The organism is Microtetraspora glauca (genome assembly GCF_040656155.1).
Taxonomy (GTDB): Bacteria; Actinomycetota; Actinomycetes; order Streptosporangiales; family Streptosporangiaceae; genus Microtetraspora; species Microtetraspora glauca.
On record NZ_JBFALK010000011.1, the window covers coordinates 1 to 57,671 of the forward strand.

Sequence of the window (57,671 nt, forward strand, 5' to 3'; positions counted from 1 at the left end):
GATCTTCGGTCAGCTCAGCCCGACGACCGCCTTCCTGATCCCCTCCTGCGCGCAGTGGCCGGTGCCCGTCGACCCCGAAGGCCGCACGGTCAGGCACACCGGCCCGGCCCCGATCGTGGTGATCAGCTCGGAGAAGGACACGGCCGCACCGACCAAGGAGGCGGCGAGCCTGACCAGGCAGCTCACCAACGGCGTGCTGGTCACCTACGGAGGCGACCTGCACGGCGCCTACCCGGCCGGCGGCCCCTGCATCACCCGTGTCGTCGAGGACTACATGGTGAACGGCAAGGTCCCCGCCAAGGGAACCTCCTGCCCCGCCACCTGATAGCAATGCCCTGACACGTTTCGTACCGGCATCCCCCTACGGTGCGACGCGGCATCGACAACGGCCCAGGGATCAGGGGTTCCGCTGTCGCCGCCGAAGGCGACCTCAGGTGTTGGCCCGCAAGATCAAGATCCAGACCTCTTCGTCGTACACGGCGCAGATCAGCGTGAACTCTCTCGTCACGACCTGGTAGCGCTGATTCACACAGAGCACCTTGGTCGGCACGGGTGGAGCGGACCCCTAAGGGTGATCTCGGAGATTCCCCTGGGCCTGGCTCGCGGCCATTGCCGCCGCACGAACGGGATTGGGAGCCTGGGCGGCATGGAAAGCGCACTTCACCTCTACGCGCTCCTCCTTCTCGTCACCGTTCCCCCGATGATCCCGAACTCCGCTCTGCTGGCAGGCGCGGGCGCGCTCGCCGCCACGGGCAGCCTCAATCTCCCGCTGCTGGCCACGATCACCCTGGCCGGGACGGTCCTAGGCGACCTGGCCGTCTACGGTGTGGGCAGGAAGTGGAGCGGACGTGCCACCATATGGCTGTCGCGCAGCCCGAGGCGCCGCTCGACGCTGGCGTGGATGACGGACCGCATCCAGCAGTACGGCGTTCCGTCCGTGATCGGCGTCCGCTTCGTCCCAGGAGGAAGGGGGATGGGCGCGATCACCGCAGGGATCGTCGACCTGCCGTTCCGCAGGTTCCTGCTCGCCGCCTGCCTCTCCGAGATCATCTTCGTCACGTGCACCATCGGGCTCGGCTATCTCGGCGGGCGGTTCGTCCCGAGCGGCGGGCCCACAGCCCTGCTGATCGGACCGGCGGTGTCGCTCCTGGTCGCCGGGGTCACCCTGGTCGTCCAGCGGTGTCGCCGCCCGGCCTGACCAGCTCGCTCTCGGCAGTCGGCGCGCAGCCGGATGGGTCGCACCTGGGTACGCTGACCTGGTGACGCAGGGCGAGAATCTCGACATCCTTGTCACGATCTCCCAACGGCAACAGCCGCAGCGCGGCGAACGCGTTTGTGACAGCGAGACAGGCCAGGCGAAAGAGCACGGCCGAATATCATGCCGCACTCGCGTCCTCTCCCTGATGGCCGGAGATCACGCACGTCAGGCAACGCCATGGCCCAAGGCCATGACCTGGGCGGATGACATTATCGGCAGGCGCAATGTCGGCGGCGAGCACCAGGACACCCGGGACGACGCACGCTGGGAGGGGTCAGTGCCAGGTGGTGCACCGGCGCGGTCCAGGTTCGTCGATCACCGCAGCAGTGGCGGCGCGACCTCGCAGGGTTGACGCGACGTATGCTCGACCTCGGTACGTAGGGTGCGTATCGAGATCGAAAGGGATCGGAATGGGCAGGCGCGCAGTCGGTGGGTCGGATCCGCGGGTGATCTCGAGCGATCTGCGCGCGCAACTGGTGGAACGAGCCGGGGTGATGTTCCGGCTCAACGGGTTCGCCGGGACCAGCGTCGACGCGATATGCGCCGAGCTCGGCGTCTCGGGGCCGGCGCTCTATTATCACTTCGGGTCGAAGGCCGATCTGCTGTTCGAGTGCTTACGTATGCCCATGGTGGACCAGATCGCCCGCTGCCAGCAGGCCACTCTCGCCGAACCGCCCGAGAGACAGTTGCCGAAGTTCGTCGAAACCCACGTTCAATGCGTGCTCGCTCAGCCTTATGTTCGCGAGCTTCGCGGAAACTCCGCGGTCAGCATGGGAGTTCTGGTCGAGTCGCTTCCCCCGCCGCAGCGACGCGAGGTCCGGTCCCTGATGCACCAGCACGTGACGGATCTCAAACAAATCATCACGTCCGGGATGGCCAAAGGCGTGTTCCGGATCGTCGATCCGACGGCGGTATCGTTCGCCATCCTCGGGATGGCCGACAATGTGATGTGGGTTCAGCCCGATGGCCCCCTGACGAAGGATTCGGTCGCGCGGATGTACGGCGACCTGGCGCTCGCGATGGTGGCGAGCGCCAAAGGCTGACTCCGTCAGCGTATGCCCTGCCGCCTCACGACGATGGAAGCCACGCGTCCAGGTCCAGTGGCGCGACCAACCGTGAGGGCAGTTCATCGTCCAACTTCTCCAGCGTCCAACGGCCGCGGCTCCACAGTTCGTGGACGATCGTGGGCAGCGAGGAGATGATCAGATGTTCGCCTGTGATGTGGAAAACCTGGCCGTTCGCCCGGCACCGATGATCGGCGAGCCAGGCGACGAGCGGGGAGACATTCGCCGGGTCCATCTGATCGAAGCCTGAAGCGGCGTCATCAGGTGCGGTCCGCATCGCGTCCGGCTCCGTGATCCGTGTCCGTCCGCCCGGGGAAACGACATTCGATCGAACGCCGTACTGCTGGGCTTCCAGGGCGACAACTCGTGAGAGCGCGAGCACACCCAATTTCGCGGTGGCGTAGTTGGCCTGCCCGAAACTGCCGGCGAGCCCGGCCACGGAGCTCGTCATGACGACGGAGGCGTCGGCCGGGTTCCCGGCCTTGGCCCGTTGCCGCCAGTAGGCCACCGCGTGTCGGGTCGGTGCGGCGTGTCCTTTGAGGTGAACGCGGATCACGTCGTCCCAGTCGGCTTCGGTCATATTGGCGAGTGACCGGTCGCGGATGATCCCGGCATTGTTGACCAGAATGTCGAGGTCACCGAAGGACTCGACGGCCATCTGAATCAGATCGGCCGCTTGAGACCAGTCCGATATGTCATGGCCACTGGCCACGGCTTGTCCGCCGAGGTCTCGAATCCGCTGGGCGACCTCCTGTGCCGGTGTCGGATCCGCTCCGGCGCCGTGTACGTCTCCGCCGAGGTCGTTCACGACAACGTTCGCCCCCTGTCCGGCGAGTTCTAACGCGTGCGCGCGGCCGAGACCCCGCCCGGCGCCGGTCACGATCGCGGTTCGCCCCTTGAGACGTGTCATCGCGGAATCCACCCTTCGTTGTTCTAGCGGCGTTGCTTAACGATCGTTAAGACGGTGCATGATGGCGCACCTAGCACAGCTCGGTCAAGAGTCAACAACTCACCTGGTAGATCGCGTTCACCTGCTATTCGAGGTCCATTGACTTCTAACGATCGTTAAGGTTCACTTCCTGGGGAGATCGCATGAGAGGCATGTCTATGTCGGTGAAATCCCCGCTTCGACTGGCTGCTGCGGCCGCTGTCGTCACTCTGGCCGGCGCGGCCTGTTCGGGCGAGTCGACAAGCAACGCAACGAAGGGCGGTGGATCCGAGCTCGCGGCGCCCGGCGGCACCGTCACCTACCGAATGGCAGGCGCACCCGATTCGCTCGATCCATTCAAGACCGTGACCGGCACGACCACCCCGATCACCTACGCGACGTACGACACGCTGGTGCAGTACAACCCGAAGACCAAGGCCTACATCGGCGTGGTCGCCAAGTCCTGGGAGGTCACTCCCTCGTCGATCAAGTTCCAACTGCGGTCCGACGTCAAATGCCGAGACGGCTCCGCATTCACTCCGACCGATATCGCCGCGTCTCTCAAGGCCTACACGGACCCTAAGACCGGCTCCCCCTACGCGACGCGCTGGCTGGGGAAGGCACCTTTGACCTTCACCGCAGACGACGCCGGCTCCACCCTGACCATCACCGCGGCCGAGCCGTTCGGCGCGCTGCTCGCCGGTCTCAAGATGGTGCCACTGGTGTGCCCAGCCGGGCTCAAGGACAGAGCGAAGCTGGCATCGGGCGCGGAGGGCTCAGGTCCCTATGAGCTCGCGGACAGCAAGCCGGGACTCTCCTACACACTCAAGTTGCGGGACGACTACACCTGGGGACCCAGCGGCATGACGTCGGGAGCGCCAGGCGTGCCGGAGACCATCGTCCTGAAGGTCATCAACAGTGATGCCACCGCGGCGAACGAGCTGCTCGCCGGCACCATCGACGTCTCCGGGCTCGGCGGCGTCGACGCACAGCGCGTCCAGAGCAACAAGTCCATCGCCAAGACCGTCGTCGCCACCCAGGGACAGTGGTCCGTGGTCGGTAACGAGGCGGCCGGTCACGTGACAGCGGACCCGGAGGTGCGACACGCACTGTTCCAGGCGATCGACCGGAGGGCCCTGCTTCTCGCCTACCTCGGTGCCACGGCTTCCGACGTCGAGCTGGGGACGAGCGTCCTGCCGCCGAACATGCCGGGGTACGACGCAAGCACCAAGGAGCTCGTGCCCCAGTTCTCGCCGGACGCGGCGAAGGCCACGCTGTCGGCAGCCGGATGGACCGAGTCGGGCGGGCATTGGACCAAGGATGGCAAGGTCCTGCAGGTGCGCGTCATCGGTGCCGGGTGGGGGAACGCGAACGAATATCTCGCCTCGCAGCTCAAGAACATCGGCGTTGACGTCAAGCTCTCCGTCACCGACGACAACGGGTGGCTCGCCGACCTGTCGAGCGGAAACTACGACATCACGATCTTTCCGATCGACAACTCCATCGAGGCGCCGACTGGCGTGATGTCGTTCTACGTCGGCGCGCTCCCGCCGGCCGGCACGAACTTCATTCGCAACGGCGACGCCGAACTGTCCGCGCTGGCCGACAAGGCGGCGGCCTCGGTCGGGGCCGAGGCGGACAAGCTCTGGGCAACCGTCCAGACGAAGCTGCTCCGCAATTACGACCTGCTGCCATGGCAGGTGCCGGTCACGTCCATCTACACGTCCCCGAAAGTCACTCTGCAGATCAACGGCCTGCCGAGCACTCTCGCGATCCGCCGTACCAAGGGCTGACCGGAGATGAAGGCAACTGGGCAACGGACATCGTTTGGAGCGGCCCGTGGCTGAAGAGGCAGCCGTCGTCTCCCGCCCGACTCAGCAACTGTCGAGTCGGGCGGGGTGGAGCGACATCAAGGCGCGTCACCCGTGGCTGGTTTTCCTGCTCTCCCGCGTCGCACGGCTCGTTGTCGTTTGCGCGCTGCTGCTCGTCGGCACTTTCTTGATGGTTCGGCTGATGCCCGGCGACCCGGCTCGGCGGATCCTGGGCCTGCAGGCCACGCCGGAAGCCGTTGAGCTCACCCGGCATCGCCTCGGGCTGGACAGGTCGCAGTTCGAGCAGTTGTGGTCGTACTGCAGGAACGCCCTGCACCTGGACTTCGGCGAGTCGTTCAGCCAGGGAGTGCCGGTACGGGAACTGATCGCCGAGCGCTTCCCAAAGACAGTGGAGCTCGCGGCGGCGGCCACGATGGTGCTGCTCATCGTGGGCTTCGGGGTCGGCACCCTCATGGCTGTTCTCACCCGCGACGGGCGACGGCCCAGACTGGACGCCACGTACGGCACCAGCATGGGTGCGCTCAGCGCTGTCCCCGACTTCGTGCTGGCCGCACTGTTCGCGGTGGTCTTCGGTCTCTACCTCAAATGGTTTCCGGTCGCGGGGGACAACGGTCTGTCGAGCTTGACGTTACCCACGTTGGCGGTGGCCATCCCAGGCATCGGGTTCCTGTCGCGAGTAGTGCGCGCCGAGGCCCTCGACGTCCTCTCGCAGAACTATGTCCGAACCGCACGAGCGAAGCGGCTGACCAGTTGGCGGATCTACGTCCGGCACGTGATGCCGAACGCCGCCTACGGTGGCGTGACCCTCGCCGGCGTCTCCTTCGCCTCGCTCGTGGGGGGCACGGTCGTCGTCGAGCAGGTCTTCAACTGGCCGGGCATGGGATCCGCGCTGACCAGCGCGGTCGTGAACCGTGACTACCCGGTCGTGCAGGCGGGGGTGCTGCTCCTCGGTGCCACTGTCGTGATCGTGAACACCCTCGTCGACGTCCTGCTCGCGATCGTCGACCCCGGCGCGTTGCGGGAGAACTGATGCGCAACAAATACCTGCACGCCCTTGTCCGGACACCCAGCGGAGCGATCGGGGCGCTGACCCTCCTCCTGATCATCGCCCTTGCCGTCGTCGGGCCGCTTCTGTGGCACGACGCGGCGCAGGCAGAGAATGTGACCAACCTCAATCTCGGAGTGTCCCGAGATCATCTGTTCGGGACCGACGGGTTGGGCCGTGACGTCTTCGCGCGCACCATGGTCGCTACACGTCTGTCGCTGCTCCTGGCCGTCGGCGCGGCGGTGGTGGGAGCGATCCTCGGCTATGTCGTCGGAATCGTGATCGCCGTTCTGCCCGCCCAGCTTCGACGCGTGTGTCTGGCCGCGGTCGACGTTTCGTTGAGTTTCCCGGTGATTCTTCTCGCGATCGTCTTCGTCGCGATGTTCGGAGGCGGCACGACGAGCACAATCGTGGCAATCGGCATCGCCTTCGCACCGCCGCTCGCGCGGCTGTCGAGCAATCTGGCGCTTGCCGAATCGCGCAAGGAATACTTCCGGATCGCGCGAACCCTCGGTGTGCCGACTCGAACCCTCCTCTCCCGCTATCTTCTCGCGAACATCGCTGAACCGCTGTTGTTGACGTTCTTCTACGCCATCGGCTCAGCGCTCGTCGCCGTGTCCGCGCTCTCCTTTCTGGGCATCGGCGTCCAACCGCCCAGCTACGACTGGGGAGTCCTGCTCGTCAACGGCTTCACGCTGCTGTACGTGCAGCCGGCTGCGGCCCTGGGTCCGGCAGCCATGATCGTCGTTACCGGTATCGGCCTGGCTCTCGTCGGCGAGGCGTCGGCCCGGGCCGCCAACCCCAGACTCACCGGGGCGCGACGCCGCACGGCAGGCGACGACGCACAGAACGCGCAGGCAGCCGCCGAACCGACACCCGATGACCCAACGCCCGACGACCTGGTGCTCGACGTCCGGGGCCTCCGCGTCGCGTTCGACACCCCCGCCGGCGAAGTGGTGCCCGTACGCGGCATCGACCTGCGGATACGCAAGGGAGAGGTGCTCGGCCTGGTCGGCGAATCCGGATCCGGGAAGAGCATGACCGCCCTGGCCATCGCCGGCCTGGCGCCCGCCAACGCGCGGGTCACCACGGAGCGTTGCCGCTTCCTCGGACATGCCGGGACTCCCGCGGGTCTCAGGTCGCGGCGGATCGGGCAGCGACTCGCCATGGTCTTCCAGGACCCGGCGACGTCGTTGAACCCGGCCATGCGGCTCGGCACGCAGATGACCGAGGCGGTTCGCGCCGGCGGCGCCGGCCGCCGCGAAGCCGTCGAACGCGCGGTCGAGCGGCTCACAGACGTCCGTATACCGGCGCCCGCGAGTCGGCTTCGCGACTTCGCCAATCAACTGTCCGGCGGTCAGCGGCAGAGAGTTATGATCGCGATGGGCCTGATGACCGAACCGGCGCTGATCGTCGCCGACGAACCCACCACAGCGCTCGACGTCACGGTACAGGCGCAGGTACTCAGTGTGCTTCGCGACGTCAACGTTCGAAGCGGAGCCTCGGTCCTGCTCATCAGCCACGACATGTCGGTGATCGCCCAGATGTGTGCCAAGGTCGCCGTAATGTACGCCGGAGCCATCGTCGAGTACGGCGACACAGCCGACGTCGTACACCGGCCGCAACACCCCTACACCCGGGCGCTGCTCGCGTCGGTCATCACGCTCGACCACTCCGCGGAAAGCGAGGCGCCGGCCGAACCCGGTGGCGTCGCACAGTCGGCCGACGGCCGGAACAGGCCGGGCGGGTGCAGCTACCTGGCCCGCTGCCCCATCGCCTCCGAGCGCTGCGCGGACGAGATTCCGCCGCTCATGCAGGGCGCGGCCGGCGAGGTCGCCTGCTGGAATATGGCCAACAAGGAGCAGTTGGTATGACAGCACTGGAAGTAACCGACCTGCGCGTTCAGTACGGCCGGGGAGCGCGCGCCGTCCGCGCGGTCGACGGAGTCAGCCTCGCGGTCCCATCCGGTGGCACCCTCGGACTCGTCGGCGAGTCCGGAAGCGGCAAGTCGACGGTCGCCCGCGCGCTCGTCGGGCTCACCCACGGCAGCTTTCAGCGCCTGGTCGTCGCCGACGCCGAGTTCAGTAGCTGGTCACGCCCAGCGGAAGCCCGGGTTCGCCGTCACGTCCAGTTCATCACCCAGGATCCGTCGTCGGCCTTCAACCCGCGATCCACCATCGGCGCCTCCATCGCCGAAGTGCTCGCCTCGCCGGTAAGGGAATCGGCGAGCGGGACGGCGCGCACCCCGGCCGAGCTGCTCGAACTCGTAGCTCTCGACACCGGCGTGGCCCGGCGCTACCCGCACGAACTGTCGGGTGGGCAGCTCCAGCGCGCGTCCATCGCGCGCGCCCTCGCCGCCAGGCCGAGCGTTCTGATCGCGGACGAGATCACGTCCGCACTCGACGTCGGAGTCCAGGCCGGCATCCTCCGCCTCCTCGGTGATCTGCAGAAGGAGCTGGCGCTCTCGATCGTGTTCATTTCACACAACCTCGCGGTGACCCGGCACATCAGTGACCAGGTCGCCGTCATGTATCTCGGCAGAATCGTGGAGGCGGGCGACTCGGAGGAAGTCCTCGTACAGTCGCGCCACCCCTACACACGCGCGCTCGTCGACTCCGTGCCTCGCCTCAAAGTCGGCGCGCCGTTGCGACTTCCGATTCAGTCCGAGCCCCCGGACCCACGGCACCCGCCCGCCGGATGCCGCTTCCATCCCCGCTGTCCGGTCGGGCCGCAGACGAATCCGGAGCGGACAGACTGCATCGAGCACGACCCCGGAACGATCGCAACGTCCGCGAGCGATGCCGCGTGTCACTACGCGTCCCAGGCGACCCGAACGATCGCGGCGCAGGACACCCCGGTACCCGGGTGAGCCCAGACCGGCCGACGCCAGGAAGACGGGGAATCCGGGCACGCCGCACCCATGGAAACACGAAGGGACACAATGACAGGGCTCAAAGCACGCCCGGCCTATATCGCGGGCGTCGCCGAAACGCCGCTCGGCAAGGTGCTCGACCAGACCGAGCTATCGATGGTCGCGCTGGCCGCCAAAGAGGCGCTCGGAGAGGCCGGAATGACCATCGCGGACGTGGACGGCCTGTTCGTCAACTACATGGGCGAGGAGGGCACGGTCCAAGTCGGCGAGTATCTCGGAATCGAGCCGCGGGTCGCCGACTCCAGCGATCTGGGCGGAGCCGCCTTCGAGGCGTTCGTCCATCACGCCATGCTGGCGGTCGCGGCGGGAGAGTGCGAGGTCGCGCTGATCGCGTACGCGTCGCGGCAGAGAAGCCGGCGTAACCGCCGCCCTCCCGTAGCCGACGCGGCCTCGCTCACCGCGCAGTTCGAGCACCCCTACGGGCTGCCCGCGCCCATTGGGCACTATGCGCTCATCGCGGCCCGCCACATGGCCCAGTACGGCACCACATCAGAGCAACTCGCGCAGGTCGCCGTGGCGGCGCGCAAGTGGGCGGCGCTGAACCCGAAGGCGTGGATCAGAACGCCGTTGACCGTCTCCGACGTGCTCGAATCACCGCTGCTGTCCGACCCGTTGCACACGCTGGACTGCTGCCTGGTGACCGACGGAGGAGGAGCCGTCGTTGTCACGACACCCGAGCGGGCGCGCGATGCCGCCAAGCCCGCGGTGCGCGTCCTCGGGGTCGGGCAGAGCCATACCCACTGGCACATCGACCAGATGCCCGATCTCACCGTCAGCGCCGGCGTGAAGTCGGGTGAGGCCGCGTTCCGGATGGCCGGGATCGTCCCCGCGGACGTCGACGTCCTCCAACCGTACGACTCGTTCACCATCACCGTCATCAAGGCGCTGGAGGACCTCGGGTTCTGCGAGCGAGGCGAGGGCGGTCCATTCGTCGAGAACGGCCGGCTCGAACCGGGCGGTGACCTTCCGGCGATGACCTCCGGAGGCGGCCTGTCGTACAACCACCCGGGCGCGCTCGGCGTTCTTCTTCTCGTGGAGGCGGTGCGTCAGTTGCGCGGCGAGGCGAACGACCGCCAGGTCGCCGACGCCGAGATCGCCGTGGCGCACGGTGTCGGCGGGTTCCTGTCCACTTCTTCGACGGTGGTGCTCGGTCGTGACTGATCTCTACTACGGTGATCCGCTGTCCCGGGCGTTCTGGGACGGGGCACGCAACGGAGTCCTCGTCCTGCAGCGATGCGCCGACTGCGGCCGGTGGCAACACTATCCGCGCCCGCTGTGCCTCGGTTGCGAGTCGACCTCGCTGGAGTCCGTACCCGCGAGCGGATTGGGAACCATCTACTCCTGCACGACGGTGAGGATCTCCGCGAGGCCCGGCCTGGAGCCGCCGTACATCGCAGCCATCGTTGAACTGGATGAAGGACCAAGAATGCTGACAAACGTTGCCGGAGACACCGCGCGAATCGGCGATCGGGTACGAATCGGCTGGCGCCACCGCACCGACGCGCCACCCCTGCCGATCTTCACGGTTGACGCCGATGCGTGAGCCGAGCCCGACGACCTCAGGACCTCTCGCCGGAACCGTCGTCGTGGAACTCGCCGGCATCGGTCCCGGACCGTTCGCGACCATGCTGCTGGCCGACCTCGGCGCCGACGTCATCCGCGTCGACCGCATCGTGCCCGGCGGCCCGCAGTTCCAGCAGGGCTACCGCAAGGACGTCGTCAACCGGGGTAAGCGTTCAATCGCGGTGGACCTCAAGAACCCTGACGGCCGCGGCCTCGTCCTGGACCTGATCGAACGCGCGGACGTACTCGTCGAGGGGTACCGGCCCGGTGTGGCCGAGCGGCTGGGCCTCGGGCCCGAGGACTGCGCCGCCCGCAACCCCCGGCTGGTCTACTCGCGGATGACCGGGTGGGGTCAGGAAGGCCCGTTGTCGCAGGTGGCCGGCCATGACATCGGCTACCTGGCTCTCACCGGAGCGCTGTGGGGGATCGGGCGCGCCGACGAGGCGCCGGTGGCCCCTCTCAACCTGGTCGCCGACTACGCCGGTGGTTCACTCTTCCTCGTCATGGGCACCCTCGCGGCGCTCATCGAGGCACGAGCCAGCGGGGTCGGCCAGGTCGTCGACGCGGCGATGGTCGACGGTGTCAGCGTCCTCACGATGATGATCACCGCGCTGTCCGAGATGGGCCTATGGGACCCGACGCGCCGGGGAGCGAACGCGTTCGACTCCGCCGCTCCCTACTACGACGTCTACGAGTGCGCCGACGGCAAGTGGGTCGCCGTAGGCCCACTGGAGCCGCACTTCTTCGCGGAGATGGTGCGGATCACCGGCTTCCGCGAGGGCGACGACGACCGCTTCGTCCAGCCGCCACCGGCCGAGTGGCCGGCCCACAAACACGAGTGGGCGGCACTGTGGCGCACCCGCACCCGGGACGAGTGGGCCTCCCTGCTCGGTGGCACCGACGCCTGCGTGCAGCCGGTCCTCGACTGGCAGGAGCGCGCGCGGCACCCTCATCTCGTCGCGCGCGGCACCTACGTCGAGCTGGACGGCATCGCGCAGCCGGCGCCCGCCCCGCGGTTGTCGCGCACGCCCCTGTCGGTGTCGGGACCCCCTTCCTACCCCGGGGAGCACACACGCGAGATCGCCAAGGAGCTCGGACTGACCGACGACCAGATCGGCGCGCTCGTGACCGCCGGCGTGGTGAGCGCCGGATGAAGAATGCACGAGTGGTGCGGGACGGGACCCGGCGCGTTCTGACCGGTCCGGCACGCCGGGCTGTGTGCTGGGCCGATGACGGGCGGCATCGGGGTGCTGGGGGTTGCTCAGCTGTCGCCGGTCGCGTCGAACCGGCCGGTCCATAGACAGGCTGCGGCATAACCGAAGAGCTCGCCCCGGGGTTCGCCGGTCTGCACCCGGGCGAGCGCGAAGCCGCCGAGGGTCGCGGCCAGCATCCTTGCCAGGTCGATAGCCGGGATCGGCAACGACTCGCCGGCCGCCGCGGCGTATCTGGTCAGCTCGTCGGCGAGCTCCTGCATCTGCGCGCCGTAGCGACGCTGCGAGTCCGCCTCGATGGCGCTGTCCCCGCGTGCCGTCAGCCGCAACTCCATGGACAGGTCGAGGGCCGTCTTCGTGGTCGGCTGGTTCGTCATGTCGGCCCAGTGCAGGCCGAAGGCCTCGAGTGCCTGGATCATCGGCGTGCCCAGGGGGGCCGCGTCGGTCAACCGGGGGATCCGGTTTATCTCGTCGAATGCCTGGGCGAACAGTTGGCGCTTGCCGCCGAAGATCGAGTAGATCGATCCCGTCGTGACGCCGGCCCTCTCGGCCACCGCCTCCACGGAGGTGGCCAGATAGCCGCGTTCCTTCGCGATCTCGCGTACCGCCTCGATCAGGGCGGCGCGCGTGGCGGCCTTGGCCGCGGACCTTGCCGGCCATCGGGTCGAAGTCGCATCGCTCATTTGGCGGCACCCCTTGATTAGTTCCGTAACGACACTATTATAACTTCATTATAGCCCACTACTGGAGGGTCCATGACGCGTCAGGTCACCCCCGAAGACCTGTTTCGCCTGCGGTTTCTACGCGGCGCCGACCTGTCGTCGGATGGCAGCCGTTCCGTCTATGCGTTAACCCGAGTGGATACGGAGACCAATACCGAACACGTCGACCTCCATTTGCTTGACGTGGCAAACGGCACATCGGTACGACTCACTCACAGCGATTGTGTGAACACGGCCCCGGCCTTCTCGCCGGACGGCACACACATCGCGTTCATGTCCACCCGAGGCGGCACGCCGCAGCTGTGGTTGCTGCCGGTCGCCGGCGGCGAGGCCCGGCAGATCACGAACCTCTCCCAGGGGGTGGGCAGCGGTGCGGTGTTCTCCCCGGACGGGAGCAAGATCGCTTTCACCGCCGGGCCGGCCGGCACGTCTCGGGACCCGAGCGCCCCGTATCGCGTGACCCGCACCGTATGGCGGCAAGACGGGATCGGCCTGGTCGATGACGCGCTTCAGGACATCTACGTTCTCGACCTCACCACGGACGCCGAACCCCAGCGGCTCACCTCGGACGGATGGATGAGCAGCGCTCCGAAGTGGACCCCGGACGGACAGGCCATCGTCTTCGTCGCCGGGCACAACCCGGATTCCACCAAGCCGGACTCCCGCCTGCACCGGGTCACCCTCGGCGGTGAGGTCAGCGATGTCACCGGTACGGATGACGAGGTCGTCGTCTTCACGCACACCGTGACCGCCGACGGCAAGGTCGTCTACCTGACCGGTTATGAGGCGCACACCAAGCCGGGCGTCCGCCCGTCGCTCTACATCGTCGATCCGGCCACCGGGCAGCGTGAGAAGCGGGGCGCCGACATCGCAGGTCACCTCGGCGGCCTGATGCAGACCGACAGCCCATCCGCCGGCTTCGTCGCCGGCGTCGTCGGCGGCATCGTGCCGACCGAGGACGGTACGGCGGCGCTGCTGCAAGTGCAGGCCCGCGGCGCCGTATCGCTCGTACGGATCCAGCTTTCCGGTCCCGAGCGGCACCAGGTCATCGTGACCGGCGATCGGGTCTGCACCGCCGTCGGAGCGGCCGGCGGCAACGTGGTGTTCGCCGCCTTCGGCTTCACCGAGCCGGGCGACCTGTACGTCGCCGACGCCGACGGCCAGAACGAGCGGCGGCTCACCCGGACCAACCATGCGCTGCTGTCCGAGCTCGCGCTGCCGACCGTTCATCGGCTGTCGTTCCGCAGCAAGGACGACGCGGAAGTGGAGGGCTGGTTCCTCTGCCCGGCCGACGCCCAGCTTCCGGCGCCCACCGTGTTGGCGATCCATGGCGGTCCGCACGCGGCCTGGGGTTACAACTTCGGGTTCGACTCGCTCATGTTCAACGGAGCCGGGTTCGGCGTGCTGCAGGTGAACCACCGCGCCTCGACCGGTTACGGGGACGACTTCGCCACCGCGATCCACGGTGACTGGGGCAACCTCGACTACGCGGACCTGATGGCGGGTGTGGACCACGCCATCGAGCTGGGCCTGGCCGACGCGGACAGGCTCGGCGTCTGCGGGATCTCCGGTGGCGCCAACCTGACCGGCTGGGTCATCGGGCACACGGACCGGTTCAAGGCGGCCTGCCCGGAGAACCCGCTGTTCAACTGGATCAGCTTCTTCGGCACGAGCGACGTCGGCGCCTGGATGGGCGTCTCCGAACTCGGTGACACCCCGTTCGAGCTGCTCGAAACCTACGCACGCTGTTCGCCGATCACCTACGCCAAGAACTGCACGACGCCGACGTTGTTCCTGCAGCACGAGAACGACTACCGCTGCCCGGCCGAGCAGACCGAGCAGTTCTACACCGCGCTGCGGATCGCCGGCGTTCCGGCCGAGATGCTGCGCTTCCCCGGCTCCAGCCACGGTGGCTCCGTCATCGGCCCGATCGGGCACCGCCGAGCGCAGAACGACGCACTGCTCGACTGGATGAGCAGGTACGTGCTCGGCAAGGAGGCCGAGGTCACCGAAACGGTCCCCCACATCGAGAGGAACAGCGCGTGAGCACATCCGTCCGTACCGTCTTCACCGGTGGCGACGTCTTCGACGGGACCGGTGCCGCGCCGAGTCCCGCCGATGTCGCCGTTCAGGATGGCCGGATCGTCGAGGTGGGTCAGGGGCTGGACGGTGACGTCGAGGTCAGCGTGGCCGGCCGGACACTGCTTCCGGGGTTCATCGACTGCCATGTGCATGTGACCCTGGAAACGATCGACCTGATGACCCTCATGCAACAGCCGTACGGGTACGGCCACTACATAGCCGCCGACAATCTCGCCAAACTGATTTCGATCGGCATCACCACCGCCCGGGACGCGGGCGGCGCCGATCCGGCCGTGAAGCAGGCCGTCGCCGATGGGCGAATTCCGGGTCCGCGGCTGCTGATCGCGATCCAGATGTTGAGCCAGACAGGCGGGCACAGCGACGGCTGGATGCCCTCGGGCCAGTGCATGGCCTCGCTCGGAACCGGAACGGTACCCGGTATTGGCAGCAGCGTTGTGGACGGCGTCGAGGAGATGCGGCGACGGGTGCGCGAGCTGGCGCGTGCGGGTGCGGACCAGATCAAGATCGCGACCTCCGGGGGAGTCCTGTCCCCTGGGGACGATCCCCGCCATTCCAAGCTGCTGCCAGAGGAGATCGAGGTGGCGGTGATCGAAGCGCGCGCGGCGGGAATTCCGGTGATGGCACACGCCCAGGGAACACAGGGCATCAAGAACGCGGTCGAAGCGGGTGTGCGGTCCATCGAGCACGGGATCTACCTCGATGAGGAAGCGGTCGACCTGATGCTCAAGCACGGCACGTATCTCGTGCCGACCCTGCTCGCGCCGCGCAGCGTCATCGAGGCCACCAGCAACGGAGTCGCGATCACCGACTCCTCGCGGCAGAAGGTGCACGAGGTCATCGCCCACCATCAGCGCTCCTTCAAACTCGCGGTCGAGGCCGGCGTTCGGATCGCGATGGGCACCGACGGGGTCGGCTTCCCGCATGGCAGGAACCTTGAGGAGTTGGAGTTGATGGCCGCGGCCGGCATGCCCGCGGCAGACGTGCTGAAGGCGAGCACGAGCACGGCCGCGCGGCTTCTCGGGCTCGACGCGGAAGTCGGCACCATCGAGCCGGGCAAGCAGGCGGACCTGGTGGTGGTGGACGGAGACCCCCTCCAATTCGCCGACCTGACCCAGCGGATTCGCGCCGTGTACCAGCGAGGCGTACTCGTCGCGTCCCACGGCTGACGCCACGACGCGCGTTCGCCACTGGACGATCGGTTCCGACGTTCCGGCGCGGAGACGCAGAGAGGGTCTCCATGATCCGGTCATGCTGACCGGGTCATGGAGACCCTTTTCACCGCGATCCACGTGAAGACCGGCTGATCGAGCCGGTCAACGCCCCTCGGGAACGCGCAGATGCCAGTCCGTGTCGCGTTGGAAGGCGTCGACGACCTTCAGCACCACGGCGTCGCCGAACGGCCGGCCGGCGATCTGCAGCCCCAGCGGCAGACCATCACCGTCGAATCCCGCGGGCATCGAAGCGGCGGGATTGCCGACGGCACTCCAGTACGGCGTGTAAGCCGATCTGATGCCGTGGGTCGGGTCCATCTCCGCGATGTACCGCAGCGAGACCGCGCCTGTGACCGCGGTCGGAGTGAGCACCACGTCCACCTCGGCGAACAACCTGGCCAGGGCCTTTCGCCCGAAGCGGCGGACCCGCTGCGCCTGCACATAGTCGGCGCCGGTGTATCGCGTTCCACAAGCGAGGACAAGACGCGTGGTGGCGCCGTAGTCCCGCCACCGCCGTTGGAGGTCGGGCCGGTGGTAGGCGAACGCCTCACACAGCAGGACGACGATGAGCGCGGTGGCGAGCTCGTCGTAGTACGGGAGCTCGATGTCGACGACGCGCGCGCCCCGGCCTCGCATCACCTCGATGCCGTCACGCAGGACCTCCGGCAGAGCCGGATCCTCTTGGTCACCTGCCACGCGGAAGAGCCGATCCACCCCCACGGTCAAGCCGGACAGGTCTCCATCGAGGTGGCGCGCATAGTCAGGTACGCGACGGCGGACGGAGGTCGGATCAGACGGGTGGTGTCCGGCGATGACCCCGAGCATCAGCGCACAGTCACGCGCGGACCTCGCCATGGGTCCGACCGTGTCCAGGCTGTGCGCGAGCGGCACACAGCCGGACTTCGGCACGAGTCCATACGTGGGTTTCAGCCCGGTGACCGCGCAATAGGCGGCGGGAGCTCGAATGCTTCCCGCCGTGTCGGTACCGAGTGCCGCCGGCACGATCCCCGCGGCGATGGCGGAGGCCGACCCGGAGCTGGAGCCTCCCGTGTATCGCTCCAGGTTCCAGGGATTGCGCGGCACCGGCGCCCGCTCCTCGTCAGGCGGGCCGACGGCGAACTCCATCGTCGTCGTCGTGGCGAGCATGATCGCCCCCGCGTTCCGCAGCCGCTCGACGACCACGGCATCGGTCCCGTCCGGAGGCCAGTCGAGAATCTCGCTCCCGGCTGTCGTGTGCGCGTCGGCGAGCTTGAAGATGTCCTTGACGGCCACGGGGACACCGCCGAGCGGGCCGATGTCGAGGCCGGCGGCCTGCCGTTCATCGACGTCGGCCGCCGCGCGTTCCGCGTGTTCGGTCAGCCTGGACTTGAGCGCGTGAAGATCCGCGTCCACCCGATCCGCTCGTTCGAACGCCTCCCGGACGAGGTTCAGGCTGGTGATGTCACCAGCCTGAACGCCCTCGGCGAGCTCAGTGAGCGTGCGCGGCGACGCATCCGTCCCTCTACTCATCGGCGGTACTGAACGGGTCGGCTCGGAACACCGATCCGGAGATCTCGTCCGCGTCCGTCGCGATGGTGAACAGGACGTCTGCCGCCGCCCGGGCCTCCGGGTAGCCACGAGAGACGGCCGCGATTTCGTGGGCCGACGGCCTCAGACCGGCGAGCCCGAGCAGGCAAGCAGCGACTCCTCCGCAAGGGTGATCAGGAGCCATTGGTCAGGCGTTCGCCGGCGAGTTGCCTGCGCCGGATCTTGCCGAGGTCGTCGCGGGGCAGGACGTCGACGTACTCGAACGTCTTGGGGGTTTTGTAGTGGGCCATGCGGTCCCTGCAGTGCCGGCGGAGTTGTTCTTCGCTCGGTGGCCGCTCGGGGTCGGCGACGACGATGGCGTGCACGCGCCGGCCCCATGCTTCGTCGGGCAGGCCGATGACGACGACGTCGAGGACTCCGGGATGTTCGCTGAGCGCCACCTCGACTTCGGCGGGGTAGACGTTCTGGCCGCCGGTGATGATCAAATCCACGCGGCGGTCCGCGATGAACAGGTATCCGTCTTCGTCGAGCCAGCCGAGGTCGCCGACGCATACCGCGCCGTCGCTGGTGGCCGTGGCCGGCTCTGCTCCCCAGTAGGTGTAGTTGTCATCGGGGTTCTGTGTGAAGCCGGCCGGCGGGCGAAGCCAGCGGAGGTAGATGTTGCCGATCTCGCCGGGAGCCACCGGAGCACCTTCGTCGTCAAGGATGCGCACTTCCGTCAGTTCGCCGCCTCTGCCGACGCTGCCGGGGTGCGCGAGCCAGTCCTGACCCCAGATGAACGTGCCGCCGGCACTTTCCGATGAGCCGAACGCCTCCACTACACGGTCGGGTCCCAGGAGTTCCAGCCAACGCCGCTTGACCCATTGGGGGCATACCGCGCCTGCGTGGTAGAGGGTTTTCACGCTGCTGAAATCCCGGGAGTCGAGATCGGGTACCCGAAGGAAGCGCTGCATCTGGGTGGGCACCATCACCATCCAGGTGATCCGATGGCGCTCGATCATCTCCATTGCCAGCCGCGCGTCGAATCGTTCCAGCAACACCACCGTGCAGTCGTGGAACAGATTCTGGTAGGTCTGCAGGAAAGGCATCGCGTGGTACATCGGGCTGGCCACCAGGGCCGTGCCGTGCGGTTCCCGTCCGAAGATGTCCCGCTCGCCGGGTTCGAGTGGTACGGCGACCATGGGCGTGGGGTTGACGAGGATCTTCGGCCGTCCAGAGGAACCACCGGTGGCCAGCGCCGTACCGGGGCGGGGCACGACGACCGGCAGAGCGTCGGCGCTGTACTGCTCGGCGTTCATCAGCTCGGTCCGGCTGATTCCCGGCAGTGCCCACGCCTGGGTGTCTCCGACGACGAACAGTTCCCGTCCGGATTCCCTGGCCGCCGCCAAGGTCAGCTGACGCTCGTGTTCGGGAAGGGTGGAGTTCATCGTCAGTACGCACGCGCCGAGCTTCCAGGTGGCGAACGACGCGACCGCATGCGCGATCCCGTTGGGAAGGGCGACCAGTACAACACTGTCCGGACCGACCCCTGCCCGCGCCAGCCTGCGTGCGGCCTGGTTGCTGCGCCGCTCGAGCTCACCGAAGCCGATCACGGTCTCTCCACCGGCCTGGTGCGCCACGATCAGCGCCGGCTTGTCAGGAGCCGACGCGGCCAGCATCGCCAACCGCTGCCCGTACGTCACAGCAGTGGCACCTTCGAGTGCGGTCGTTGTCGTCACACTTCCTCCGGTCGATCGGGCGGCGCCATCGACCCTCCGCCCACGGTGCAGTAGCGTCATTGTGGTAATAGCGTTATAGTACTGGCGTTACGAGATGGTCAATCCCAACGAAGTCAGGCGGATGGTGAGCCATGCGGGACGCGGTGATCGTGGAAGCGGTACGGACCCCGGTGGGACGTCGCAACGGTGTCTTGTCGGGGGTTCACCCGGCGGATCTCTCGGCGCACGTCCTGCGGGCCCTGGTTGCGCGCGCCGGCGTGGATCCCGCACATGTTGACGATGTGATCTGGGGCTGCGTCGGGCAGATCGGTGATCAGGCGTTCAACATCGCGCGGACCGCCGCCCTGTCGGCGGGCTGGCCGGAGGCGGTCCCCGGGGTCACGGTCGACCGGCAGTGCGGCTCGTCACAGCAGGCGATCCACTTCGCCGCCGCCGGGGTCATCGCGGGTCACTATGACCTGGTGGTGGCCGGTGGCGTGGAGTCGATGTCACGGGTGCCGATGGGTTCGTCCTTCGCCGGCGGGTTCCCCCTGGGTTCCGACTACCGCGCGCGGTACGGCGACACCATGCCGAACCAGGGTGAGGGTGCCGAGATCATGGCGGAGCGGTGGGACCTGTCGCGTCAGCGGCTCGACGAGTACTCGCTCGCGTCGCACGAGAAGGCGGCGGCGGCGCAGGACACCGGCCGGTTCGACGCCGAGATCGCGCCGGTGACGTTGCCGGACGGCACCGTGGTGTCGGCGGATGAAGGCGTACGCCGAGGCGGCACGCTGGAGGGACTGGCGGGGCTCAAGCCGGCGTTCCGGCCGGCTGGCCGGGTCACGGCGGGTAACTCTTCGCAGATCTCCGACGGGGCGGCGGCGGTGCTGGTGACGACGTCCGAGACGGCGGCCGCGCTGGGGCTGACGCCGCTGGTCCGGGTGCACACCGCGGTGCTCGCGGGAGACGCGCCGATGCCGATGTTGACCGCGCCGATCCCGGCGACGCTGAAGGCGCTGAAGAAGGCTGGGCTCTCGATCGGCGACATCGGCGCCTTCGAGTGCAGCGAGGCATTCGCGTGCCTGCCGCTGGCGTGGCTCGCCGAGACCGGGGCGGACGAGAAGGCGCTGAACGTCAACGGTGGCGCGATCGCGCTCGGCCACCCGCTCGGCGGATCGGGGGCACGGCTGGCGACGACGCTGATCCATCACATGCGGGCGGAGGGCGTGCGGTACGGCCTGCAGACGATGTGCGAAGGCGGCGGCCAGGCCAACGCGACGATCTACGAACTGGTCTGACTCCGACCAGGCCCCTGTATTTCAACCGAACAATGGACTGGAAGTTGGAACTTATGGCTTGTCGGGTCAATCCCCGTGGAGGGGCAAGCGGAAGTGGGACGCGAGCATGAGCCAGATGCGCATCGCCGTGATCGGCGCCGGGATCATGGGCAGCGGCATCGCCCAGGCGACGGCCACCCACGGCTACCGCACTTACTGCTACGACCTGTCCGAAGAGCAGATCAAGGTCGCGCGGGAGCTCGTCGTGGACGGTCGCTACGGACTGCACCGGGCGGTGGAGCGGAACAAGATCTCCCCCGAGCGGGCGCGAACCGCGCAGGAGCGGCTGTCCTTCGGCACCGATCTGGCTGAGGCGCTGGATTCGGCCGATCTGGTCGTCGAGTGCATTCCGGAAGACCTGGGTCTCAAGACGCGGATGTTCAGACGTCTGGATGAGATGGCTCCACCCGAGGCGATCCTGACGTCGAACACCTCCGGTCACCCGATCTGTGCGCTGGCGGGGGCGACAACGCGCCCGGAGAAGGTGATGGGGTGGCACTGGTCATCGCCGGCGCCGGTCATGCCGCTGGCAGAACTCGTCGTGACGCCGCAGACCAGCCAGGAAACGGTCGACGCGGTCGTTCAGGTCGCGGCGGCGTGCGGCAAGAACCCTGTCGTGGTCAAAGAGAACCCGTTCGTCTGGGGATTCGTCGGCAACCGTGTGCTGACGGCCATGGTGCGTGAGGCCCAGCGAGTGGTCGACGAAGGGCTGGCCACCAAAGACCAGGTCGACCAGATCGTCGTCGACGGCTTCAGATGGCCGGTCGGTCCCTTCGCCCTGGTGGACGGGTCCGCGAGCGGGTGGGGCGAGAACCGCTCATCGACCGCGCCCCCGAAAGACGCCCCTTGGAAGCGTGGCTGACGATTCGGAGTGTCCTGTGACCGATGTGATACGTGCCGCCGTACCCGACGACGTGCCCGACATGATCGTCCTCCTCCACGAGGCTTTCACCGTCGCCTCCGGCACCCGCGGCGACAACGCCGATCTTCGTCTCCAGGGGCGTTACGTCCTCGAACGCGACGGCATCGTGTGCGCCACAGCGGTGGCCACGCCCCTCGGCCAATACTTCGGCGGCCGGGAACTGAGGGCCACCGGCGTCCACAGTGTGGCCGTCGGCACCGACTACCGCGGTTCGGGCGCGGGCAGTCTGCTCATGGACGGCATGCTCAAAGAGATGTACGCCGACGGGGTAGCGGTCTCGACCCTTTTTCCCAGCGCGCCGGCGGTGTACCGGAAGGCCGGCTGGGAGATCGCCGGCGACCATCGCACCTACCGCGCGCCGCTCGAGGCGCTGCCGGTCACCAAGGGGTCCGAGGCCCCGGTCAGGACCTGGACCTACGACGACCTGCCGGCGATCGTCGACTGCTACAACCGATTCGCTGAGACGGAACAAGGGCTGTTGGCCCGGTCGCCGTACTGGTGGGACTTGCGACACCCAAAGGACGCCGACCGGACTTCCGTCTATCGCCGGGCGGTGTGGGAGGACGGCCAGGTCACCGGTTATGTCGCGTACCGCAAGCAGTCAGCTGGTAAGGACCTGCCCCACTACTTCGATGTCGAGGTGAGTGAGGTCGTCTGGACCACCCCTACGGCATCGGCCGCACTGTTGACCCACTTCGCGAGGCACAAGGGCCTGGGACGCGACCTGCTGTGGTCGGGCCCGCCCCGGGACCCCTGGTTGAGCCTTCTGGGCGGCCTGGTCGCGCGCGTCGAGTTCTGCTACCCGTGGATGCTGCGCATCGTCGATGTGGCCGCGGCGCTGTCGGGCCGCGGGTACCCGACATGGGTCGACGCGGCTGTCTGCTTCGACCTGACCGACCCGAATCTGCGGGAGAACACCGGTCGCTGGCTGCTGAAGGTGTCCGACGGCAAGGCGACGGTCGAAGCCGGAATCACCGATGACGATGTGCCGATCGTGACGCTGGGATCCTGTGAGCTGGCAGCTCTCTACTCGGGCTGGGCGAGCGCCCGTGACCTGCTGCGCGCCGGGCGGCTCGCGATCAGCGCCCCGGAGGCGGTCGACGCGCTGGACCGGATCTTCACCGGCCCTCCCGCCTGGCTGCCGGAGATGTTCTAGCGGCACAGGTGCGGAGCTGGGCATTGTCCTTGGCCTGCCGGTCCGGATCCGCGGCCTGCGGGTCATGGTGGGGGCGGATCTGCCGGACTGGTTCTGACTTCGACACTCGTAGAACCCGCGCCCTCCGTTTTCCGTCCCGAGTCCATAGAGATGGACCGACCCATCACATAAGGCCCGCCCATGAGAGGAAGCGACATGCGCGGCAGCGCCACCTGGGACCTGGTCGAAGAGTACTTCCGCCGGTTGCACGAGCCGGTGATGGGACAGCCGCACAGGCTGCTGGAGCCGTCCTGCTCCGCCGACGGGTCGCGGATCGCCGTGACCGGCCTCGTGTACGACGAGCCGGCCGGCCTTCCGCGGCAGGCATGCTTCCTGGTCGACGGTGCGGACCTGCGGCCGCTGACGGGGCCGTCCGGTTCCTCGCGGCAACCGCGCTTCTCCCCGGACGGGGCGACGGTGGCGTTCCTGTCGGACCGCGCGGAGGCAGGCCGGTTCCAGCTGTACCTGCTCCGCACAGGTCAGCTGGGTGAGGCGGAGGCGACCCCGGCCGTGCCCGGGACGGTGGAGTACTGCTCCTGGTCGCCGGACGGCACGAAGGTGCTGCTCGGGGTGGCGGGGCTCGGCGCCGACCTGGCCAGTGATCAGGGGAGCGGCACGACGTACAAGCCGAAGGAGCAGCTGCCGGACTGGCACCCGCGCGTCGAAGTCGGCGTGAGGGAGGAGTCGTGGCGGTCGTTGTGGATCCACGACCTCGCGGCAGGTACGACCACCAGGCTGTCGCCGGAGGGGCTCAACATCTGGGAGGCGGTCTGGCTCGGCCCCGACGCGGTCGTCGCGGTCACCAGCCCCGCTCCGGACGAGGGCGCCTGGTACACGGCCGTGCTCTCCCGACTGCGCCTCGACGGGGCGGTCACCGAACTGGCCCGCTCGCAGGTGCAGCTCGGCTGCCCCGCGGCCTCGCCTTCCGGAGGACGGCTGGCGGTGGTCGAGGCGGTGTGCAGCGACCGCGGGGTCGTCGCGGGTGACCTGCTGGTGAGCGCTCCCGGTGCCGCCTTGCAGCGGGTCTACACCGGTGGGGTGGACGTCACCTCGACCCAGTGGATCGACGCGGATCGCCTGGGAATCGTGGGGATCCGCGGCCTGGAAACCGTCGCCGCGGTGTACGACGCGGTGGCCGGGAAGATCACCGAGCTGTGGTCGAGCACGGACACCAGCTGCGGCACGCGCTACCCGGAGGCGGCCTGGTCCGCCGACGGCCGCGTGGTGCTCGTCGAGGAGGGCTACTCGGTGCCGCAACGGGTCGTGGTACTGGGCGAGGAGCGGGTCGAGCTCGCGGGGATCCGGCACCCGGGCACCGAGTACCTGCTGTCGGTCGCGGGCAAGGCCGAGACGGTCACCTGGTCCGCACCCGACGGGCTGCGAATCGAGGGGATCCTGTGCGTCCCTGCCGGGGACGGGCCCTTCCCGCTCGTGGTGAACATCCACGGTGGCCCCGTGTGGGCCTACCGGAGCCAGTGGTCGATGTCCTCCCCCTGTACCCCGCTGCTGGTGGCCCAGGGGTACGCCGTCCTCAACCCCAATCCGCGGGGCAGCTCCGGCCGCGGGCAGGACTTCGCCCGGCTGGTGTTCGGGGACATGGGCGGCGAGGACACGGCCGACTTCACGTCGGCGATCGACGCCCTCGTCGAGCGCGGGATCGTGGACCCGGCCAGGGTCGGCGTCATCGGCGGGTCGTACGGCGGCTACATGTCCGCGTGGCTGGTCACCCAGGACCGGCGCTGGGCCGCCGCCGTACCGGTCGCGCCTGTGACGGACTGGTACAGCCAGCACTTCACTAGCAACATCCCCTACTTCGACGCGCTGTTCCTCGACGGGAACCCGGAAGTCCCCGGCGACAAGTTCCACTCCAGAAGCCCCGTCACCCATGCCGGCAAGGTGCGCACCCCGTGCCTGAACATCGCCGGCGCCCTGGACCGCTGCACGCCCCCGACGCAGGCCCAGGAGTTCCACCAGGCGCTGCTCGCGCACGGGGTCGAGTCCCAGCTCGTGATCTACCCGCAGGAAGGCCACGGCGTCCGTGCCTTCCCGGCTCTGATCGACTTCTGCACCCGCGTCGTGGATTGGTTCCAGAAGCACATGCCGGCCCGCGGCTGACGCCCGCGGGGGTGGTGGCGCGACGTGGATGAGCTGCAGCGGGTCGCGCAGGCGCTCGCAGACCGGATCAGCCTGGCGGTGGCGATCGACGACCCTCAGATGAACCTGATCTGTCACACCGCCCACGAGGCTTCGCCATGCCGTCGCGGCCGACGTCTCAGGTCGCCCCCACCGGCTCGGATCGACCACTGCCCGACGCACAGATGCACCGACCCCCCGTGGAGGCCGCATGCCCCCGACGACCTCACCACGCATCAGATCCCGAGGCGCCCGAATCCGGCTGGCGGCCGCCGCGATCTCCGCCGCCGCGCTGCTCACGGCGTGCGGCGGGCGAGAGGCGAATGCCCCCGCCGGACCGGGTGGTTCCATTGGGACCGCCCCGTCCGGGCCCGCCGACCCGGCCGCCACGCTGAGGTTCAGCTTCGGCACCGACGCCGGCAAGAACTACGACCCGGCGGCGATCGACCGGGCGGGGATCTCCCGGTCGATCCTCGGCGGGCAATGCATCGTCAGCCCGCAGATCTTCCCCCGTGGCTACTGGGCCGCCGCGCCGAATCTCAGCGCGAACGCGTCCACCTTCGACGTCACCGCGGCGAAGCGGAAGCTCGCCGACGCCGGCTTCCCGAACGGGTTCGCAATGTCGATGACGGTGGTCAACGGCGCGCCGTACTCGACGGTCGCCGAGGCGATCGCGAGCCAGTTCGAGCAGATCGGCGTGAAGGTCGTCCTGCAGATCGCCGAGCCCGCCCAGGTGATCGCCGCGTTCACCGGGCAGAAGTCGGCGGACTCCTACGTCGGGCTTTGGCCGGGAGCGGTCGACCTCGCGCGGACCGTCGCGTCGCTCTACCTGCCGACGGGGACGTTCAACCCCGGAGCCGCGCAGGATCCCGAGATCGTCCGGCTCGCCGGCGAGGGGCTCGCGGCGCTTGACGACACCACCCGCGCCGGCGTCTACCAGCGGCTCTCCGCACGGGCCGTCGACCAGCACGTGCACCTGCCGATCTGCAGCGCGCCGTCGGTGATCATGGCCTCGGCGAAGGTGCGGGGCCTGAGCTCGACGATCTCGGGCACGCCGGACCTGCGCGCCGTCGAGATCACCAGGGGCTGAGTCGCGATCCGTACGGTGGCGGCCCGCCTGGCGACGCTGGTCGTGCTGGTCTGGGTCGTCTCGCTCGCGGTGTTCGCCCTGGTGCTGCTCATCCCCGGCGACCCGACCACCACGCTGCTCGGCGACAACGCGACTCCGGAGCAGGTCACGGCGTTTCGGACGAGCCTCGGTCTGGACGACCCGCTGCTCGAGCGGTACTGGCGCTGGCTCAGCGGGGCCCTGCGGGGCGACCTCGGTACGTCGATGCTCTCGAGCTACCCGGTGACGCAGGCGATCGGCGACCGGATTGGCGTGACGGTCTCGCTCGTGGTGAGCGCGCTCGTCCTCTCGGTCGTCGTGGGCCTCGTCATCGGCGTGCTCGCGGCCGTCCGGCAGGGCGGGTGGTTCGACCGGCTCACGCTGCTGGGCAGCTCGATCGGGATCGCGATGCCGAACTTCTGGCTGGGGCTCGTGCTCGTCACGTTCTTCGGCGCGGAGCTGGGCCTGTTCCCGACCAGCGGCTACGCGAGCCCGCTGCTTCCCTGGTCACATGCACTCAGAGCCGCGCAGGCGGCCCCCGGGTGCATCATCCGGAGAAACGTGTCCCAACAAAATCCATGGAGAACTGGAATGAGATCAAGGAAAACGTCTACAACGACTCGCTGAACAATCCGGAACAGTGCGAGAATTCGCAGCTGGTGATTTCGCCGGTGGCGATCCGGACCGCACGCGCATTCGTCGCCTGGACCCACCGCTACCTCGCCCCGCCGGTCGACGCTGAGCTCATCACCTACACCTGCGCGGACGAGCCTGGCACCAGCCTGCGCGCCGCCGGGTACCGCCAGATCGCCCACTGCCCGCCCCGGCCTGGCTGGGACACCCCCAGTCGTCCCCGCGCCTCCCGAGGAGCCGACAGCCTCGCCCGCGTCCTGTGGGAGGTTACTGCCCCCGGAGGGCGCCCATGAGCGCCATGCGTGGGCCGTACCAGAGCGATGAGCACGCGGCGATCTACCACGGTGACGCCCGACCGGCGCTGGCCGAGATGCCCGTGGACTGCTTCGTCACCAGCCCGCCCTACTGGAGGCAGCGGCACTACTGCGACGGCCAGCACGGCCAAGAGGTCATCCGGCCGCTGCGGGCGACGCTCTTCGCTGCCTTCACGATCGACATCCCGTTGCGGGTGATCGCCATCGGCTGCTGCTCTGGTGGCAGTGAGCTGGACCCCTTCACCGGCAGCGGCGCGACCCGCATCGCCGCCCGGCAACTCGGCTGCAAGTTCTCCGGCATCGAACTGAACGCGGACTACCGCGACCTGGCTCGCAACCGGATCGCCAACAGGAGTCAGGGTGTCTGACCAGCAACGACAGGCCTGCTCAGGGCCTCCCAACTCACCTGGCGGCGTGTCCGGCAGCGTCACCCACCCACCCGCATGGCGTCGAACCCCGAGATCAGTGGCGCGGCGGGCGGGCGCATGACAAAGCGCTCTACCGCGTGACCGATGCCATGCGCCTACTCAGCATGAGCCGAACCGTGATCTACGAGCAGATCCGATCCGGCCGATTGCGATCCGTCAAGAAGGGCCGTACCCGACTGATCCCGGCCCTGGCCATCACCGACTACATCGCCCTTCTGGAACAGGAAGCGAGGAGCACATGACCGTACGACGCAGCCGGGGGGACGGCGGCCTGCACTGGGACGAGCAGCGCCAGCGCTGGATCGCTTCGGTCACCCTCGGCTACTCCGCCGCCGGCAAACGCATCGTCAGGAAGGCCAGCGGCAAGACGAAGACCGAGGCCAAGGCGAAGCTCAAGGAAATACTTCGCGATCAGGACGACGGCCTCGCCAGCGGTCCGGCGAACTACACCGTCGCCGACGCGGTCACCAACTGGCTCACCTACGGCCTGCAGGGACGGGCCGCCGAGACCGTGGCCAACTATCGGACCTTGTCCGAGAAGCACATCATCCCCTCGCTGGGGACACGGAAGCTGCGGGAGCTCAGCGCTGAAGACGTGGACCGCTGGCTCATAAGCAAGGCCAAGGCACACAGCACCCGCACCATCCGCCTGCTCCACTCGTGCCTGAACCGTGCGGTGACATTCGCCCAAGCACGGGACAAGGTCAAACGCAACGTCGTGGCCTTGTGTGGCGTCCCAGAAGGGCAGGAAGGCCGTACCTCCAAGTCGCTCACCCTGGAGCAAGCGGCGGAGATCCTTGCCGCCGCCGAAAGCTCGCGGCTGTACGCGTACGTGGTGCTGTCCTTGCTCATCGGGGCCCGCACCGAGAAACTCCGCGCGCTCGTCTGGCCGGAGGTGGATCTCGACGGCGATCCCAGTAACGGCACTCCCGCATGGATCGCCGTCTGGCGCTCCGTTCGGGAAGGAGGCGACACCAAGACCAGGAAGTCCCGCCGATCCCTCGCGCTCCCCAAAAGATGCGTGGAGGCGCTCCGCGCCCATCAGGCGCAGCAGGCCAAGGAACGGCAGGACGCCGGAGCCAAATGGACCGAAAGCGATCTCGTCTTCGCTTCCAAGGTCGGCACGCCCTTGGACTCGCACAACGTACGGCGCGCGTTTCGGAAGATCGTGAAAGACGCGGGATTGAAGGCCCAAGACTGGACGCCTCGGGAGATGCGGCACAGCTTCGTATCGCTGCTGTCCGACTCCGGCGTTCCGCTGGAGGACATCGCCCGGCTCGCCGGCCACAGCGGCACAGCCGTGACCGAGGCTGTCTACCGCAAGCAGATCCGCCCGGTCCTGCTCGGCGGAGCCGAGGTCATGGATCGCATCTTCTCCTGACGAAACCGGTCACGCCAGGGGGCGCTGACGCAGGTCATCCTGGCGTGCGGTGCGAACCGCAACGACGTCGTCGGCCTTCACCGCGAAGGCGATGCTGTCGGACGTGTTTTCCGTACGCTGACGTTGTGCGCACCGGTTCGCGTCAGACCCGTTTGATCGTTGTGCGTGGGAACTCCGGCTCCGGGAAGACCAGTGCCGCCCGCGCCGTACGAGCGGCCTACGGCCGCGGCCTGGCGCTGGTGAGCCAGGACATCATCCGACGGGAAGTCCTGCGGGAACGGGACGTTCCCGGGGGAGTGAACGTCGGGCTCATCGATACCGTCGTCCGATACTCGCTCGATCACGGATACAGCGTCCTGCTCGAAGGAATCCTCACCGCCGGCCGGTACGGGACGATGCTCCAGGCCTTGGGCCGTGACCACGCCGGGATGAGTGCCTTCTTCTACCTGGATGTGTCCTTCCCGGAAACCCTCCGTCGGCATGACACACGGCCGCAGCGGCTTGAGTTCTCCCCGGATCAGATGCGGGAGTGGTACCGGGAACGAGACCTGCTGCCGGGCCGCCGTGAGACGGTGATAGACGAGGACAGTTCACTCGACGCGACGGTTCAGCGCTTGCTCCGTGCGGCCTGGCCGGCGTTGGCGCGGATCGACCTGTGACTCGCCTCGTGGCGGCGGTGTGGTTCCGGTTCGGTTCGGCAGCAGATGAACCTGTCGCCCCTTTACACGAAAGCGTCAGCCGACGGCCGGTCAGCGAGGCCGTCGCGAAGGAAACGGCCTCTACGAGTAGAACCCCTGTTACTACGGGGAATGCGGCGCGACTGTCACCCATCTCCGCGTCATCGGTGACAGTCACTCAGTTAGTCACTCAGCAACAGAAAAGGGTGCCACGTGATCTCGTGACACCCTATCCGACCTGCGTAAACGCGGTCGGGACGACAGGATTTGAACCTGCGACCCCTTGACCCCCAGTCGCGTACAGACGTTCATTCGTCACCTTGAGTAATCGTGGCGAGTGAGAGAAACTCCAGGTAGACCGCGTGATCGCGATGCCGGGCCGTCCCAGTCAATGCCACCGGCTCGCACACAGTCCACGGTCAAATGACGGTCGGACGATCTTGGAGGCAAGCATGGGCTTCTCGCGCAAGCGCCTCGGCATCAAGGGCAAGCCGAGGTACACCGCTTACTACACGGACCTCCGAGGTCGAGAACTCTCCGCGGGAACCTTCTCCAGTAAGAAGGAGGCTGACAAGGCCTGGCAGCAAGCCGAGGCGAAGGTCGCAGAAGGCCGAGCAGGCGACCCCGCCCGAAGCAAGCAGTCTTTTCGCAGGTACGTAGAGGAGGAGTGGCTGCCGCATCACATGATGGAGGCCACGACGCGTGAGGGTTACACGTACTCGATCTACGCGCACATCATGAAGTGGTTCGGGCCCATGCGCATGATCGAGATACTGCCGAGCGACGTACGCGCCTGGGTGAAGGATCAGCAGGACCGGGGCCTCTCGCCCGCCACCATCCGGCTCAACAAGTCGATCCTCAGCGGTATCTTCACCACGGCGCTGAACGACCAGGTCACCGCGCTGCATCCATGCAAGGGCGTGAAGACGCCCACAGTCCCGAAGAAGCCGCTACGTATCGTCTCCCCTGAGGAGTTCGACCAGTTCTACTTCGCGCTGCCTACCGAGGAGGCCCGCCTGCTGGCTGAAGCCGCCATTGAGAGCGGCATGCGCTGGGGCGAACTCACCGAGCTCCGCGTCAAGGACCTTGAACTCATCAACTGCATCGTGACGGTGAGTCGTACGGTCGTCGAGATCAACCCCAAGCACCATCCAGAGGGCGAGCGCTTCCTGATCAAGGAGTACCCCAAGGACAGGGAGTTCCGCCGCTTCAAACTGACCCCGCAGATGGGCGCCAAGCTCGCGCAGTACATCAAGGACACCAAGCTGCAGCGCGACGACCTGCTCTTCGTCTACCGCCCCGAGGAGCCCGCGCCGCAGACACAAGCACAGCCGACGGAGCACCTGGGTCTGACGGAACCGAACGCGGCCGGGCGGCGGTATCGGCACGGGACACTCAGTGCGTACTCCGCAGGAAAATGCCGCTGTCAGCACTGCAAGAACTCCTACACGGTCTATCGGGCAGAACGACGCGCCGCCGGCAAGGACGGGCCGCGTCAGGCTCGTCGGTGGGACACCGACGGCCACATTCCGCGCCGTTGGTTCCGCGACCAGGTATGGCGGCCCGCGCTGGCCGCCTCGGGCCTGGAGTTCAAGGTCAAGATGCATGACCTCCGCCATGCCCACGCATCCTGGCTCCTCGCTGGCGGCGCCGACCTTCAGGTCGTCAAGGAACGCCTTGGCCACGGCAGCATCTCCACCACCGAGAAGTACCTTCACACGCTTCCGGACGCCGACCAAACTGCGCTCGACGCCCTCGCCCGTACTCGGTCCCGATCTCGGCGATGATCTGGCCGGGACACGACTGTGGCCCGCCCAGCGTCATAGCCCCAGGTCGTTGCCCCAGTGGCCAGAGGGTCTTCTTTCGCGATCTACATTGTACAGATGCCCGCCTGAAGAAGCCGGAGTGCTCACGCGCATGCGCCAGAAGCTCAGCATTCATGGTGCCGTCAGATGCCTTGCCAACCTGTCCCGGCAGCACACTTAATGCGCCCCGGGGAGATAGGCAAGGACGATCTGACCGTTGGAGGCGTAGCCAGCGATCATGGGGGATACGGCGCTGTCCACGATCACGTTGACGAGGCGAGACGAACCGCGTGACCCTGGCTCGATGACAGCGTCGACCAGCGCGCTTTGGGCCAGCACGGTGCTCTTACGATCGATGCTCTCCTGACCGGGCAAGTAGATGACCTGCACCCGCTGGCCGGATTCGAGCTCGGCGGGGAACTGGCCAAGTTTGAGGGCCAAGCCGACACGGGCCCTACCAGGGATGATTTCTTCGCTCCCCGCGGCGGTCATCTGCTTGGTGAGAAGGGTGCCTGGTAGCAGGGTCACGCGGGCCAGGCGCTGGGCGTATATCGTGCGCTCTGACCAGGGCAGGTAGCTGATGCCGGTGTCGGCTATCCGGACTTCTTCCAGGCCGGCGCGGTCGAGCGGCTGTCCGGCGGTGACCTGTTGAGTGATGCGGATTGCTGAGACCCGCGCGCTGCTGTCCAGCATGAGTACGGCCGTGGCCGATGCGCCGCAGAGGATGAGCAGGACGGCCAGTACGGCCAGGGCGGGCTGGCGTTGACGGGGTGACGCGGGCAGCCGGCGAGAGTCCGGTCCGGACAGGGTAGCGGGCCATTCGCCAGAGGTGGCTGCCGGAGGCTGATCGCCTCGATCAGATGTTGAACGGCTCCACATGATTGAAGCTCCCGGAAGTCACACGTGCCCTGCGATGCGCGACGATAGTGAACGAACGGCGGAATTGACGCCATTATCGACGGAGAGGCAAAGGGCTGTCACACGAACGCTGAAAGGGATGACGGATTCATCACGTGAGTCGCGGTTGGCGTTGCTGAACGTTGTTGCATCTCTCGATTGATGCGATATGGGTAGATATTTGTAATCAGGGTGCATAAATCGGCGAATCGGATGATTGGCCCCTCGGCACTGTCGAGATTTCGGAACGTTGTAGCCGTATCCGATGTGAGGGCGGTGGTCGACTGCATAGTGTCCGAGCTACTCTCGGAGAGTTTGCTTGCACGCTAAGTGGCGCTCAACTACTTTCCGTGACATGTTTACGCGTCGCTCCGTTGCGATATCGGCTGCTCTTGTCGCTGCAGCCTTGCCGACCAGGCCCGTTCTCGCCAGTACTGGACCGTGGAGCGATTACTACAGCGACGCGGCCATGGTGACGGTAAGCGCTGATCGCAAACAGGTCCGCGTGTGCGACCTTGATGCCCGCGATGATCTGCATTTCAAAGCGGAATTCGCCACCGACAATCCGATTGATCCGAGAATCTACACGGTCAAGGCGCCCCAGGGAGGGTGCGATAGCGACCGGACATACATAAGCAGGGTAAAGGTGTTCAAACTGTGCGTAGGAAGTGTGCGCATTAGTGAAGTCGTCTGGGATCGCTGCAATTCACCCGTTTGGCTGAGTCGCTCTTCATGACTCGGTGTGAGGTGGAACGCCATATGCGGTGATCTTCGGTAGGGCGATGCCGTGGAGCGCTCGTTGCGTCGACGTCGCCCCTCTGTCAGGAGGCACTCAAAGGAGCTCTTCATAGATCTTGTCGATGCGAGATGCGGCGAGCAGTCTCGGTTGGACGCTGAGGGTGCGTCCGATGAGGTGATCGCGGTGCCGTTGTGGACCTTGATGGGGAACATGGGGCGGGTCGCGGAAGAAGTCGATGAGCTCCCCGCGGTCCGGCAGGTCAAGCTGGAGTTCTCGACCGCGGCGCCGCTGAAGCCGAGGTCCTTGGCGCCCGAACTGGTTCGATCGCTCAGGCGTTGAGGGTGGCATCCGGTCGAGGGCCGTCGTGGTGTGCCCTTCAGGCACGTCATAGTGTCGGCAGGCAGACGTTGCCTCAATGGGTCAATCCTTATTGCCTTTTTAGGTCTGTCTATTTATGGGATTCAAGATGATAACGAGGTGATTGACAGGCCGGTCGCGCGCAGTCTTCGAGGGTTAATGTGCAGTGCACTGTTCGCTGATCACTTGGATTGCTTCACGTGCGATCGGATCCTGGTTTCGGTGCGCGTGGTCGAAGAGGTATACGCATGGGGCTTCTTGATCGACTTCGCGGTGAGCCTGACCGGCGGCGGGCATCCGAGGCCAATCCGGGAACTGGATATGGCGGAGGTCAGAGTCAGGCGCCTCCCCGCCACGCCTCCCATGGCCAGATGGCGTATACCCAGCAATCTCCTCCGTCGCTTCACGCAGGACCTTGGTTGCCGCCGGGTTTCGGGATCAGCATTGCTGGACTGAATATCGTCGGTGGTCTGCTGTATGTGGGTGCTGGGCTGCCGTCGGCGTCCGGAGAGATGGTCGAGCCGGCGCTGATCGACCCGCGCTTGCCGGTGGACAGACGTCGACCGGACTGGACGGGTCAGGGCTTGGACTACTGGCCGTCCTACGCCTCGATTCCACCTGAGTCACGTGCCGCCTATCTGTGCTGGCTCGCCGACGGGCGGCGCTATCCCCATGCACCCATCGGCTACGTCTTCCTCTACTTCTACGGTCTGGAACGGCGTGCTCTGCATGACGCGCGTATGGATCGCTCCATCGCTGCGCATGAACTGCCGGCCATCCTTGGGGAAGTCCGCCGGCTTCTCGCCATCTACGGTGGGAACGGTTCCTTCCGGCGCTATGCCGGCCAGTTCGAGCAGGTCCTTTCCACGCTGGTTTTGACCGGTCAGGGCCTACGAGCCAGTGCCGGGCCCGTTCCCGCTGCTTCCCGAGAGATGCAGCCGTTCACGTTGAGGTTGGGTCTGGGGGAGTTCGCTGCGCAGGGACAGCCGGTCCCGGCCGAGTGGGCATTGACCTGGATCCGGTCCCACCCCGACTACTATCTCCGCACTCCCGCCACGCGCTGCGTGAGGGAGTTCGACGCACTGTTTCGGTCTCGCTACGGGGCACGTCACGGTGAGGGACTGGTGGTACGGCCGGGGCGTAAGGAAATCTCTCTGGACTATCAGCCCGCCAGCGCGGGTTTTCAGGGATCTCCCGCGTTGACGCTTCCCGGCGTTCCGGATGTGCTGACGATGGCCGCGGCGACCCGCAAGCTTGTGGCCCTGGCCGATGAGTGCACAACGGAACTTGATGCCTACAGCCGCTTTCTCGGCCGCTTCCCAGACGGGCACATGACAGTGCAGGCTCAGGCGCTGCTACCGGCGGAGTTGCTGGACATCGGTTCGGGTGGCGCTGGCCAGGTTGTGGAGTGGGCGCGGGGCTGGCTTGGAGCTCAGCAGGTTGCTCTTGTCCCGGCGGAAGAGTTCGCCGCACTTCTGTGCGCCCCTCCGGCCAAACCGACAAAGAAGGACGTCATCACGCTGGCTCAGCTGCTGGGTAGGGCGGGGATCGGAATCGAGCCCGACCCGCGGGTGGGCGGCCCGGTTCAGCCGACCGGCATCATGGCGCTGTTCGCGGCCCCGGACGGCCCTACCGCCGCCGCCTCCGACGCCTACCGGGCGGCGACGATCCTCCTGCATCTGGCGGCGGCCGTCAGTGCTGCCGATGGTGAGACCTCAGAGGCGGAGCAGAGCCATCTCAGTGATCATCTCGAACGTGCGCTCCACCTGACACCCGACGAACGTCGGCGCTTGCACGCTCACCTGCGCTGGCTCATCGCCACGGAGGTCAAGCTCACCGGCCTGACCCGGCGGCTGGCGGAGATCGACGAGAAACAACGCGCTTATGTGGCGGAGTTCCTCACCGGAGTGGCCGCCGCCGACGGTCACATTTCGGCCGAAGAGATCAAGACGCTCACTCGTATCTACCGTCTGCTCGGACTCGACCCCGCCCTGGTGAAGTCCGTCCTGCCAGCGAGTGCCTCTCCGGCGCCGGCTTCCGGTCCGGTGGTAGTCCGACGAGCGGAGTCTGAAGCGGGCTACGCGATTCCCCGACCTGCGGAGGCCCGGACCGCCCCGGACTCCGTCCAGCTCGATCACGACGCGATAGCGGCCAAACTCGAGGAGACCGCTCGGGTGGGGGCGTTGCTGGGCTCTATCTTCGCAGAGGAGGAACCAGATCAGCGCCCCTCGCCGCCGCCTCCTGCGGCTGATCCGGTGGCCGGCCTCGATAGCGGGCACTCAGGGCTCGTACGCGCACTCGCCACCGCAGAGGAGCGGTTGTCACGCGGACAATTCGAGGACTTGGCGGCGGGCTGGAATCTGTTGCCTGATGGGGCACTGGACCGAGTCAACGAAGCCGCCTACGAGGTGGCCGGCGAGCCGTTACTCGAAGGAGACGACCCGATCTGGGTCAACCGACACCTGCTGGGAGAGATGCTGACGTGACCACGACGACCCCGATCCGCCCTCGCGAGCGCGACGCCCTGATCCAGTCGCTGCGGGCAGGCGTAGTTCCGCGCGTGGGGCAGCGGCACGTGCAGGTGGGCCGCGCCCCTGAGGTGGAAGCACTGGTGACCGACATCGGCCGAATCGCCGACGGCGGCTCGGCCGTGCGTTTCATCATCGGCGACTTCGGTGCGGGCAAGACTTTCTTCCTGCACCTCGTGCGGTCCGTCGCATTAGAGAAGAAGCTCGTCACCGTTCACGCCGATCTCAACCCCGACCGCCGCCTGCACTCCACCGGTGGCCAGACTCGTAGCCTCTACGCCGAGCTGATGCGCAACATGGCCACCCGCGCCAAGCCGGACGGGGGAGCGCTTTCCGCGGTCGTCGAGCGGTTCGTTTCGACGGCACTGGCCGAGGCACAGCAGGCCGGTGTCGACGCCGGGCAGGTCATCCGGATGCGCTTGGCCCATCTCACGGAGATGACCGGGGGCTACGACTTCGCCGAAGTCGTCGGGGCCTACTGGCGAGGGCACGACGTTGGTGATGAGCAGTTGAAGGCCGCTGCCGTACGCTGGCTTCGCGCCGAATACTCCACCAAGACGGAGGCCAGATCCGCGCTCGGCGTTCGGACGATTGTCGACGACTCGACCTTCCATGACCATCTCAAGTTGATGAGCCGGTTCGTTCGCCTCGCCGGATACGACGGGCTGCTCGTCTGCCTGGATGAGATGGTCAATCTCTACAAGCTGGCGTCGACGCAGGCGCGCAACGCCAACTACGAGCAGATCCTGCGCATCCTCAACGACACCCTGCAAGGCACGGCCGCGCACCTGGGTTTCGTCTTTGGGGGAACCCCTGAATTCCTCGCCGACACGCGCCGTGGGCTCTACAGCTATTCCGCTCTGCAGTCCCGGCTGGCGGAGAACTCCTTCGCCGCGGGCGGTCTGGTGGACTATTCGGGGCCGGTCCTTCGCCTCACCGCGCTGACACCGGAGGATCTCTACGTTCTGCTGACAAAGATCCGCCACGCTTACGCCTTCGGTGACCCGTCCCGCTATCTGGTGGAAGATGGCGCACTGCCGGCCTTCATGCACCACTGTGCCGCCCGCGTCGGCGAAGCTTACTTCCGCACGCCACGAACGACGATCAAAGCCTTCTGTGATCTGCTGGCCGTACTGGAGCAGAATCCCGGCGTGGACTGGCGGCAGGTCCTTCCGTCGGTTGAGCTTGCCCATGAGAGCAACCCCGATCTGGCCCCGCTGGAGGAGGAAGAACCAGCCTCTCTCGCATCGGCCACCCAGCCAGGAAGCGCAGGCGATGACGACCTCACCTCCTTCCGGCTCTAGTGCCTTCGAGCTGCTCCACTCCAAGATTCAGCGGTGGATCTGGAAGCAGGAATGGCCGGAACTGCGTCCCGCCCAGGAGGCGGCAGTCGCTCCCGTGCTGGCGGGGGACACCGACGTGCTCATCGCCGCCGCCACTGCCTCCGGTAAGACCGAGGCCGCCTTCCTGCCGATCTGCTCGGCACTCACTGCCGATCCGCCACAGAGCTCGGGGTTCGCCGCGATCTATATCAGCCCGCTCAAGGCGTTGATCAACGACCAGTACGGCAGGCTCGATGAGCTGTGCGAGCACCTGGACATCCCGGTGGCTCGCTGGCACGGTGACGTCGGCGCCAACCTCAAGAGCAAGCTCATCGACCGCCCCCGCGGAATCCTCCTGATCACCCCCGAATCACTGGAGGCGATGTTCGTTCTGCGTGGTTGGAAGATGCGCGATCTGGTCGGTGTCCTGCGCTACGTGGTGATCGACGAGCTGCACTCATTCATGGGAACCGAGCGTGGCGCCCAACTTCAGTCCCTCATGCACCGGCTTGACCTCGCCGCTCGCCGCCGGGTTCCGCGGGTTGGACTTTCGGCCACGCTAGGCGATATGCGAGCCGCGGCGGACTTCCTCCGCCCCGGAAACGGCGATCAAGTCACTACGATCGTTTCCAACGCCGATGCTCAGGAGCTCCAGCTGCAGTTACGCGGCTATGTCGAAATCCAGCCCGGTCTCGACGTACGGAAACGGGCCACTGATGCGGATGCGGAGTGGGGCGCGAACAACGTGGCCTCAGGTGATCGGTTCGATATCGCCGACCACCTGTTCGCGACGCTGCGTGGTTCCCACAACCTGATCTTCGCGAACTCTCGCGGTGCGGTGGAACAGTACACCGACCTCCTCAGTCGTCGATGTGACCGGTTGGGCGTGCCGAACGAGTTCGTGCCGCACCATGGAAACCTCTCCAAGGACATCCGCGAGCACGCCGAGTCCCGCCTCAAGGATCGGAGTCGGCCGGTCACCGCCGTGTGCACCTCCACGCTGGAGATGGGCATCGACATCGGGTCGGTCTCTTCCGTAGCCCAGGTCGGTGCGCCTCCTGGTGTGGCTGCCCTGCGCCAGCGCCTGGGCCGTTCTGGACGACGTGGGGGGCCGGCGATACTACGCGTCTACATCAGCGAGCCTGAGCTGACTCCCACGCTGCATCCGGCCGACGAGCTGCGCGCGCAGCTCGTGCAGACCGTCGCGACGATCGAACTCCTGCTTCGACGCTGGTACGAGCCTCCGCATGGCAAGGCGTTGCACCTGTCCACACTGGTTCAGCAGATTCTGTCGCTCATCGCCCAGTTTGGCGGTATCACCCCGAATGATGCCTACCGAACGCTCTGCGTGCAGGGTCCGTTTCGGGCGGTCGACGGAACGACCTTCGCCGCTCTGCTGCGGGACCTTGGTGCGTGCGAGCTCATCCGGCAAGAGAACGACGGCATCCTCCTGCACGGTGAGTCAGGGGAGAGGCTCGTCAACCACTACACGTTCTATGCCGCCTTCGCCGCGCCCACCGAGTACCGCATCGTGAACGGGGGAAGGACCCTGGGCAGCCTCCCGATCGAGCAGTCACTCCCCGAAGGCGCTCTGCTGATTTTCGCGGGTCGTCGCTGGCGGATCCTCACCATCGACACGCATGCGAAGGTCATCGAGGTCGCCCCAGCATCCGGCGGTCGTCCGCCGAGTTTCGCCGGAACCGGGCCTGAGGTTCACGACCGGATCAGGACCGAGATGCGGCGTATCTACGAGGACTCTGCTGTCCCGGTGTACCTGGACGCGACTGCTCAGAAACTCCTGGAGCAGGGCCGTGCCGCCTACCGCCGCTTCGAGCTGGGAGACAACCCGATCGTGGGGTACGGGAGCGACACGCTGCTCTTCCCGCTCCGAGGGGACGCGATCATGACCACCCTCGCGCTGGCCATGCACGCCAAGGGGGTCAGCGTGGGCCGGCAGAGCATCGCACTGACCCTCTCCGGAGTCTCGCCGCAGGCCACCACCGATTTACTGACGGAGTTGAACGAATCCGAACTTCCCGGGGCGGTCGATTTAGCTCGTCTGGTTCAGGAGAAGAGGATCGACAAGTACGACGAAGTTATCGGCGACGAGCTCCTCGCCCGGTCCTACGCCGCCCACCGGCTCGACCTTCCCGGCGCCCAGGAGACCATCGCTCGTCTCGCTGAACAGGCCACCAGCGCCGGGCCTGCGCAGCTTCAGATCGCCAAGTCATCCGTGCGTTCAACGAGGCGCCATCGCATTGGGTCGCTTCCCTACGCAGTCATCGATGTCGAGACCACCTCGATCGACGCGCGCAAAGCCAGGATCGTAGAGATTGCGATCATCCGCCTCAGGCCTGACGGCTCCGAGGAGCGTGTCTACGCCACCGTTGTCGATCCTGAAACGGATCCAGGGCCCACTCATGTTCATGGTCTCGCTGCCGCAGACCTGACCGGGGCGCCGCGTTTTGCGGATATCGCCGGTGACGTCGCCGCGCTGCTCCATGGAGCAGTCCTGGTCGCTCATCACGCGCGCTATGACATGGAGGTGCTGAGCGCCGAGTTCGCCCGAGTGGGGATGGCTCCTGATGACCTGCTCTCCCTCTGCACATTGACTTTGTCCCGCCGCTTCGGATCACCGGCGAGATCTCAGCGGCTTGCGGACTGTGCTCAAGCAGAAGGAATCGACGTCGTAGGGGCACACACCGCTGAAGGCGATGCGCGTGCCTGTATGAAGCTGCTGCAGATCTACATCAAGCGTGCAGCAGAGCAGAACCTCCAGTGGCTCGACGAGATCGGCGCCGTCGGCGCGCTTTCCCGATCCGCTTAGGGGTCCCGGCAGGAGAGCAAGATATTCGTAATGTCCCGTTACCTCTGAATCCGGCGGGCTTCAGAGGGGGACATTAGTGATCAGAATCGCCCGCTCCCGCAGCTGACGCGGGGTGGGTTCTGATCAACTGGGACCGGGCGCGGTCCTTTCGGGGGTGGGACTACAGCATGACCGAGGGGGCGGAAGGCGGGCCGAGCGTCGGGGCCAGGAAGGTCCGGCAGCGGCGGCGGGAGCGACAGGCGACAGCGAGGCCGCATGTGGTGAAGTTCGTGCTCACCGATGAGGAGCACGCCGACTTCCGCAATGCGGCGCAGCGGCTCGGGCTCGCGCATGGTGCGTACGCGGCCGAGGCGGCGCTGGCGGCGGCGCGGATGGCGAACCCGCCGATGCCGGACCCGCTGCGCGAAGCGCTGATCGAGTTGATGCACGCGTCCGGGCAAGCACGCCGGATCGGCGTCAACCTCAATCAGGCCGTCGCGGCGCTCAACGCCACGGGTGCCGATCCGGGGAACCTCCTCCCGTACGCCGCCGCCTGCCTGAAGGCGGTGGAGCGGTTGGACGATGTCGCGGAAGCCGTACGGAAGCGGATCCGATGATCGGAAAGGTGATCCGAGGGAGGCACGTCGGCGGGCTGGTCTACTACCTGTACGGCCCGGGCAGGGCGAACGAGCACGTCAACCCGCACATCGTCGCGGGGTGGCGCCATCCGGCGGAGTTGGAGCCGGCGCTCCGGCCGGATGGCGGGCGGGATTTCCGGAATCTGATCGGATTGCTGAACCAGTCGGTCGCCGCGCTCGGGGACGACGGCTACCGGGAGCCGGTCTGGCATTGCGCCGTCCGTGCCGCTCGTGAGGATCGGATCCTGGACGACGACGAATGGGCTCGGGTCGCGTACGAGATCATGAACGCCACCGGGCTGGCCCGGGACGGCGATGATGACGGGGTGCGGTGGGTCGCGGTACGGCATGCCGACGACCACATCCATATCGTGGCCACGCTCGCCCGCCAGGACGGGACCAAGCCGAAGACCTGGAACGACTTCTATCGGGTACGGGAAGCGTGCCAGGCGGTGGAGCGGCGCTTCGGGCTGCGGGTGACGGCGCCCGGCGATCGTACGGCGGCTCGCCGTCCCACGCGGAGCGAGACCGAGCAGGCTCGCAGGCGCCGGTGGGCGGAGACTCCTCGCACAGCGCTACGACGGCACGTGGTTACGGCCGCCGCGGGCGCGGGCTCGGAAGAGGAGTTCTTCCGCAGGCTGGAAGCCGCCGGAGTGCGGGTACGTCAGCGGATCAGCCAGCGGAATCCGGGCGAGGTGACCGGTTACTCGGTCGCCCTGCCGGTCCATCTCAACCGGCAAGGGGAGCCGGTCTGGTTTGGTGGAGGCAAGCTCGCCGCCGACCTCACTCTTCCGAAGCTCCGCGCGCGGTGGGGGAGCGGAAACGAGAGCGGCGAGCAGAATCGTCGCGCGAACGACATCAGTGCGGAAGATCGCCGCGAGATCTGGGATGAGGCAGCGGCGGCGGCCAGTCGGGCGGCCGAGTACATCAAGGCATCCGATGATCCGGGTGCGGCGGCCGACCTGGCCGGGGTCACCTCTGATCTGCTGCATGTCGCGGCGGATCTGCTCAAGGATCGTCGTCTCAGGGAGGCCGCTGAGGCGTTCGATCGGGCGGCCCGCGAACCGTATGCCCGGATTCCGCCCGCTACACCGACGGGACGTGGACTTCGAAGAACCGTGCGGAGACTGGCCAGGTCGGGGGCGACGCCGCGTGGAGGCGTGCTCGTCGCCAATGTCGCCTCCCTTGTGAGCGCGGTGGCGGAACTGCGCATGCTGCAGGGCCGGACCGCGCAGGCGGCGGCAGCGCGAGCCGCGGCGCGGTGCTTGCGCGAGGCATCGGTTGCGGTAGACCCCGCAGTGGGGTTGGTCGCCGTCGATTTTCCTGGGCGGTTCATGCCGCCTTCCGGGTCGGTTCTGCGGCCTTCCAGTCGTTTTGCCGGACCTCCGGGGCCTGCCACGTCTCGACGTCCCAGGCGGTAGGCAGGAGATCATTCTTTACCCGCTCGACTCACAATCGATCTTACAGAGATCGGCTGCGACGGTTGCGTAATGTGGTTGATCACTTTCTCTTGGTGATCGATCTGGGGGTGGCCTGTCGTGCTCGCCACGGAGCTCTTTCCGATCCGTCTGCGGTGTTCGGTTACGTCGGCAGGCCGCTGGGCGGCCCTCGGCATGCTCGCGGTCGCGGCCCTGGCCGGTCCGGGGGCGCCGCCGGTACGCGCCGACGCCGGATGCGCGCATGTGAAAGGGAACGCGGCCCAGTACATCGATGCCGAGAAGCTGTGCGCGGACATGCAGAAGGAGCTGCGGAAATGGCTTCAGACGGGTAAGCACCTCGACTTCGGCGAGGCGCTGCGGAACTCCGTCAAGGGGAGCGTTCCGCTTGTGATCACGCCGCAACAGCAGGCGGTGCCCATCCTGCCCACGGCGGCTCCGCCACAGGTGCCGGTGACCGTTACCCCTCAGCCCGTTGCACCGCAGATCGTCCCGACCGAAGCCAGCACGCCTCAGCCGGTCAAGTCCCCTCAGGCGAGAAAGCCGCCGGCCAAGAAGGGGAAGAACGAGCGTGGGAGAAGCCGCAAGCCAACTCCTCGCGATCGGGAGGCGAATCCCCAGGACTTCACGGTGATCCCGGTGGCGAACGAGCCGGAACGGGTGCGGCACGTCGAGCTCCCTACACGGAAAGCCATTTCCGGAAGGGCTCGTGACGTCGAACACCCACCGGCTGCCGAGGTGCGGACGCGGCCCTCTCGTGATGCCTTGTCGAAGGCCCTCCCTGGGACGCATCCTGGTGCACTGCCAGAGCGAGCCCGGTCTGCGTCGGGTGAGCAGGAGACGTCGTCGATGCTGCCCCTGACGATCCCCACGGGGGTAGTCGCCATGTTTCTCGTCGTCATGACCTATCGCAGGCGACGGCAGCTCGCGGGGAGTGCGACGACGTGGTGGCGCCGCACTCGTCTGACTCGGGACGCCGACCGGCTGATCCGCCTCAGTGCCGCCACGCACGAGCCGTCGGTGACCGTACGGGAACGAGGACAGGGCAAGGGACAAGAAAAGCTCGGCTCCCAGGGGCGGCACGCTCCGTTTGGCGAGGTGGCCTTTCATGATGGGGAAGCCGACCTCGACCCCATCATCACAGTGCATGCCCGTCCCGAGGAGCACGGCGTTGTCCCGTGGGCGGAGACCGCGGCAGAACCGACCGTCGGGCAAGAGAGCAGCCCTGGCGGGGAGCCGACGGCCCCGGACACCACTGGTAGTCAGGACCGAGCGCAGGAGTTGGAGATCATCCAGGTTCGAGAGCCCGCGCGGGAGCACGTTGTCCCACAGGAGCCGATCGAAGTACCGAGGCTGGACATCCTGCCAGCGCAGGTCCTGGCTGTGGAAGAGGAAACGGCGGGCGACCAGGCCCCTCACCACGAGGAACCGCCGCAGATGTACGCCCTTCCTGAGGAAGGAACCGTCGCCGACGACGTCTCCCAGGAACATGCCGTCGAGCGAGGCCAGGAGCCCTCGAACCTCAGCTATGCGATCGCCCTGTCCGCCCTGTACGGCATGGGCCTGACCGGCCCCGGGACCGATGACGTCGCCCGTGCGATGGTCCTGGAGCTGCTGGCCGTACGGGATCTCACGACTCGCGTGCTCATGCCACGCGACGACGCGATCCGCCTGTTCGGTTCGTACGCGGCGGAGGTCGAGATCCCCGGCCTGGTGGTGCTCGACTCACTCGAAGACGTGATGACCGAGCTGGAGGTGGAGATCGTCCGGCGGTCGGGGCAGCGGACCGACTCCGGAGTTCCCGAGGGCTTGTCATGGCTGTTCGTCGTGGCCTCGGTCGGAGCGGCGCGGGAGCGGCTGCATCGGATCATCGAAGGCGGCATGGAGGACCTCATCCTCGGTATGTTCCTCGACGCGTGGCCGTCCGGGATCACCTGCGCGATCGACCGGAGCGGACTGATCACCTACATGGAAGGGCAGTCGGCACCACCGTGGGCTGGACGCCGACTCGCGCTCTGCGACAAGGACGAAGCCGTTCGCAGCCTGGCGGAGCTCACCGCAAGGACTTGATCAGAGCGTCGTACACCGGCGCGTCCGCCATGCCGGGCTGAAGCTCGGCCGCTTTGCGCCACCCCCACCGCCGGTACGCGGTAGAGGCGGCGACGTTGTCCGGCCTGACCAGCAGCGTGGCCCGCTCTTCGGGGCGTCCCTGGAGCAGTTCGTCGTGCAGCGCGTGCGCGATGCCCTGTCCTTGGTACGGCTCGGCCACCATGATCTCGGACAGCGCGAAGGTGCGGTGACCGTCCTCGTCGATGAAGCCGGGCGGTACTTCGGTGCGCAGGCCATTCCACCAGGCGGTGCCAGCCGGAAGTGGCCAGCCGAAGGTCTGACCGACGGGCGTCCCATCGCCCTCAGCGATGACCAGCTCGAAGCCGTCCCTCATCGTGTAGAGGTCGAAGCGTTGCATGAACCGTTCGACGGTGTAAAAGGGGTCGCCCGCGGCGATCCGCTCGACATAGGACCACCGATAGATGTCGGCGACGGTCTCGACGGCGTCGCGTGCGGCTTCTCGGTCGAGATGCGTGAAAGTGAGCGGCATGAGACGAAACTACGCCGCGCCCGCCGTGTCGTAGGAGGCCCGGAACTGCTCGGCGTGCTGATCGCGTGACCGCTCCGCGAGGCCGCGCAGCGGCGTCAGCTCACGAAGGATGCGGCGGGATCGGATACGCGTGGACAGCGCCTGCGTCCCCTGTGTGAACGCCTCGGCCTCGTCGCCGCCGGACAGGTGCGCCATGGCGAGCCGGGCCCGATAGTAGGTGCGGTTGCGGTGACCGAGCCAAGGTTCGGCGACCACTTCGGCGAAGCGCTGCACGGCGCGCCCCGCCTGGCCCAGATTGACGGCGGCCATCCCCTCGTTGCCGGTGAGCTCGGCGGCGTCAACGAACCCCACCCATGGAGGGTCGTCCTCGTGCGTGCCACGCTCCAGTTCACGCCACGCTCTGGTAATGGCCGAGCGGTAGGCGAGCTCGTCCTTGAGCATGGAGTGCGCGTACGCCTCCCGGAGCGCGAGCAGGGCGTGCACGCGTGGGGTCGCCCACCGTCGAGCGGACGCTTCGGCCGCGGCGACGAACCGCAGCGCCTCCCGTGCCCGGCCCGGTTCCTCGCGCGCCAGCCGCACCGCTTGCAGCGCCGAGTTCGACGCCACGTGCACCAGGAGGACCGGGTCGTCGGCGTGGGCGGCGTAGAGGTGGGCCTCGCCGTAGAGCTGGCGGGCGAGCCGCTGATCGTCGGAGTCGTAGGCCAGCCACCCGGCGCACACGCACAGCTCGCCCGCCACGGACAGCAACTGACGTCCGATCGACTCGGAGAATTCGGCGTCGTCGAGAAGCGCGCGTACACGCGAGAGCTGGAAGAGAGCCGTCCTGATCAGGGCTGAACCCCCGACTTGCTGGTCCTGACCATAAAGCCGGTCGATGGACTCGCGCAGCAGACCGATCTGCTCCGCGCCGACGCGTGCCGGGATGCTCCATGCCAGGCCGGCCATCACTCCGCTGGCGACGAGCCCGGCGAGCTCCCGCCTGGTCAGATCCATGTCGTCTGTCTCCTCGGTGAACAGGGGTAGCAGCGCCGTCCTCGGCAGGCCGACGGCGTCCGCGAAGCGCACCAGCTCACGCACGTCGTACAGCGTGTCCCGCTCGCCCCGCTCCACGCGCGCCACGGTGCTCTGAGCCCAACCGACCAGGTTCGCGAACTCCAGTTGGCTCATCTTCATCGACTTCCGCACTGTGGTGGCGAAGGCGGCGAGGTCCCGAGCTGCCAGTGCCCGAGTAAGGGCGTCGAGGTCCCAGGCCGGCGCGGGCGCGCCGCGCAGGCAGGCGCCGCACATCGCTTCCTGGCTGTACCGGCTGAGCAACGTCTTTCGGCAGACCGGGCACAACCGGCTCTGGCTCATCCGCCTCGCATTCCTTCCCACAGGCTGGTTACTCACCGTAGATACGGCAGTACTGGCGCGCTATGCCAATCTGACATTGGCTCTCGATGACACTTCGGCGTTTCGGCGCCTCAGCGGACTCCTCGACGCTGGGCGCGTGATCCCGGAAATGCTCGTGACGCCCTCGCAGACGATGAGGCTGCTCCGCGATGCCCTGACAGGGCGCGGCGTCGTCACGTACGACAGCGACGCCACGACCACAAGGTCGGGCGCGGCCGTCCTCAGCCTCGCCCAGGGGGTGGTCGTCCGGATCGGTGATCAGTGGATCCGCTGGACGAATCCGGCACATCGGTGGCAGGTCCACCCGGCACAGCACCCTCGTGGGGCGGCCCGGCTGCTTGCCGCACAGCTTGGCGGTGACGCGTTCCTGCGCTTGCGTGTGGAGTTTCCCGGCTGGACGATTCTCTGGATCGCCGACGCCCGGATCTGCGCGGTGGCCATGGAAGCCCCGGCCTTCCCGGCCGTTGAGACGTACTCGGTCGATGACCTGGCCGTACGGCTCCGCGTGATCGAGGGTGGGCGCCGATGCTGAGGGAGTATCACGGCATCCATGTGGCTCCCCTCCAGGCCAAGCACGAGCGGCTCGACTGGCGCGTGCCCGCCGCCCGCGCTGCCCGGGTTCGGGTACGGCTCCACACCTGCGAATGCAAAGCGACGCTGTACGAGCTCTGTCAAGGGGGCGGCCTGATGTTCGTACGACGGACCATTCGCCGCTCCGACGGCCCCGTCGTGCACGAGACCGAGTGGCTGCGGACGGCCCTGATGGAACGACTCTGGCAGCGGATCCTGCTCGGTGAGGCACGCTGATCACCAGCGCCGCACCCGCTTGGGCAGCATGAACGCCGCGAGGAGCGCGGCGGGCCAGCCGATGCAGGTCAGCCCGCCGAGGAGGTTGAGCGCGATCAGCAGCCCGAGGGACTCGACCCCGCGAAGAAGGCCGATCACACTCGGCAGGATGTACGCCGCGATGAGGACGAGAATCAGCAGGATCCAGAAGGCGTAGCTCTCCACCACGTCCAACATGTTTCCGTAGTCGGCTGATTACGGCTTGAGGTTTCGTGCGGGTCGCTGCGTCGGCCTGGCTGCCTGTGCGGCTTGCGGGGCATCTGTCGTGCGGATCGCGTCCTTGATTGGAACCGGGAAATCCTGCGTGCCGAGCGTGACGGCGGTGGACAGCTCCTTGCGCGCGGGTGCGGGGTGGCCGGTCCTGGGATTCGGCACGCGGGCGAAGAACGGAGCGGCCTTCCGCATCGCCTCGACGGGCTCGACTCCTTCGGCTCGTAGCCGGTCATAGCGGCTCATCCCATATGGGTGAAGTTCGCGCAGCCGCTGCTCACACCTCAGCCGTGCCCGCTCCGCCGCCGGGTCGCTCGGTGCGTACGGCACCGCCGCTCCCCATGCCCGCGATGTACCGACGAAGTCCGCGGCCCGCAGCCATCGGGGATCGCTGGCGGGCGCCCACTGAAGCCGGGCGGCTTGATAGGCGACCTGCTGCCGGGAGCGGAGCGCGGCCGTGGCCTGGCGGTCCTGCTCTGTCTGCTCGCGCAGACGCTGGGCTTTGATCTGCGTGAGCACCTGGCCCGCAGCCGCGGCCACCGAGGTCATCTGGACCGTACGTTCGACTCCTTGAGCGGCGGCTTCACGGAGTGGGTCCGCGTAGTGATCGTTCATTGGGATTCCTTCCTTTGGGACGTGTGATGGTGGCACCGAAGGCGAGCGGTGCGGGAAAGTCGCCGCCGGCCAGGCGCGAGGTGACGCAGTCCGTGACGGCTTCGGTGACAGTTGCGTGGTCGAAACCGAGGCGTTCCGCCACCCGAGCGATCTGCCGGGCGACGTCATGAGGCGCCATCGCGGCGACGGCCGCACCGGCTGAGTGGAGGGCGCCGACGCGGCCTTCGGCGTACTCAAGGGAGCGTTGCCACCGGTCGATCGCGGCATCGACGACGAGGTCGGCGAGGGGGCGCGTCTGTTCTGTGAGGATCGTCGCCAGGGCGGCCGGACCGTCTTCAGTGAAGATTCCTGCGGGATCGCGGTCGGCCGAGAGCATGACGGCGTCGGCCGTACAGATGCCTTTGAACAGGGGGTAGGAACGCGCGGCGGCTGCCCGGCCCGGCTGGTCACCGTCGAAGGCGAGCACGACACGGCTGAGATCGAGCGATCGGGTGAGCACACGGACATGGTCGGCGGTCAGAGCAGTGCCGCAGAGGGCGAGACCGGTCAGGCCTTCCCCGCCGGTCAAGGTGACCGCGATCGCGTCGAGTGGCCCCTCGGTGATGACCGGGATCGTGTCAGGAGTGAGCGTGTGCAGGCCGAAGAGGGTCTGGCGCTTGCGGTAGATCGGAGTCTGCGGGCTGTTGAGGTAGCGGCGCTCGGCGTCGAGGCTGCGTCCGATGAAGGCGATCGTGGTGCCGTCGTGGCTCTTGATGGGGAACATCGCCCGGTCACGGAAGAAGTCGATGAGCGTTCCGCGGCTGGTCCTGCGGGCCAGACCTGAGCTTTCGATCGCGGTCTCACTGAAGCCGAGGCCGCGGAGGTGATTGGTGAGGGCACGCCACTCGCTGGGCGCGTAGCCGATGTGCCATGCGCGCTGGGCGGACCTGTCGAAGCCGCGTTCCGCCAGATAACCGGGAACCCAGCTGGAGCTGTGGCATGCGAGGAAGAAGCGTTCGGCCTGCTGGTTGATTGGGATGAGCACGCTCGGCTCCCTTCTCTGCATGTGTTGTCGGCGGTTTACGCGGGGTCGCGGCGGAGGCCGATCGTGGTGGCGAGCCAGCGGAGCCGTTCGTTGGCGATCCGATGGCCCTGGGCACGGAGCTGGGCGGCGAGGTCCATCTGGCTGAGCCGTACACCGCGCTGCTCGGCCTCGCCGACGATGGCCTGAGCCGCCTGGATGAGCTGGTCATCGGCGTCCTGTTGGGGGAACGGCGTGGCTCCTGGCATCGCCGCTCCCGCGAGCTGGAGCCGGATGGCGATGCGCTCGGACAGCGGCGCCTTCCAGCGCCACAGCCACCGGCCGTACGTGTTCTGAAGGGTGGAGACCGCCTGGAGGTGGGCGTATTCGAGCTGAAGGCCACGCGGGTAGCTGGCGATGTTCCACAGCACCATGCGGCGCCACATCGCGCAGCTCGACGCTGGGGCCAGCAGCCAGCGGGAGAGCGGTACGCGCTCGCGGCGCGTGTCAGATGTGAGGCCGATCCAGCGGCGGATGAGGTGACGGATGCCTTCGACGACGGTGACGAAGAGGATGGGCATCGCCGCATGCATCACGCTGGCTGTGAGGTCGCCATCGGCTGCGGCGATGTTGAGAACGACCGTCGCGGCGATGAAGCCCCAAGCCACCCATCGGAGCACGGGCCAGGAGAGGTCGGCGAATTCCATGAGCAGGTCCCAGGCCAGGAGCGCCAGGATGCCGACGTCGATGCCGATGGGGACGATCCACGCGTGGCCGCCGAACCACGGCTCTGCGAGGTTACGGAGTGTGGTGAAGGAGCCGATCCCTCCGAGTACGGCAAGCGCGAGTACGAGCGGGGCGACGGCGCAGCTTGCCACGGTGGTGGCAAGCGTGAGATTGCGTGTCGTCATCGCGCTTGGGCGGTGAGATGAGTTGCTGCCGCCGTGATGCCGGTGTCATCGGCGGGGGAGAGGATGATTCCCTGGCGCGTGACGTAGGCGTAGACGCCTTCGGCTCCTGCGCAGAAGACCGTCTCGTGGCCGACCCTGAGCGCCCATCGATGGTCGCGGCAGCGGAAGAGCCGGCTGGTGCAGTGCCTGCGGTCGAGCTCGTCGCCCAGGCGCTGGAGAAGGCTATGGCGTGCCCTGATCTCGTCAGGTGCTCGCGTCTGCATGGCTGGCATCGGTACCCTTCGAGCAAGGAAGCGTGTTAGCCATCAACTCAAGTTGATGAGATGTGAGCAGGATAGACACGGAGCGTCACCGCCTGTCAACTATAATGGATGAAGGTCGAGCTTCATTGCTTAAAATTGATGTGATGTGTCGTGGCTGACGAGCCGCTGGGCGTGGCCAGTTCTCTCGCTAGCAAGATCGAGTGGCTGATCCAGAACCGCTGGCCGTCGGGAAGCCGGCCACCGAGGAACAACGTGGAAGTCGCGGCGGCGATCTCCGAGGCGGCAGGGGAGGAGCTGTCGTCGACCACGATCTGGAAGCTGCGTACGGGACGGTCCGACAACCCGCAGCTCAAGACGCTCAAGGCGCTGTCGGCGTTCTTCGGCGTGCCGATCGGCTACTTCGGAGACGACGAGGAGGCTGACGCGACCGCCGATCGGGTCGCGGCGTCGTCGCTGGTCGGCAAGTCGGGACTGAATCGGGAAGCGCTGCGAGCCCTGGTCGAGATGTCCGATGGAGGCCGCCAGCTCGTCGCCGACTTCATCATCAGCGCCGCCCGCCTAGAGCGCGGCCGAAACACCCCCACAACGTGATGGGTGTGGGGGTGTCGAGATGAATTACGTTACTTTGCTGAGCTTGCCCTGTGCGTGATGTGGAAGGTGTGGAGACAGGGGGAAGTCACGGGCTCCACAAGTTAGTGGCTTCGTCGTAGAGAACCTTCGCGTCAGCGTCGAAGTATGGGCCAGACCAGGTGTCATAACGGCTGTTGCCGTCAGCGTCTCGTACACGGCTGATGACAGTGTTTAGAAGTCCAACGCGGAGAAGTGGGTCGTCGTTGCTGTTGTACTGAAAGAGGAAGGGCCCGCCGTCGGCTCCTGGTGTCATGGCGCAAGTCTGGCTATTGATCGCAGGGCCCCATCCGATGTGCCAGTCTGCCCCTTGGGAGGCGGCGAACATTCCGGTAGTCCCATAGCACCACTTCATGGTCCAGCCGCTATAGACCTTGTCTCCGTCGAGGTGTGGGGCATGAGGGTATGCGAATACGTAACCAGTCACATCGATTGGCTGGTCCCAGGTGAGACCTTGTCCGCCTACGAAGTCGCCTATGCGAAGGCCGCTAGGTTCTCCGGTCTCACCATCTAGGCGTGATACGTTAATAAAGGCGTAATCATAGTCGGGATCTTCGTAGTCGACCCAGTCATACCAGACGGTGACGCGGTAAGGGACCCAGTTCCCATATGGCCATCTGATCCCGCCATCATTGTAGCTTGGCACGAAAGCCCAGTATTTGTAGGCATTTCCCGTGGCGGGATCGATGATGCAGTGCGCGGCTGTAGCGACAAGATTCTTAAAATTTCCAGTGACGACGGTGCCGGAACAATAGACCCACTCGTCTGTTGCCTCTTTGTAGATGAAGACCTTGCCCACTGTGATCGGAAGGTTGACGCTGGCGGCCAGAGGGGCGATTGCCCGAGTGGAAGGCTCGGGGGTGGGGGAAATTTCCACCTTCTTCCCGTCGACGGTGGTTGGGGGTACGTAGCCAGGAGGTCCGCTAGGGCCGGCCTTCTTGGCGCTTCTGTCGCGCCGCGGAACGACTACGAGAGGTTTGGCATCATCCATCGCCTTCGGTGTCAGTTTCTTGTCGATCTCGAGTGCTCGCTGTTTGAGGCCTGCGATGCCCCCGGGGACGGTCATGCTGAGCGCTTTGGGCCGCATTGGGGCGGCATCGGCGGGACTGGGGGCTGTGGTGAGGAGCGAGGCGATGAGTGTGCTCGCGAGTGAAGCCCATGCGACGCGTCGCAGTGAGAGTGCCATCAGTCTCCTTCGGCCCCGCTCGGAGGCGCCGCAAGATTGCCCTGAACAAGGAAGATCGATTCGAGATGATGACTGGTGCGACCGTCAAGGTCAAGAGGCGCTCTTGACAGAGGGAGTGGCGGATCTGGTCCTATCGAGCGGGTGCTGCGCGGCGATGAAGTTCTCTGACCTGCATAGATGTGGCGGCTGGCCTCAGGCCCCACCCTCTGTTGCCGAAAGTTTACAAAACTTGATCTCCATCCACACTTGACTTGTTGATGGGGCGATCATGTAAAAAGCGTCTGGATCTTGCATCAAGATCTAGAGGGTTTGGATGGCTCGATGGCACGAGCCGTGCGTCCATGCGCCTCTCGTGTGGGTTCACCTGGAGGTGTGGCGCGTGGGGCCTATTGCGCGGCGAGCTCGTGTTCTGGCTCTGGCGATCGGCGTATGCCTGACGGTCCTGGTGTCTGGAATCGGTGTCCCAGCCGAGCTCTTCCAGCCGGCAGCAGCGGCGGCGACCGATCCAGCCCCCGACGCCACGGATGAGCCGGTCCCGCAGCGGGAGGTGCGAAAGCGTGCCGCCGCCAAGGGCGTCGAAGATCGCGCGGATGCGCCTAAGGCGTCGAAACCGAAGTGGCCGGACACCGGCCGGTCGGACGTTTCCCTGAGCGCGGTAGCAAAAGACGCGGGAAGCCTTCCGGTGAAGATCGGCCAGGTGGCCGATAGAGCCAATGCCGGTGGTGAAGCCCCAGCTGGTGAAGACGCAAGGGTCCGAGTCGAAACGTTGCCGCAGGCCGTTGTGAGCAAGCTCGGCGGTACCGGCCTGGCCGTGCGGTTGTCCCGGATCGATGGGGAAGCCGCGCCGGTCGGTGCGCGAATGACTCTCGACTACTCCGCGTTCCGATACGCACACGGTGGTGGCTGGGCTGATCGCCTGCAGCTGGTTCAGGTTCCCGCGTGTGCGCTGGTCGCGGGCACGCCTGAGGGCGCATGTGACCGCAGGGGTGTGGTCGTCCCGTCGGTGAACGATGTCAAAAGCGGAACACTGACCGCTGAGGTGGATGTCCTTCCCGCGGGTGGTGCCGTGACGGCGGGCGCCTCCCCGTCTCCCACGCCAAATGCCGCCTCAACCGGTAGCGAATCATCGTCCAGTGCGGAGACCGGTTCGGTCTTCGTTCTTGCGGCGGCTGCATCAGGTCCTACAGCCGGCAACTTCGCCGCTACAGACCTACGGCCTCAAGCCTCCTGGGAGGTCGGACCCCAGTCCGGAGGTTTTTCCTACAACTACCCGATCCCCGATCCGCCGTCGGTGGCGGGAGGTGATCCAGGCTTGTCGATCAGCTATGACTCCGCGCGCATCGACGGCATGACCAAGGTCACGAACAACCAGGCATCGTGGGTCGGTGAGGGCTGGGATCTCCCGGTTGGATATATCGAGCGCCGCTATCGTTCGTGCTCGTCCGATGCCGGATCCGGCAAGAACCCCAACCAGAAGGGGTGGGGCGATCTGTGCTGGGAATCGCCGGAGGAGAACGACGGCGATTCGGCCACCAACGATGCGACAGCCTCCGACTTGTTCATCAACTTGGGAGGGCAGGCAAGCCGCCTGCTCAAGACGCCGTCGGGATACAAGACCCAGCAGGACTTCGGGTGGAAGATCGAGAACCTCACAGGCGGCGACCAAGGCAGCGAGTACTGGCAGATCACCACGCAACAAGGACAGGTGTATCGGCTGGGATACAGGGCCGACTCGATCTGGCGGGTGCCGTACGTCGGCGATGACGCGGGGGAGCCATGCCGGGACCGGTACAGCACATCCAGCACATCGGCGGTCACCTGCTCCGGAATTTGGCGCTGGAACCTTGATCAGAGTCAGGACGCGCAGGAGAACGTCACCACCTACTACTGGATCAAGGAAACGAACCACTACACGCAGTCCAGTGGTGCGAGTCTCATCTATGACCGCGGCGGTTTCCTGGACAGGATCGAATGGGGTTCCAACACGCAGGTCGCCGGCAGCCGACCCACCTCGAAGATTGTTTTCAATTCTGACAGCCGAATGATCGGGCTGGACTCCGACATTCCTGATGACCTCGTGTGTTCTCCCGCTCCCGGTGGCGGCCCGGTGACATGCGAGCGCCCGCAGGGCTCGCCGACGTTCTTCATCTCCAGCAAGCTCGCAAGCATCGACACCTACGCCTGGAACGACACGATTCCGGGCTGGGACAACGTCTTGCGTCTGACGCTGGAGCACAAATACATCTACACCGAAGGCGACTCTCCGACAGCCGTGTTGTGGCTGGACTCCATCGGTCAGACCGGCCTGGTCGGTGACGATGCGAACGCGATCACGCCGCCGGAGCAGAACTTCAACGCTGTGATGCTCAGCAACCGGGTCGACACCGGCCGGATGCCGGATGGGGAGATCAACGATGTGGTGAAGATGCCCCGCATCGGATCCGTCGTCAACGGTTTCGGCGGCCAGACCCTCGTCAGCTACAGCCAGCTCCACCCCTGCGTGACCGGTTATCAAGCGACGCGGATCGCCTGGGATACGAACGTCACCGACTGCTATCCCGTCTACGACGGACGTGATGTGTTCTCCCGACCGCACTTCGCCGTCTACCGCAAGCACATGGTCACCCAAGTGACCGAGCAGGACCTGGTCGGCGGAGCGCCGGACATGGTGACCACGTACGAGTACGTCGGCACTCCGGGGTGGGCCAAGGAGATCAACTACAACACGCGCGCCGACCATCTCAGCTGGAGCGAGTTCCGTGGCTACGGGACCGTGCGCGTCATCAAGGGCAGCGGGACGGATCCGGAGGGCTTCACGGTCAGCAGTTCCCAGTTCTATCGCGGCCTGTACGACGACACCTTGGCCAATGGCGACAAGAAGCAAGTCAAGATCACGGACTATGACGGAAACAGCTGGAACGATGAGGTAACCCTGTCGGGGCAGACGTTGGAGTCGCGGACCTGGCGGTTCACCACGCCGGACCCGCTGAACACCGACCCCGCACTGCGCGGCATGGCCGAAGCCGGATCCACGCGGCACGAGTACTGGCAGCAGACCACGGCGAACGGGCCCGGCACCCTGGATCCGGTCATGGTCCGTCCGAGCCGGGACCAAACCCGCGAAGTGCTCTCCGACGGCACGTTCCGTACGTCCGCCGGCACGACGGCCTACGACTCCTACGGATTGCCCACTCAGACCGTGGACTTGGGTGATCTCAGTGTTTCGGGCGATGAGACCTGCGCTACCACCAGTTATGCCCGAAACACTGCTGGCGGTCAGTGGATGATCGCGTTTCCATCCGTGGAAGAGGAACGTGAAGGAAGCGAGTGCAGCGGGCGCCTTCTCTCCCGCCAGGTCACTCTCTACGATGGCGGCTCCGACCCCGCGACGAACACGCCGAGTGACGGTAACCCCACGGAGGCGCGCGCCTGGAGCGATGCGGACCACTTCACCGCGGTGAAGATGGCGTACGACGGCTATGGTCGTCCGACATCGTCCACGAACGCCCTGGGCAAGACCACCACGACTACTTATGCTCCGGCGGTCAACTGGCCTATAAACGGCATCACGGTCACCAACCCGTTGAACCAGTCCGCGACCACGTGGACGAATCCGCTCCACGGCGGCGTCGTCGGAATGCGTGACCTTAACGGCAACGACACCAACGTCGATTACGACGCCCTCGGACGCACGATCGCCCTCTGGACGCCTCTGCTGCCGAGAAGCGGCGGGACCCCTGCGGAGAAGTACACCTACGAGATCACGGGTACATCCCCGGCGAAGGTGACCAGCCAGAAACTGCTGTCGGGTACGGGGAGTTCGGCCAAGTGGTCCACGGCCTATTCGTTCCTCGACGGGTTCGGACGCGACCTCGAGTCTCAGCAGACCTCCCCGGCGGGCGGCCGGATCGTCCAGGTCACTAAGTACGACGCGCGCGGCTTGGTGTCGGCAGCATCAGACCCCATCTACAGCAGTGATGACGCCGGCTCGGGCCTGCTCAACCCGGCTTGGTCCAGCGTGCCGTCATGGACCAGCAACGTCTTCGACGGGCTCGGCCGCCAGGTCGCCCAGGTCGACAACAGCTACGGGAACGAGCTGCGCCGTACGATCACCAACTACTACGGCGATCACCACGAGGTGGTTCCGCCGTCTGGCGGCAAGACCGTCTACCACACCGATCTCGAAGCTCGTGTAACCAAGATCGAAGAATGGGTCGGCTCCACGACGCAGCAGGCTGTCGGACCGAAGGCGCCGGACGACGCCGCATCCGGCACATCGAGCGGAGCGAAAGCCTCATCCAAGGAAGCGGAGCCTGAGCCGACGTCAAGTAGCGCCGAGACGTCCAGAGAATCCTCTGATCGCGATGCCGAAGCGGGCACAACGAAGGCGGAGGCCGCGACGGACGCGCAGGCGGCGCTCAAAACCGCAGCCAAGCATGGCAAACGGGTACAGGTCGACGCGGCCACGACCGAGTCTTCGGTCATGTACGCGAACCCGGACGGCAAGACGTTCACGACCGAGATCACTTCCGGCCCGACCCGGGTGCTGCAGCAAGGCGAGTGGGTGCCGATCGACACCTCCCTGGTGGAAGCCAGCGGGGTGCTCCGTCCGAAGGCCGCGGTCGCGCAGGTGGAGTTCTCCGCCGGCGGAACTGGTGCGTTCGCCAAGATGACTCGCAAGGACGGCACGGTCTTCGCCCTCGAGTGGCCGACCGCGCTTCCCCGACCCAAGGTCACGGGCAACACCGCGACCTATGACCTCGGCGACGGTGCAGAGTTGGTCGTCATCGCCTTGCCGACGGGGTTCCGGCACGATGTCGTGCTGCGTCAGCGGCCCGCGAAACCGGTGGAGTACCGGCTGCCCGTGCTGACCAGCGGTCTGACCCTGGCGGTGGCCAAGGGGGGCGGCCTGACGCTGACGGACGCCAAGGGCAAGATCGCGGCCTCCGCGCCGGAACCCGTGGCCCTGGACGCCGACGCGGTCAAGAGCAGGGTGCCTGGCGACGGCAAACGAGGCAAGATCACCACCAGCGTGGTCACCGAGAACGGCCGCCAGGTGCTGGTGCTGCGGCCCGACTTCGCCTTCCTCTCCGATCCGACCACTGTTTACCCCCTCCGTGTAGACCCGACGACCACACTGCCGGTCAACGACGACGTGGACGTGAGCAGCATCTTCGGCGGCGGGTATCCGGCCAACCCGACCTTCCTGGCGGGAACCCAAACCGGCAACGCAAAGACCCGTGTCTATCTACGGTTCAACACCTCATCGCTGACGGGTTCGACGATCAGCGACGCCAAGCTGGAAGTGATGAACATCGACGCGCCCACCTGCGGCACGTCGGTCGGCGCTGGCATCCAGGCCCGCCGGTTGACCAGCGCTTGGAGCGCCTCGACGCTGACGTGGGCGAACAAGCCCACCGACACGACCGAGGACGCCGTCACCACCACCAAGGCGTTCCAAAACGGCTGTGGCACCGGCGCCGGCTATCTGGATTGGACGATCACCGGCATCGTGGCCGACTGGGTGGCGGGCGCCGCTAACCACGGTGTGGCGTTGCAGTCTCCGTCGGAGACCAACACCGACAACTGGCGGGTGTTTACCTCCTCGGAGGAGAGCGGCGAGTTCAACAGCCCGCCCAAGCTGACCGTCACCTCCAGCGGGCCCGCCTCGGCTCCCACCGTGAGCGCCCTGTCGATCACGCCGTCCAACGCGGGCGCGGTCACCTCGGTAAGGCCCACCCTGCACGCGACCGTGTCCGACACCGCCGCAGGCAGCCTTCGAGCCGACTACGAGATCGAACACGATCCCGCCTACACGCAGGAGGGCACCGGCCGGATCTGGTCGGGCTCCTCGGCGGCGGTGGCTTCCGGTTCGGACGCGCCGCTGGCCGTACCGGCCGGACAACTGACCGACGGCTGGCACCTGCGCTGGAGGGCACGCGCGGCCAACCCGAGCGCCGCCACGACCTCGGCGTGGTCGGCCTGGCAGACGGTCACCGTCACCGTGCCCGATCCGGTGGCCGATCAGCTTCAGGTCACCCCGTCCCAGACCGCGGGACAGGTCACCACCGTCACGTCGTTGACCCCGACGTTCGGGGCTCGCGTCACCGATCCGACAGGCGGGATGGCCCGCGCCGAGTTCCAGGTCGAGCACGACCCGGCCGACACGGCGCACGGAACCGGCAGCATCTGGACCGGCACTACGGCCGATGTCGCCTCCGGAACCCAGGCCAGCGTCAGCATCCCGGCCGGGAAGCTATCCGATGGATGGCA

The 57,671-nt window shown here is 66.8% G+C and carries 48 protein-coding genes (1 of these 48 running past the window's edge); 35 read left to right on the forward strand and 13 right to left on the reverse strand.

Going from position 1 to position 57,671, the window contains the following annotated elements; all coding sequences use genetic code 11:
- From AB0I59_RS20335 to AB0I59_RS20350, 4 genes are all read left to right on the forward strand, one after another.
- On the forward strand, positions 1 to 325 hold a 325-nt coding region (locus AB0I59_RS20335), incomplete at its 5' end, for an alpha/beta hydrolase (RefSeq protein WP_358134845.1).
- Positions 326 to 646: 321 nt separating this feature from the next.
- Positions 647 to 1,198, forward strand: a complete 552-nt coding sequence (locus AB0I59_RS20340; protein WP_358134848.1) for a DedA family protein — start codon at positions 647 to 649, stop codon at positions 1,196 to 1,198.
- Positions 1,199 to 1,259: 61 nt separating this feature from the next.
- Positions 1,260 to 1,610: a hypothetical protein gene (locus AB0I59_RS20345; RefSeq protein ID WP_358134851.1), complete on the forward strand. Its 351-nt coding sequence runs from the start codon at positions 1,260 to 1,262 to the stop codon at positions 1,608 to 1,610.
- 94 nt (positions 1,611 to 1,704) lie between these two features.
- Positions 1,705 to 2,301, forward strand: coding sequence for a TetR/AcrR family transcriptional regulator (locus tag AB0I59_RS20350; protein ID WP_061259804.1), 597 nt, complete (start codon positions 1,705 to 1,707; stop codon positions 2,299 to 2,301).
- A 25-nt stretch (positions 2,302 to 2,326) separates the two neighbouring features.
- Here the strand turns inward: AB0I59_RS20350 and AB0I59_RS20355 are convergent, their stop codons facing one another.
- Complete coding sequence (locus AB0I59_RS20355) at positions 2,327 to 3,244, reverse strand: SDR family NAD(P)-dependent oxidoreductase (RefSeq protein ID WP_358134855.1); 918 nt, start codon at positions 3,242 to 3,244, stop codon at positions 2,327 to 2,329.
- A gap of 371 nt (positions 3,245 to 3,615) precedes the next feature.
- Here AB0I59_RS20355 and AB0I59_RS20360 point away from each other — a divergent pair, with 371 nt between their 5' ends.
- The 7 genes from AB0I59_RS20360 (at position 3,616) to AB0I59_RS20390 (ending at position 11,776) form a co-directional block, all read left to right on the forward strand.
- Positions 3,616 to 5,043: an ABC transporter substrate-binding protein gene (locus AB0I59_RS20360; RefSeq protein WP_358134858.1), complete on the forward strand. Its 1,428-nt coding sequence runs from the start codon at positions 3,616 to 3,618 to the stop codon at positions 5,041 to 5,043.
- A gap of 46 nt (positions 5,044 to 5,089) precedes the next feature.
- Positions 5,090 to 6,112 carry an ABC transporter permease gene (locus AB0I59_RS20365; protein WP_061259801.1) on the forward strand — a complete coding sequence of 341 codons (1,023 nt, stop codon included), beginning with the start codon at positions 5,090 to 5,092 and terminating at the stop codon, positions 6,110 to 6,112.
- The gene (locus AB0I59_RS20370) at positions 6,112 to 8,001 is read left to right on the forward strand and encodes a dipeptide/oligopeptide/nickel ABC transporter permease/ATP-binding protein (RefSeq protein WP_358134861.1); all 1,890 of its coding nucleotides are present in this window, start codon (positions 6,112 to 6,114) and stop codon (positions 7,999 to 8,001) included. Before AB0I59_RS20365 ends, AB0I59_RS20370 begins: the two co-directional genes overlap by 1 nt.
- A complete protein-coding gene (locus tag AB0I59_RS20375) occupies positions 7,998 to 8,996 on the forward strand; it encodes an ABC transporter ATP-binding protein (RefSeq protein ID WP_061259799.1) in 999 nt (332 codons plus the stop codon). Before AB0I59_RS20370 ends, AB0I59_RS20375 begins: the two co-directional genes overlap by 4 nt.
- Before the next feature lie 72 nt (positions 8,997 to 9,068).
- Positions 9,069 to 10,220 (forward strand): acetyl-CoA acetyltransferase, encoded by a 1,152-nt coding sequence (locus AB0I59_RS20380; protein ID WP_061259798.1) that lies wholly within the window; start codon positions 9,069 to 9,071, stop codon positions 10,218 to 10,220.
- Positions 10,213 to 10,602, forward strand: coding sequence for a Zn-ribbon domain-containing OB-fold protein (locus AB0I59_RS20385; protein ID WP_061259797.1), 390 nt, complete (start codon positions 10,213 to 10,215; stop codon positions 10,600 to 10,602). Before AB0I59_RS20380 ends, AB0I59_RS20385 begins: the two co-directional genes overlap by 8 nt.
- Positions 10,595 to 11,776 carry a CaiB/BaiF CoA transferase family protein gene (locus tag AB0I59_RS20390; RefSeq protein WP_061259796.1) on the forward strand — a complete coding sequence of 394 codons (1,182 nt, stop codon included), beginning with the start codon at positions 10,595 to 10,597 and terminating at the stop codon, positions 11,774 to 11,776. Before AB0I59_RS20385 ends, AB0I59_RS20390 begins: the two co-directional genes overlap by 8 nt.
- A 107-nt stretch (positions 11,777 to 11,883) precedes the next feature.
- On the opposite strand, the gene AB0I59_RS20395 is transcribed toward AB0I59_RS20390, so the two are convergent.
- A complete protein-coding gene (locus tag AB0I59_RS20395; protein ID WP_061259795.1) occupies positions 11,884 to 12,516 on the reverse strand; it encodes a TetR/AcrR family transcriptional regulator in 633 nt (210 codons plus the stop codon).
- A gap of 264 nt (positions 12,517 to 12,780) precedes the next feature.
- Between AB0I59_RS20395 and AB0I59_RS20400 the strand changes: the two genes are divergently transcribed.
- Complete coding sequence (locus AB0I59_RS20400) at positions 12,781 to 14,601, forward strand: S9 family peptidase (RefSeq protein ID WP_061259794.1); 1,821 nt, start codon at positions 12,781 to 12,783, stop codon at positions 14,599 to 14,601.
- Positions 14,602 to 14,741: 140 nt separating this feature from the next.
- Positions 14,742 to 15,824, forward strand: a complete 1,083-nt coding sequence (locus tag AB0I59_RS20405) for a metal-dependent hydrolase family protein (protein ID WP_435831030.1) — start codon at positions 14,742 to 14,744, stop codon at positions 15,822 to 15,824.
- Positions 15,825 to 15,971: 147 nt separating this feature from the next.
- On the opposite strand, the gene AB0I59_RS20410 is transcribed toward AB0I59_RS20405, so the two are convergent.
- Positions 15,972 to 17,378: an amidase gene (locus tag AB0I59_RS20410; protein WP_358134870.1), complete on the reverse strand. Its 1,407-nt coding sequence runs from the start codon at positions 17,376 to 17,378 to the stop codon at positions 15,972 to 15,974.
- 191 nt (positions 17,379 to 17,569) lie between these two features.
- Positions 17,570 to 19,054 carry a class I adenylate-forming enzyme family protein gene (locus AB0I59_RS20415; protein ID WP_358135303.1) on the reverse strand — a complete coding sequence of 495 codons (1,485 nt, stop codon included), beginning with the start codon at positions 19,052 to 19,054 and terminating at the stop codon, positions 17,570 to 17,572.
- 191 nt (positions 19,055 to 19,245) lie between these two features.
- Between AB0I59_RS20415 and AB0I59_RS20420 the strand changes: the two genes are divergently transcribed.
- The 12 genes from AB0I59_RS20420 to AB0I59_RS20475 all read left to right on the forward strand — a co-directional run bounded on the left by AB0I59_RS20420 (position 19,246) and on the right by AB0I59_RS20475 (position 31,008).
- The gene (locus AB0I59_RS20420) at positions 19,246 to 20,391 is read left to right on the forward strand and encodes a thiolase family protein (protein WP_358134873.1); all 1,146 of its coding nucleotides are present in this window, start codon (positions 19,246 to 19,248) and stop codon (positions 20,389 to 20,391) included.
- A 106-nt stretch (positions 20,392 to 20,497) separates the two neighbouring features.
- On the forward strand, positions 20,498 to 21,292 hold the full coding sequence (locus AB0I59_RS20425) for a 3-hydroxyacyl-CoA dehydrogenase family protein (protein WP_358134876.1): 795 nt from the start codon (positions 20,498 to 20,500) through the stop codon (positions 21,290 to 21,292).
- A 16-nt stretch (positions 21,293 to 21,308) separates the two neighbouring features.
- On the forward strand, positions 21,309 to 22,508 hold the full coding sequence (locus AB0I59_RS20430) for a GNAT family N-acetyltransferase (RefSeq protein ID WP_358134879.1): 1,200 nt from the start codon (positions 21,309 to 21,311) through the stop codon (positions 22,506 to 22,508).
- A gap of 180 nt (positions 22,509 to 22,688) precedes the next feature.
- Positions 22,689 to 24,662 carry a S9 family peptidase gene (locus AB0I59_RS20435; protein WP_358134881.1) on the forward strand — a complete coding sequence of 658 codons (1,974 nt, stop codon included), beginning with the start codon at positions 22,689 to 22,691 and terminating at the stop codon, positions 24,660 to 24,662.
- Positions 24,663 to 24,891: 229 nt separating this feature from the next.
- On the forward strand, positions 24,892 to 25,770 hold the full coding sequence (locus AB0I59_RS20440; protein WP_358134884.1) for an ABC transporter substrate-binding protein: 879 nt from the start codon (positions 24,892 to 24,894) through the stop codon (positions 25,768 to 25,770).
- Positions 25,771 to 25,785: 15 nt separating this feature from the next.
- Positions 25,786 to 26,415, forward strand: a complete 630-nt coding sequence (locus tag AB0I59_RS20445) for an ABC transporter permease (RefSeq protein ID WP_358134887.1) — start codon at positions 25,786 to 25,788, stop codon at positions 26,413 to 26,415.
- A 44-nt stretch (positions 26,416 to 26,459) separates the two neighbouring features.
- A complete protein-coding gene (locus AB0I59_RS20450; RefSeq protein WP_358134890.1) occupies positions 26,460 to 26,714 on the forward strand; it encodes a hypothetical protein in 255 nt (84 codons plus the stop codon).
- On the forward strand, positions 26,711 to 27,103 hold the full coding sequence (locus AB0I59_RS20455; protein WP_358134893.1) for a DNA methyltransferase: 393 nt from the start codon (positions 26,711 to 26,713) through the stop codon (positions 27,101 to 27,103). The genes AB0I59_RS20450 and AB0I59_RS20455 overlap by 4 nt, the downstream gene beginning before the upstream one ends.
- 137 nt (positions 27,104 to 27,240) lie before the next feature.
- Positions 27,241 to 27,405 carry a helix-turn-helix domain-containing protein gene (locus AB0I59_RS20460; RefSeq protein WP_358134896.1) on the forward strand — a complete coding sequence of 55 codons (165 nt, stop codon included), beginning with the start codon at positions 27,241 to 27,243 and terminating at the stop codon, positions 27,403 to 27,405.
- Complete coding sequence (locus AB0I59_RS20465; RefSeq protein ID WP_358134899.1) at positions 27,402 to 28,544, forward strand: site-specific integrase; 1,143 nt, start codon at positions 27,402 to 27,404, stop codon at positions 28,542 to 28,544. The genes AB0I59_RS20460 and AB0I59_RS20465 overlap by 4 nt, the downstream gene beginning before the upstream one ends.
- A gap of 152 nt (positions 28,545 to 28,696) precedes the next feature.
- Positions 28,697 to 29,203: a P-loop NTPase family protein gene (locus tag AB0I59_RS20470; RefSeq protein WP_358134902.1), complete on the forward strand. Its 507-nt coding sequence runs from the start codon at positions 28,697 to 28,699 to the stop codon at positions 29,201 to 29,203.
- A 470-nt stretch (positions 29,204 to 29,673) separates the two neighbouring features.
- Positions 29,674 to 31,008 carry a tyrosine-type recombinase/integrase gene (locus tag AB0I59_RS20475; RefSeq protein ID WP_358134905.1) on the forward strand — a complete coding sequence of 445 codons (1,335 nt, stop codon included), beginning with the start codon at positions 29,674 to 29,676 and terminating at the stop codon, positions 31,006 to 31,008.
- 195 nt (positions 31,009 to 31,203) lie between these two features.
- On the opposite strand, the gene AB0I59_RS20480 is transcribed toward AB0I59_RS20475, so the two are convergent.
- Entirely contained in the window at positions 31,204 to 31,719 is a 516-nt protein-coding gene (locus tag AB0I59_RS20480) for a hypothetical protein (RefSeq protein WP_358134908.1), read from the reverse strand.
- A gap of 1,671 nt (positions 31,720 to 33,390) precedes the next feature.
- Between AB0I59_RS20480 and AB0I59_RS20485 the strand changes: the two genes are divergently transcribed.
- From AB0I59_RS20485 to AB0I59_RS20510, 6 genes are all read left to right on the forward strand, one after another.
- Positions 33,391 to 35,505 (forward strand): tellurite resistance TerB family protein, encoded by a 2,115-nt coding sequence (locus AB0I59_RS20485; protein WP_358134911.1) that lies wholly within the window; start codon positions 33,391 to 33,393, stop codon positions 35,503 to 35,505.
- Complete coding sequence (locus AB0I59_RS20490) at positions 35,502 to 36,851, forward strand: ATP-binding protein (protein ID WP_061259780.1); 1,350 nt, start codon at positions 35,502 to 35,504, stop codon at positions 36,849 to 36,851. Before AB0I59_RS20485 ends, AB0I59_RS20490 begins: the two co-directional genes overlap by 4 nt.
- Positions 36,823 to 39,696 (forward strand): DEAD/DEAH box helicase, encoded by a 2,874-nt coding sequence (locus AB0I59_RS20495; RefSeq protein WP_358134914.1) that lies wholly within the window; start codon positions 36,823 to 36,825, stop codon positions 39,694 to 39,696. Before AB0I59_RS20490 ends, AB0I59_RS20495 begins: the two co-directional genes overlap by 29 nt.
- Positions 39,697 to 39,863: 167 nt before the next feature.
- On the forward strand, positions 39,864 to 40,292 hold the full coding sequence (locus AB0I59_RS20500; protein WP_358134917.1) for a hypothetical protein: 429 nt from the start codon (positions 39,864 to 39,866) through the stop codon (positions 40,290 to 40,292).
- Between the two features lie 8 nt (positions 40,293 to 40,300).
- Entirely contained in the window at positions 40,301 to 41,734 is a 1,434-nt protein-coding gene (locus AB0I59_RS20505; protein ID WP_358134920.1) for a relaxase/mobilization nuclease domain-containing protein, read from the forward strand.
- An 864-nt stretch (positions 41,735 to 42,598) separates the two neighbouring features.
- Positions 42,599 to 43,819, forward strand: a complete 1,221-nt coding sequence (locus tag AB0I59_RS20510; RefSeq protein WP_358134923.1) for a hypothetical protein — start codon at positions 42,599 to 42,601, stop codon at positions 43,817 to 43,819.
- Here the strand turns inward: AB0I59_RS20510 and AB0I59_RS20515 are convergent.
- The gene (locus tag AB0I59_RS20515; protein WP_358134926.1) at positions 43,803 to 44,348 is read right to left on the reverse strand and encodes a GNAT family N-acetyltransferase; all 546 of its coding nucleotides are present in this window, start codon (positions 44,346 to 44,348) and stop codon (positions 43,803 to 43,805) included. The genes AB0I59_RS20510 and AB0I59_RS20515 overlap by 17 nt on opposite strands.
- Positions 44,349 to 44,357: 9 nt before the next feature.
- Positions 44,358 to 45,701 carry a helix-turn-helix domain-containing protein gene (locus AB0I59_RS20520; RefSeq protein ID WP_358134929.1) on the reverse strand — a complete coding sequence of 448 codons (1,344 nt, stop codon included), beginning with the start codon at positions 45,699 to 45,701 and terminating at the stop codon, positions 44,358 to 44,360.
- 136 nt (positions 45,702 to 45,837) lie between these two features.
- Between AB0I59_RS20520 and AB0I59_RS20525 the strand changes: the two genes are divergently transcribed.
- Both AB0I59_RS20525 and AB0I59_RS20530 read left to right on the forward strand, forming a co-directional pair.
- Positions 45,838 to 46,272: a hypothetical protein gene (locus AB0I59_RS20525; protein ID WP_358134931.1), complete on the forward strand. Its 435-nt coding sequence runs from the start codon at positions 45,838 to 45,840 to the stop codon at positions 46,270 to 46,272.
- Positions 46,266 to 46,547 carry a hypothetical protein gene (locus tag AB0I59_RS20530; RefSeq protein WP_358134934.1) on the forward strand — a complete coding sequence of 94 codons (282 nt, stop codon included), beginning with the start codon at positions 46,266 to 46,268 and terminating at the stop codon, positions 46,545 to 46,547. Before AB0I59_RS20525 ends, AB0I59_RS20530 begins: the two co-directional genes overlap by 7 nt.
- Here AB0I59_RS20530 and AB0I59_RS20535 read toward each other — a convergent pair whose 3' ends face one another.
- The 5 genes from AB0I59_RS20535 to AB0I59_RS20555 are packed head-to-tail and all read right to left on the reverse strand — an operon-like array spanning position 46,548 to position 49,585.
- Entirely contained in the window at positions 46,548 to 46,763 is a 216-nt protein-coding gene (locus tag AB0I59_RS20535) for a superinfection immunity protein (protein ID WP_358134937.1), read from the reverse strand.
- 18 nt (positions 46,764 to 46,781) lie between these two features.
- Positions 46,782 to 47,411 carry a hypothetical protein gene (locus tag AB0I59_RS20540; RefSeq protein ID WP_358134939.1) on the reverse strand — a complete coding sequence of 210 codons (630 nt, stop codon included), beginning with the start codon at positions 47,409 to 47,411 and terminating at the stop codon, positions 46,782 to 46,784.
- A complete protein-coding gene (locus AB0I59_RS20545; protein ID WP_358134941.1) occupies positions 47,380 to 48,435 on the reverse strand; it encodes a toprim domain-containing protein in 1,056 nt (351 codons plus the stop codon). Before AB0I59_RS20545 ends, AB0I59_RS20540 begins: the two co-directional genes overlap by 32 nt.
- A 35-nt stretch (positions 48,436 to 48,470) precedes the next feature.
- A complete protein-coding gene (locus AB0I59_RS20550; protein ID WP_358134944.1) occupies positions 48,471 to 49,322 on the reverse strand; it encodes a DUF2637 domain-containing protein in 852 nt (283 codons plus the stop codon).
- Positions 49,319 to 49,585 (reverse strand): hypothetical protein, encoded by a 267-nt coding sequence (locus tag AB0I59_RS20555; RefSeq protein ID WP_358134946.1) that lies wholly within the window; start codon positions 49,583 to 49,585, stop codon positions 49,319 to 49,321. Before AB0I59_RS20555 ends, AB0I59_RS20550 begins: the two co-directional genes overlap by 4 nt.
- A gap of 150 nt (positions 49,586 to 49,735) precedes the next feature.
- Between AB0I59_RS20555 and AB0I59_RS20560 the strand changes: the two genes are divergently transcribed.
- The gene (locus AB0I59_RS20560; protein WP_358134949.1) at positions 49,736 to 50,176 is read left to right on the forward strand and encodes an XRE family transcriptional regulator; all 441 of its coding nucleotides are present in this window, start codon (positions 49,736 to 49,738) and stop codon (positions 50,174 to 50,176) included.
- Positions 50,177 to 50,261: 85 nt separating this feature from the next.
- Here the strand turns inward: AB0I59_RS20560 and AB0I59_RS20565 are convergent, their stop codons facing one another.
- Positions 50,262 to 51,398 carry a trypsin-like serine peptidase gene (locus tag AB0I59_RS20565; RefSeq protein WP_358134952.1) on the reverse strand — a complete coding sequence of 379 codons (1,137 nt, stop codon included), beginning with the start codon at positions 51,396 to 51,398 and terminating at the stop codon, positions 50,262 to 50,264.
- Positions 51,399 to 51,777: 379 nt separating this feature from the next.
- Between AB0I59_RS20565 and AB0I59_RS20570 the strand changes: the two genes are divergently transcribed.
- Positions 51,778 to 57,671 carry the 5' portion of a DNRLRE domain-containing protein gene (locus AB0I59_RS20570; RefSeq protein WP_358134955.1) on the forward strand. The gene runs 5,224 nt beyond the window's last position, so the window shows 5,894 of its 11,118 coding nt (coding positions 1–5,894); it begins with the start codon at positions 51,778 to 51,780; its stop codon lies beyond the right edge, outside the window.

Coding starts and splice junctions, on each gene's coding strand:
- AB0I59_RS20340 (WP_358134848.1), top strand. CDS start 647: ATGGAAAGCGCACTTCACCTCTACGCGCTCCTCCTTCTCGTCACCGTT.
- AB0I59_RS20370 (WP_358134861.1), top strand. CDS start 6,112: ATGCGCAACAAATACCTGCACGCCCTTGTCCGGACACCCAGCGGAGCG.
- AB0I59_RS20375 (WP_061259799.1), top strand. CDS start 7,998: ATGACAGCACTGGAAGTAACCGACCTGCGCGTTCAGTACGGCCGGGGA.
- AB0I59_RS20380 (WP_061259798.1), top strand. CDS start 9,069: ATGACAGGGCTCAAAGCACGCCCGGCCTATATCGCGGGCGTCGCCGAA.
- AB0I59_RS20390 (WP_061259796.1), top strand. CDS start 10,595: ATGCGTGAGCCGAGCCCGACGACCTCAGGACCTCTCGCCGGAACCGTC.
- AB0I59_RS20395 (WP_061259795.1), bottom strand. CDS start 12,516: ATGAGCGATGCGACTTCGACCCGATGGCCGGCAAGGTCCGCGGCCAAG.
- AB0I59_RS20410 (WP_358134870.1), bottom strand. CDS start 17,378: ATGAGTAGAGGGACGGATGCGTCGCCGCGCACGCTCACTGAGCTCGCC.
- AB0I59_RS20415 (WP_358135303.1), bottom strand. CDS start 19,054: ATGCTGGCCGCGTCGGCTCCTGACAAGCCGGCGCTGATCGTGGCGCAC.
- AB0I59_RS20420 (WP_358134873.1), top strand. CDS start 19,246: ATGCGGGACGCGGTGATCGTGGAAGCGGTACGGACCCCGGTGGGACGT.
- AB0I59_RS20425 (WP_358134876.1), top strand. CDS start 20,498: ATGAGCCAGATGCGCATCGCCGTGATCGGCGCCGGGATCATGGGCAGC.
- AB0I59_RS20435 (WP_358134881.1), top strand. CDS start 22,689: ATGAGAGGAAGCGACATGCGCGGCAGCGCCACCTGGGACCTGGTCGAA.
- AB0I59_RS20440 (WP_358134884.1), top strand. CDS start 24,892: ATGCCCCCGACGACCTCACCACGCATCAGATCCCGAGGCGCCCGAATC.
- AB0I59_RS20455 (WP_358134893.1), top strand. CDS start 26,711: ATGAGCGCCATGCGTGGGCCGTACCAGAGCGATGAGCACGCGGCGATC.
- AB0I59_RS20465 (WP_358134899.1), top strand. CDS start 27,402: ATGACCGTACGACGCAGCCGGGGGGACGGCGGCCTGCACTGGGACGAG.
- AB0I59_RS20475 (WP_358134905.1), top strand. CDS start 29,674: ATGGGCTTCTCGCGCAAGCGCCTCGGCATCAAGGGCAAGCCGAGGTAC.
- AB0I59_RS20480 (WP_358134908.1), bottom strand. CDS start 31,719: ATGCTGGACAGCAGCGCGCGGGTCTCAGCAATCCGCATCACTCAACAG.
- AB0I59_RS20485 (WP_358134911.1), top strand. CDS start 33,391: ATGGCGTATACCCAGCAATCTCCTCCGTCGCTTCACGCAGGACCTTGG.
- AB0I59_RS20495 (WP_358134914.1), top strand. CDS start 36,823: ATGACGACCTCACCTCCTTCCGGCTCTAGTGCCTTCGAGCTGCTCCAC.
- AB0I59_RS20500 (WP_358134917.1), top strand. CDS start 39,864: ATGACCGAGGGGGCGGAAGGCGGGCCGAGCGTCGGGGCCAGGAAGGTC.
- AB0I59_RS20510 (WP_358134923.1), top strand. CDS start 42,599: ATGCTGCCCCTGACGATCCCCACGGGGGTAGTCGCCATGTTTCTCGTC.
- AB0I59_RS20515 (WP_358134926.1), bottom strand. CDS start 44,348: ATGCCGCTCACTTTCACGCATCTCGACCGAGAAGCCGCACGCGACGCC.
- AB0I59_RS20520 (WP_358134929.1), bottom strand. CDS start 45,701: ATGAGCCAGAGCCGGTTGTGCCCGGTCTGCCGAAAGACGTTGCTCAGC.
- AB0I59_RS20530 (WP_358134934.1), top strand. CDS start 46,266: ATGCTGAGGGAGTATCACGGCATCCATGTGGCTCCCCTCCAGGCCAAG.
- AB0I59_RS20535 (WP_358134937.1), bottom strand. CDS start 46,763: ATGTTGGACGTGGTGGAGAGCTACGCCTTCTGGATCCTGCTGATTCTC.
- AB0I59_RS20540 (WP_358134939.1), bottom strand. CDS start 47,411: ATGAACGATCACTACGCGGACCCACTCCGTGAAGCCGCCGCTCAAGGA.
- AB0I59_RS20550 (WP_358134944.1), bottom strand. CDS start 49,322: ATGACGACACGCAATCTCACGCTTGCCACCACCGTGGCAAGCTGCGCC.
- AB0I59_RS20555 (WP_358134946.1), bottom strand. CDS start 49,585: ATGCAGACGCGAGCACCTGACGAGATCAGGGCACGCCATAGCCTTCTC.
- AB0I59_RS20565 (WP_358134952.1), bottom strand. CDS start 51,398: ATGGCACTCTCACTGCGACGCGTCGCATGGGCTTCACTCGCGAGCACA.